48 protein-coding genes (1 of these 48 running past the window's edge) are annotated in these 57,671 nt (G+C 68.3%); 27 read left to right on the forward strand and 21 right to left on the reverse strand.

From position 1 onward, the window contains the following. Window positions 1–112 precede the first annotated feature (112 nt). On the reverse strand, window positions 113–1,645 hold the full coding sequence (locus DB354_RS01885) for an aldehyde dehydrogenase family protein (protein WP_107833741.1): 1,533 nt from the start codon (window positions 1,643–1,645) through the stop codon (window positions 113–115). A 182-nt stretch (window positions 1,646–1,827) separates the two neighbouring features. On the opposite strand from DB354_RS01885, the gene DB354_RS01890 reads away from it, so the two are divergent. Further along, complete coding sequence (locus DB354_RS01890) at window positions 1,828–2,421, forward strand: plasmid pRiA4b ORF-3 family protein (RefSeq protein ID WP_158277316.1); 594 nt, start codon at window positions 1,828–1,830, stop codon at window positions 2,419–2,421. A 188-nt stretch (window positions 2,422–2,609) separates the two neighbouring features. Here the strand turns inward: DB354_RS01890 and DB354_RS01895 are convergent, their stop codons facing one another. Continuing rightward, on the reverse strand, window positions 2,610–2,909 hold the full coding sequence (locus DB354_RS01895) for a hypothetical protein (protein ID WP_107833743.1): 300 nt from the start codon (window positions 2,907–2,909) through the stop codon (window positions 2,610–2,612). 194 nt (window positions 2,910–3,103) lie between these two features. Between DB354_RS01895 and DB354_RS01900 the strand changes: the two genes are divergently transcribed. The 12 genes from DB354_RS01900 to DB354_RS01955 all read left to right on the forward strand — a co-directional run bounded on the left by DB354_RS01900 (window position 3,104) and on the right by DB354_RS01955 (window position 14,127). Next, window positions 3,104–3,916: a YwiC-like family protein gene (locus tag DB354_RS01900; protein ID WP_107833744.1), complete on the forward strand. Its 813-nt coding sequence runs from the start codon at window positions 3,104–3,106 to the stop codon at window positions 3,914–3,916. Between the two features lie 118 nt (window positions 3,917–4,034). Beyond that, entirely contained in the window at window positions 4,035–4,628 is a 594-nt protein-coding gene (locus tag DB354_RS01905) for a DUF6448 family protein (protein WP_146180066.1), read from the forward strand. Between the two features lie 3 nt (window positions 4,629–4,631). Next, the gene (locus DB354_RS01910) at window positions 4,632–4,889 is read left to right on the forward strand and encodes a DUF2249 domain-containing protein (protein WP_107833746.1); all 258 of its coding nucleotides are present in this window, start codon (window positions 4,632–4,634) and stop codon (window positions 4,887–4,889) included. A 16-nt stretch (window positions 4,890–4,905) separates the two neighbouring features. Next, window positions 4,906–5,256, forward strand: coding sequence for a cupin domain-containing protein (locus DB354_RS01915; protein ID WP_107833747.1), 351 nt, complete (start codon window positions 4,906–4,908; stop codon window positions 5,254–5,256). A gap of 42 nt (window positions 5,257–5,298) precedes the next feature. After that, window positions 5,299–6,018 (forward strand): Crp/Fnr family transcriptional regulator, encoded by a 720-nt coding sequence (locus tag DB354_RS01920; protein ID WP_107833748.1) that lies wholly within the window; start codon window positions 5,299–5,301, stop codon window positions 6,016–6,018. A gap of 116 nt (window positions 6,019–6,134) precedes the next feature. Then, window positions 6,135–7,211, forward strand: a complete 1,077-nt coding sequence (locus DB354_RS01925) for a histidine kinase (RefSeq protein WP_107833749.1) — start codon at window positions 6,135–6,137, stop codon at window positions 7,209–7,211. Next, window positions 7,208–8,032, forward strand: coding sequence for a LytTR family DNA-binding domain-containing protein (locus tag DB354_RS01930; protein ID WP_107833750.1), 825 nt, complete (start codon window positions 7,208–7,210; stop codon window positions 8,030–8,032). The genes DB354_RS01925 and DB354_RS01930 overlap by 4 nt, the downstream gene beginning before the upstream one ends. Window positions 8,033–8,133: 101 nt before the next feature. After that, on the forward strand, window positions 8,134–8,886 hold the full coding sequence (locus DB354_RS01935) for a hypothetical protein (protein WP_107833751.1): 753 nt from the start codon (window positions 8,134–8,136) through the stop codon (window positions 8,884–8,886). A 454-nt stretch (window positions 8,887–9,340) separates the two neighbouring features. Beyond that, complete coding sequence (locus DB354_RS01940) at window positions 9,341–10,720, forward strand: efflux RND transporter periplasmic adaptor subunit (RefSeq protein ID WP_233256525.1); 1,380 nt, start codon at window positions 9,341–9,343, stop codon at window positions 10,718–10,720. Window positions 10,721–10,912: 192 nt separating this feature from the next. Continuing rightward, the gene (locus DB354_RS01945) at window positions 10,913–11,554 is read left to right on the forward strand and encodes an ABC transporter ATP-binding protein (protein ID WP_343205535.1); all 642 of its coding nucleotides are present in this window, start codon (window positions 10,913–10,915) and stop codon (window positions 11,552–11,554) included. A 61-nt stretch (window positions 11,555–11,615) separates the two neighbouring features. After that, window positions 11,616–12,866: an ABC transporter permease gene (locus DB354_RS01950; RefSeq protein ID WP_107833754.1), complete on the forward strand. Its 1,251-nt coding sequence runs from the start codon at window positions 11,616–11,618 to the stop codon at window positions 12,864–12,866. A gap of 31 nt (window positions 12,867–12,897) precedes the next feature. Then, entirely contained in the window at window positions 12,898–14,127 is a 1,230-nt protein-coding gene (locus tag DB354_RS01955) for an ABC transporter permease (protein ID WP_107833755.1), read from the forward strand. A 438-nt stretch (window positions 14,128–14,565) separates the two neighbouring features. Here the strand turns inward: DB354_RS01955 and DB354_RS01960 are convergent, their stop codons facing one another. From DB354_RS01960 to msrA, 5 genes are all read right to left on the reverse strand, one after another. Next, a complete protein-coding gene (locus DB354_RS01960) occupies window positions 14,566–17,979 on the reverse strand; it encodes a S41 family peptidase (RefSeq protein ID WP_107833756.1) in 3,414 nt (1,137 codons plus the stop codon). Between the two features lie 287 nt (window positions 17,980–18,266). Continuing rightward, window positions 18,267–19,106: an Hsp33 family molecular chaperone HslO gene (locus DB354_RS01965; RefSeq protein ID WP_107833757.1), complete on the reverse strand. Its 840-nt coding sequence runs from the start codon at window positions 19,104–19,106 to the stop codon at window positions 18,267–18,269. Window positions 19,107–19,111: 5 nt separating this feature from the next. Next, window positions 19,112–19,825, reverse strand: a complete 714-nt coding sequence (locus tag DB354_RS01970; protein WP_107833758.1) for a hypothetical protein — start codon at window positions 19,823–19,825, stop codon at window positions 19,112–19,114. Between the two features lie 86 nt (window positions 19,826–19,911). Continuing rightward, window positions 19,912–20,925, reverse strand: coding sequence for a glycosyltransferase family 2 protein (locus DB354_RS01975; RefSeq protein ID WP_107833759.1), 1,014 nt, complete (start codon window positions 20,923–20,925; stop codon window positions 19,912–19,914). Next, window positions 20,922–21,461, reverse strand: coding sequence for a peptide-methionine (S)-S-oxide reductase MsrA (gene msrA, locus DB354_RS01980; RefSeq protein WP_107833760.1), 540 nt, complete (start codon window positions 21,459–21,461; stop codon window positions 20,922–20,924). The genes DB354_RS01975 and msrA overlap by 4 nt, the downstream gene beginning before the upstream one ends. Window positions 21,462–21,658: 197 nt before the next feature. Here msrA and DB354_RS01985 point away from each other — a divergent pair, with 197 nt between their 5' ends. The 5 genes from DB354_RS01985 to ftsY all read left to right on the forward strand — a co-directional run bounded on the left by DB354_RS01985 (window position 21,659) and on the right by ftsY (window position 25,754). After that, a complete protein-coding gene (locus DB354_RS01985; protein WP_158277317.1) occupies window positions 21,659–22,501 on the forward strand; it encodes a CHASE3 domain-containing protein in 843 nt (280 codons plus the stop codon). 98 nt (window positions 22,502–22,599) lie between these two features. Continuing rightward, window positions 22,600–23,712, forward strand: coding sequence for a 3,4-dihydroxy-2-butanone-4-phosphate synthase (ribB, locus tag DB354_RS01990; RefSeq protein WP_107833762.1), 1,113 nt, complete (start codon window positions 22,600–22,602; stop codon window positions 23,710–23,712). Window positions 23,713–23,780: 68 nt separating this feature from the next. Then, complete coding sequence (ribH, locus tag DB354_RS01995; RefSeq protein WP_107833763.1) at window positions 23,781–24,254, forward strand: 6,7-dimethyl-8-ribityllumazine synthase; 474 nt, start codon at window positions 23,781–23,783, stop codon at window positions 24,252–24,254. Next, window positions 24,251–24,700 carry a transcription antitermination factor NusB gene (gene nusB / locus DB354_RS02000; RefSeq protein ID WP_107833764.1) on the forward strand — a complete coding sequence of 150 codons (450 nt, stop codon included), beginning with the start codon at window positions 24,251–24,253 and terminating at the stop codon, window positions 24,698–24,700. Before ribH ends, nusB begins: the two co-directional genes overlap by 4 nt. Window positions 24,701–24,812: 112 nt before the next feature. Continuing rightward, the gene (gene ftsY, locus DB354_RS02005) at window positions 24,813–25,754 is read left to right on the forward strand and encodes a signal recognition particle-docking protein FtsY (protein WP_107833765.1); all 942 of its coding nucleotides are present in this window, start codon (window positions 24,813–24,815) and stop codon (window positions 25,752–25,754) included. A gap of 320 nt (window positions 25,755–26,074) precedes the next feature. On the opposite strand, the gene DB354_RS02010 is transcribed toward ftsY, so the two are convergent. The 6 genes from DB354_RS02010 to modA form a co-directional block, all read right to left on the reverse strand. After that, window positions 26,075–26,932 carry a DUF4142 domain-containing protein gene (locus tag DB354_RS02010; protein WP_158277318.1) on the reverse strand — a complete coding sequence of 286 codons (858 nt, stop codon included), beginning with the start codon at window positions 26,930–26,932 and terminating at the stop codon, window positions 26,075–26,077. Between the two features lie 186 nt (window positions 26,933–27,118). Next, window positions 27,119–29,185: a TonB-dependent receptor gene (locus tag DB354_RS02015; protein WP_107833767.1), complete on the reverse strand. Its 2,067-nt coding sequence runs from the start codon at window positions 29,183–29,185 to the stop codon at window positions 27,119–27,121. 90 nt (window positions 29,186–29,275) lie between these two features. Beyond that, window positions 29,276–29,605, reverse strand: coding sequence for a hypothetical protein (locus tag DB354_RS02020; protein ID WP_107833768.1), 330 nt, complete (start codon window positions 29,603–29,605; stop codon window positions 29,276–29,278). A gap of 63 nt (window positions 29,606–29,668) precedes the next feature. Next, a complete protein-coding gene (locus tag DB354_RS02025; protein WP_107833769.1) occupies window positions 29,669–31,135 on the reverse strand; it encodes a sialidase family protein in 1,467 nt (488 codons plus the stop codon). A gap of 14 nt (window positions 31,136–31,149) precedes the next feature. Then, a complete protein-coding gene (modB, locus tag DB354_RS02030; protein WP_107833770.1) occupies window positions 31,150–31,845 on the reverse strand; it encodes a molybdate ABC transporter permease subunit in 696 nt (231 codons plus the stop codon). A gap of 112 nt (window positions 31,846–31,957) precedes the next feature. Then, a complete protein-coding gene (gene modA / locus DB354_RS02035; RefSeq protein WP_158277319.1) occupies window positions 31,958–32,740 on the reverse strand; it encodes a molybdate ABC transporter substrate-binding protein in 783 nt (260 codons plus the stop codon). Between the two features lie 119 nt (window positions 32,741–32,859). On the opposite strand from modA, the gene DB354_RS02040 reads away from it, so the two are divergent. Further along, a complete protein-coding gene (locus DB354_RS02040) occupies window positions 32,860–33,981 on the forward strand; it encodes a DUF481 domain-containing protein (RefSeq protein ID WP_146180067.1) in 1,122 nt (373 codons plus the stop codon). Window positions 33,982–34,015: 34 nt separating this feature from the next. Here DB354_RS02040 and DB354_RS02045 read toward each other — a convergent pair whose 3' ends face one another. After that, on the reverse strand, window positions 34,016–35,032 hold the full coding sequence (locus DB354_RS02045) for a WD40 repeat domain-containing protein (protein ID WP_107833773.1): 1,017 nt from the start codon (window positions 35,030–35,032) through the stop codon (window positions 34,016–34,018). Window positions 35,033–35,080: 48 nt separating this feature from the next. Then, on the reverse strand, window positions 35,081–35,929 hold the full coding sequence (murI, locus tag DB354_RS02050) for a glutamate racemase (protein WP_107833774.1): 849 nt from the start codon (window positions 35,927–35,929) through the stop codon (window positions 35,081–35,083). 236 nt (window positions 35,930–36,165) lie between these two features. On the opposite strand from murI, the gene DB354_RS02055 reads away from it, so the two are divergent. Genes DB354_RS02055 through DB354_RS02070 form a run of 4 tightly spaced genes read left to right on the forward strand, consistent with a single transcriptional unit; the run spans window position 36,166 to window position 40,130 of the window. Continuing rightward, window positions 36,166–37,821, forward strand: coding sequence for a thiamine pyrophosphate-dependent enzyme (locus DB354_RS02055; RefSeq protein WP_199226770.1), 1,656 nt, complete (start codon window positions 36,166–36,168; stop codon window positions 37,819–37,821). A gap of 5 nt (window positions 37,822–37,826) precedes the next feature. Beyond that, window positions 37,827–38,336, forward strand: a complete 510-nt coding sequence (locus DB354_RS02060) for a 2-oxoacid:acceptor oxidoreductase family protein (protein ID WP_107833832.1) — start codon at window positions 37,827–37,829, stop codon at window positions 38,334–38,336. Further along, a complete protein-coding gene (locus DB354_RS02065; RefSeq protein ID WP_107833775.1) occupies window positions 38,333–39,667 on the forward strand; it encodes a phenylacetate--CoA ligase in 1,335 nt (444 codons plus the stop codon). Before DB354_RS02060 ends, DB354_RS02065 begins: the two co-directional genes overlap by 4 nt. Window positions 39,668–39,686: 19 nt before the next feature. Beyond that, the gene (locus DB354_RS02070; protein ID WP_107833776.1) at window positions 39,687–40,130 is read left to right on the forward strand and encodes an ACT domain-containing protein; all 444 of its coding nucleotides are present in this window, start codon (window positions 39,687–39,689) and stop codon (window positions 40,128–40,130) included. 378 nt (window positions 40,131–40,508) lie between these two features. Here DB354_RS02070 and DB354_RS02075 read toward each other — a convergent pair whose 3' ends face one another. The 3 genes from DB354_RS02075 to DB354_RS02085 all read right to left on the reverse strand — a co-directional run bounded on the left by DB354_RS02075 (window position 40,509) and on the right by DB354_RS02085 (window position 44,985). Then, complete coding sequence (locus tag DB354_RS02075; protein WP_107833777.1) at window positions 40,509–41,939, reverse strand: GTP-binding protein; 1,431 nt, start codon at window positions 41,937–41,939, stop codon at window positions 40,509–40,511. Window positions 41,940–42,118: 179 nt separating this feature from the next. Beyond that, window positions 42,119–42,742 (reverse strand): response regulator transcription factor, encoded by a 624-nt coding sequence (locus DB354_RS02080; protein ID WP_107833833.1) that lies wholly within the window; start codon window positions 42,740–42,742, stop codon window positions 42,119–42,121. Continuing rightward, window positions 42,739–44,985, reverse strand: a complete 2,247-nt coding sequence (locus tag DB354_RS02085) for a histidine kinase (protein WP_107833778.1) — start codon at window positions 44,983–44,985, stop codon at window positions 42,739–42,741. The genes DB354_RS02080 and DB354_RS02085 overlap by 4 nt, the downstream gene beginning before the upstream one ends. A 177-nt stretch (window positions 44,986–45,162) precedes the next feature. Between DB354_RS02085 and DB354_RS02090 the strand changes: the two genes are divergently transcribed. Both DB354_RS02090 and DB354_RS02095 read left to right on the forward strand, forming a co-directional pair. Continuing rightward, window positions 45,163–48,102, forward strand: coding sequence for a TonB-dependent receptor plug domain-containing protein (locus DB354_RS02090; RefSeq protein ID WP_107833779.1), 2,940 nt, complete (start codon window positions 45,163–45,165; stop codon window positions 48,100–48,102). Between the two features lie 69 nt (window positions 48,103–48,171). Continuing rightward, complete coding sequence (locus tag DB354_RS02095; RefSeq protein ID WP_107833780.1) at window positions 48,172–49,590, forward strand: glycoside hydrolase family 30 protein; 1,419 nt, start codon at window positions 48,172–48,174, stop codon at window positions 49,588–49,590. Here DB354_RS02095 and DB354_RS02100 read toward each other — a convergent pair. Beyond that, window positions 49,566–50,579: a LysR substrate-binding domain-containing protein gene (locus DB354_RS02100; RefSeq protein WP_107833781.1), complete on the reverse strand. Its 1,014-nt coding sequence runs from the start codon at window positions 50,577–50,579 to the stop codon at window positions 49,566–49,568. The genes DB354_RS02095 and DB354_RS02100 overlap by 25 nt on opposite strands. Before the next feature lie 60 nt (window positions 50,580–50,639). Here DB354_RS02100 and DB354_RS02105 point away from each other — a divergent pair, with 60 nt between their 5' ends. After that, window positions 50,640–51,680, forward strand: a complete 1,041-nt coding sequence (locus DB354_RS02105) for an aldo/keto reductase (protein WP_107833782.1) — start codon at window positions 50,640–50,642, stop codon at window positions 51,678–51,680. Window positions 51,681–51,733: 53 nt separating this feature from the next. Here DB354_RS02105 and DB354_RS02110 read toward each other — a convergent pair whose 3' ends face one another. Together DB354_RS02110 and DB354_RS02115 are read right to left on the reverse strand one after the other, a co-directional pair. Beyond that, window positions 51,734–53,707 carry a copper-translocating P-type ATPase gene (locus DB354_RS02110; RefSeq protein WP_107833783.1) on the reverse strand — a complete coding sequence of 658 codons (1,974 nt, stop codon included), beginning with the start codon at window positions 53,705–53,707 and terminating at the stop codon, window positions 51,734–51,736. A 318-nt stretch (window positions 53,708–54,025) separates the two neighbouring features. Continuing rightward, window positions 54,026–54,934, reverse strand: coding sequence for an AraC family transcriptional regulator (locus DB354_RS02115; RefSeq protein WP_158277320.1), 909 nt, complete (start codon window positions 54,932–54,934; stop codon window positions 54,026–54,028). Window positions 54,935–55,063: 129 nt separating this feature from the next. On the opposite strand from DB354_RS02115, the gene DB354_RS02120 reads away from it, so the two are divergent. Continuing rightward, on the forward strand, window positions 55,064–57,671 hold the 5' portion of the coding sequence (locus DB354_RS02120) for a TonB-dependent receptor plug domain-containing protein (RefSeq protein ID WP_107833785.1). Its footprint extends 644 nt past the window's final position; the window shows 2,608 of its 3,252 coding nt (coding positions 1–2,608); its start codon is at window positions 55,064–55,066; the stop codon falls past the right edge of the window.

A 57,671-nucleotide genomic window follows, 5' to 3' on the forward strand; every position in this document is an offset into this window, starting at 1 on the left:
CCCTCAATCCCTCAATCCCTCAATCCCTCAATCCCTCAATCCCTCAATCCCTCAATCCCTCGAGAGAAAGAGAAAGAGGAAGAGTAAGAGAAAGATGGAGGGCCCCCCTTTCTCAGCCGCCGGACCAGGGGCCGGAGATCTGGCGGGCGTCGGCGGGGTAGGCGCGCGGTTCGTGCTGGATCGTTATCCAGTGTTCGCTGGTAAAGGCGTCGACGGCCCAACGGCCGTTGAAGCGGCCGATGCCGGAGTTCTTCTCGCCGCCGAACGGGTTGAACGGAAGGTCGTTCACGGGCTGGTCGTTGATGTGCGTCATGCCGGCCTGGACGCCGCGGGCGAAGCGGAGGCCGCGTTCGAGATCGCGCGTGAAGACGGCGCTCGAGAGACCGTAGCGGGTGCCGTTGGCGAGGCGCAGCGCGTCGTCGTCGCCGCGGGCGCGGATGATCGGCGCGACGGGACCGAAGAGCTCCTCGCTGGCGAGTTGGTACTCGTTGTTCACGCCGACGAACACGTGCGGCGGCAGCACGAGCCCCTGCGGCTCGCCGCCGAAAACCTGGCGCACGCCGTCGCGGCGGGCCTGGAGGATGCGGCGCCAAAGCCCGTCGAACTGCGACTGGTTGATGAGCGGGCCGATCATCGTGGTCGGATCGTCGGGGTCGCCGACCTTGAGCTGGCGCACGCGCTCGACAAAGGCGTCCACAAAATCGTCATACACGGCGTCATCGACGATGAAGCGGTTCGTGATCATGCAAATCTGACCCTGATGCAGGAACTTTCCGAAGATGGCGGCTTCGACGGCGCGCGGGAGGTCGGCGTCGGCGAGGATCACGAACGGGCTGTTGCCGCCCAGCTCGAGCTCGAGCCGCTTGATGATCTGCGCCTCGAGCGCGAGGCGGCCGATGTGGCGGCCGACTGGCGTGGAGCCGGTGAACGAAATCACGCGCGGGACGTCGTGGGTCACGAACGCGTCGCCGATTTCCGAGCCGGCGCCGATGACGACGCTGAGCAGGCCCTCGGGCAGCCCGGCGGCCTCCAGGATCTTCGCGAACAACAGCCCGCCGGTGATGGGCGTATCGCTGGCCGGTTTGACCACGGCCGCGTTGCCGACGGCGAGCGCGGGAAAGAGCGAGCGCGCGGTGAGCTGCAGCGGCCAGTTCCACGGGCTGATGATGCCGACGACGCCGACCGGGCTGCGATAAACCTGGCATTCCTTGCCCGGGACGTCGGCCGGGATGAGCCGGCCCTCGACGAGGTAGGGGAGGGTTTCGGCTTCGCGCAGCACGCTCCGTACGGACTGCCACTCGAGGGAGGCCTTGATGCGTGTGCTGCCGGCCTCGCGGATCAGCCAGGTGATGATCTCGTCGCGATGGGCCTCCATCACGAGGCCGGCGCGGCGCATGACCTCGGCGCGGGCGCCGGGCGTTTGCGCGGCCCAGTCCTGCTGGGCGACGGCCGCGCGGCGGTAGGCCTCCTCGAGATTGGCCGCGTTGGCCTGCGGAATCTCCACCAGCGTTTCGCCGGTGAACGGGTTGCGATCGCGGTTCGGATGGGTGCTGCGGCCATGGCGCCAGTGGCCGGCGATGAATTGGCGGTCGAAGTGGGCGAACGCGGTGGTCGACTCGGGACGGGAGATTTCGGCGGTGGGCATGGTGTGGCGGGAAGCGCCATCGTGGCGGCGCGAGCGCAACCTAGGCGCGGGCGGGCCCGCCCGCTATCGAGTCAGCGGCCGAATGTCCGGTGGCGAAACGGAAGTCCGAAGGGATGGGCGAATTACCGGCACGGCATCCCCACGCTTGCCGAGCGGAGGGCGCTGCGTTTTCGTGGCCGTTCATGATTTCGCTGCACGAAGGCAAGGGCGCCCGGGTCAAGAAGCCGGCCGAGCGGGTCTTCACGTTTCGGCTCACGGTCGTGGGCTGCCATCCGAAGATCTGGCGGCGGCTTCAGGTGCGCGAATCGATGTGGCTGTCCCGCCTCCACGACAGCATCCAGGTGCTCTTCGACTGGTTCGACTACCAGACCCATGCCTTCAACCTGGACGACCTGCGTTTCGGCAACCCGCTGAAGCGCGACGATCTGACGATCGAGGATGATCGCGACGTGACGCTGGCGGATCTCGATTTGGAGCACCGGGAGCGGTTTTCGTACGGCTACCACTTCGGCGAGGGCTGGCAGGTGGAGGTCAAAGTCGAGAAGACGGACCCGGTGGAGAAGGGCGTGCACTACCCACTGTGCACCGGCGGTGAGCGGGCTGGACCGCCGGAGGATTGCGGCGGGCTGGAGGCGTTTCACGACATGCTGGCCTGCATCAAGGAGCCGCACACCGATCTCGGCCGCGAGTGGATCGAATGGCTGGGCCCGGATTACCAGGCGGAACTCTGCGACTTGGAGAAGATCAACCGCGGCCTGCGGAAGCTGGGAAAGTGAAAGGCGAATGCAGAATGCTTACGCTGCGCTAATGCAGAATTATGAATGGAGAATGTAGAATTCTCCGGCGGGAAAACCGGTGGTGCATTCGGAACATTCCCGTGGCCGGGCGCGCAGTCTGATCGGTCAGATCAGTCGGATCCGTCGGATCGGGTGGTCGTCACCGCGGGCGAAAACGGAGACGCGCGTCAGCGGACGGGCATGGTGAGGTGCGGAGCGAGCAGGTCGATGAACGGCGTGAGAAATTTCGGTTCGGTGCGCGTCTGCGTCCAATGGAGGACGAGCAGGAGAAACACCATGAACAGCACGAGGCCGACGAGGGCGGGGTTGATGCTGCGGAGTAGCCGGTAGAACGACAGCACCATCATCACCACAAAGAAGGCGCAGACGAGGGTGAGAAAGTGGTGCTCGGCGAAGAGCGCCTTGAGCTGGGTCCAGACGGCGTGCAGACCCTGGCGGGCGTTCTCATACTGGACGGGCTGCGCCATCGGCCGAAAGACCCGGTGCCACGGGAAGAGTTCAGTGGGAGAATCTCCCAGGACGTGGCGCAACGCAGGCCCGGTGCGCAATCACCTGGCGCGCAGCTCAATGGGTTGACGACGAGCTGCTGCGATCGGCGGTGGGCGAGCCGCTTGATATCAGTCAAGGCCGCTGGGCCGCGCCCGATGCTACAGTGAGGCGCATGAGTCCCAACCCGTCCGAGGTCACGAATCGCGTGCCGCCGCCACCCGGCTGGCGCGAGCTGGTGTGGCCGCGGGAGCACGGCAGTTGGTCGCTGGCGCTGGAGCCACTGGCGCTCGCCTTGCTGGCCGCGCCGTCCTGGGCCGGGGGCGCGCTGGCGGTCGCGACGGTCGGAGCCTTCTTTGCACGGCGGCCCGTGCGCACGGCGTGGACGGAAACGCGACCCGCCGTGCGGCGGCGCGCGGGGCAGGCGGCGGCAGTCTGCGCGGCGGTGGCGGCGTTGGGCGCAACGGGCGCAGTGGCCCTGGCCACGTCAATGCGAGCCTGGATGTGGCTGTTGCCCTCGATGCTGGCGGGGGCGGCGTTCCTGGGGTTTGACTTGCAGAAGTCCGGTCGCGAAGCGGAGGCGGAGCTGGCCGGGTCGTTTGCGTTCGCGTGGCTGCCGGCGGCGTTCGCGGCGTTCGCCGGCTGGCCGGCGGGACCGGCGGTGACGCTCGGCGTGGTCATGCTGGCGCGCGCGGTGCCGACGGTACTGACGATCCGCGTGGTGCTGCGGGCGCGAAAGGCGCAGGCGGAGCCGGCGCGGGGCCCGGCGTGGCTGGCGCTCGGCGCCGCGCTCCTCGTGGCCGAACTCACGCGCCGCGGACATGCGCCGTTCGCGGCGGCGATCCTGGCGGCGGGGCTCGCGCTGCGCTCGGGCGGGCTGCTGGTTTTCCCGCGACCGCGACTGCGCGCGACCACGCTCGGCATCGCGGAGGCCGTGCTCGGCGGCGTATATGTGGTCGTGCTCGGGCTGTGGTGGCCGACGCCATGACGCGGACCACCAGACCCGTTGACGCGTATCAAGGCGCGGAGCGCGGCGGCGTGACATGGTGTGCGCGTGCCCGCGGCCAGATGGCGGCGGGCGCGGTTTTTCAATCACCGATGGCATCATGAAACGATTCCTCCCTCGACGCGCGTTCACGTTCTTCCTGCTTTTCCCGCTCGTGATGGCTCCGCTGGCTCGGGCGCATTGCGATACGTTGTCCGGCCCGGTGGTGGTCGAAGCCCGCGCGGCGCTCGCGAAGGGTGACGTCACCCCGGTGCTTAAGTGGGTGAAACCCGCGGCGGAGCCGGCGGTGCGGGAGGCGTTTCGCAAGGCGAGCGCGGTGCGCGGACAATCGGCGGCGGTGGCTGAACTCGCCGACACCTATTTCTTCGAGACGCTCGTGCGCCTGCATCGCGAAGGCGAAGGCGAGCCGTTCACCGGGCTGAAGGACGAGACGGCGGAGCCCGGTATCGCCGCCGCGGATGCGGCGCTGGCGGCGGGAAGTGCGGCGCACCTGCACCATGACCTCGTCGCGCGCATCAAGGCCGTGGTCGACGAGCGCTTCGCCGCCGCCCAGGCCGCGCGCGCCCGGGCCGACAGCAGCGTGCAGGCGGGGCGCGAGTACGTCGCCGCCTATGTTGCCTTCATGCACCTGACCGAGCAGCTCTATGCCCTGTCGAATCCGACGGCGGCTCACGCCCACGGCCACGCGCCCTGATCCATGTCCTCCACCCCTCGCAAGGTCCGCACGCTCGACGTCCGCCCGCTGATCGCGCAGGGCGAGGAGCCGCTGGCCAGCATCATGGCGACCGTGCGCGCCGTGGCGCCGGGCGAGTCCTTCGTGCTCATCAGCCCCTTCCTGCCTTCGCCGCTGATCGAGCGCCTCCAGTCCGAAGGCTTCACCGCCCGGCCGGAGCATCGCAGCGACGGCGGGTGGCAGACCCAGTTCACCCGGCCGGCGGCGCCTGACGCGCGCTGAGCCAGGTCCCTTTCCCATGAAAACGTCCGCCCTGCTCTCGAATCAGGAACCTGGCTCGCTGGCGCTGGCCGAAGCCGCGCCCGTGGTGGGCCACGGCATCGTCAGCCGCACGCTGCTGGCCACGCCCGAGCTGCGCTCGGTGGTGTTCACGTTTGCGCCGGAGCAGGCGTTGACCGAGCACACGAGCACCTCGCGCGCGCTGATCCAGATCCTGAGCGGGGAGTGCGAGTTCTCGGTGGCGGGCACGCCGCGGATGATGAAGGCGGGCGATTTGCTGCATCTGCCGCCGAATGTGCCGCACGCGGTGCTGGCAAAGACGGCCCTGACGATGCTCCTCGTGCTTGCACCCGAGCGAAAGCCAGCCTGATGTGTCGGGCGGCGCCGGCAATGGCCGGCCGCTGTTCCCATTGTGCCCACTGATGTTTCCCGCCTCCGCACCACGGCGCTAGCGGCGACGCTGCGCTCGTGTCAGTTGTTCCAAGGTCTGCCCGCCGCCGACGTCGAGGCGGTCGCCAGCTTTGCGCTGCTGCGCAATGTCGCGAAGGACCATTACCTGTTTCGCGAGACCGACCCGGCGGAGGGGTTCTACGTGGTGCAGAAGGGGGCGATCAACGTCCACCGGGTGAGCCCCGCGGGGAAGGAGCAGGTGATCCATGTGTTCCGCCCGGGCGAGTCGCTCGCGGAGGCCGCGCTCGCGACCGAGCATGGTTACCCGGCGAACGCGCGGGCGGTGGAGTCGTCGGCCGTGATCGTGGTGCCGAAGGCGCCATTCCTGGAGCTGCTGGCGCGCCGGCCGGACCTGAGCCTGCGCATGCTGGGTTCGCTGAGCCAGCACCTGCGCGTGCTTGTGGGCCTGGTGGATGACCTCACGCTGAAGGACGTCGAGACGCGGCTGGTGAACTGGATGCTGAAGCGCTGCGGCCGGCAGCAGCGCGGCGCGGCGACGATCGAGCTGGGCTCGACGAAGCGGGTGCTGGCGGCGGAGCTGGGCACGAGCAGCGAGACCTTGTCGCGGACCTTTGCGAAACTGCGGGATGACGGGCTCGTGGAGGTGCGGGGCGCATCGCTGCTGGTGCCGGATATCATCGCGCTCGAGGCGCGATTCCGCGGCCTGCTGGGCGAGTTGTAGGCGGAGGCGTCCGGCGCGAGGCAGGCGGCATTCATCGCACCGGGCCGGCGGCTCGTCGCAGCGCCGGTGCTTTCCGCTTGTGTTGCCGGAGCGGTGGGCGAAAACCGCGAGCTTCCATGCACAACCGTTGGGCGAGATATGCCGTTTATGCGGCCGGATGGTCCTTCCTGGGCCTCGTGCTCTCGCTGGAGGTGTATTTCAATTTCCGGGCCGGGATGGGCGGGCAGGTGGACAACGATTTCGTGGACCTGGCGATCCCGCAGTTTGGCCGCGCGGTGATGTGGGCGGCGATGGCGCCGCTGATCCTGCGGCTGCGGACAGGGTTGCCGCTGACGCGCGGCCGCTGGGTGGGCGGCGTGAGTTTTCACCTGATGATGAGCGTGGTCGTGATGGCCGTGTTCTACGTCGGCCGGCACGTCGGCTACGCCGTGTTCTTTCGCGGCTTCGATCATTTCTGGGGGCGGCTGGTACCGGACTTCTACGGCCGGAACATGATCGACATCGGCTACTACTGGCTCGTCCTGGGCTTCGGATACGGGATGGAGATCTACCAACGCTACAAGACGGAGGAGCTGAAGGCGGCGCGGCTGGAGACGCGGTTGATGGAGACCGAGCTGAAGACGCTGCGCGAACAGCTCCACCCGCACTTTCTCTTCAATACGCTGAACACGATCTCCGTACTGGTGCGCGACGGCCGGAGTGCGGAGGCGACCAACCTGATCGCGCGGCTGAGCTCGCTGCTGCGGGCGACGCTCGATGCGGCGCGCACGCCCGAGGTGCCGCTCCGGCAGGAGCTGGAGTTCCTGCTCGGTTACCTCGAGATCCAGAAGGCGCGGTTTTCCGACCGGCTGACGGTGCACGTGAACGTGGCGGCGCCGGCGCTGGAGGTGCGCGTGCCGAACCTGCTGCTGCAGCCCATCGTGGAGAATGCGATCCTGCACGGCATCGGACCGAAGTCCGGGCCGGGCCGCGTGGAGATCCGCGGCGAAGTGCGCGGGGAGACGCTGCACCTCGAGGTGGCGGACGACGGTCCCGGGCTGGCGGAGGACGGTGCGCGGCCGAAGGAGGGTATCGGACTTTCCAACACGCGGGAGCGGCTGGCCCGGATCTACGGTGACGCCGGCCGGCTCGCCCTGCGGAGTCTCGCCGGCCGCGGCGTAACCGTGGAAATCGACCTGCCCTGCGCCCGATGAACCCAGCCCCGAACCCAGCCCCCGACGCGACCCGACCGGTGCGCGCGGTGATCATTGACGACGAACCCATGGCCCGCCGTGGCGTGCACCTGCTGCTGGAGCGCGACGCGGGGGTGGAGATCGTGGGCGAGGCGGCGGACGGCGTGGCCGGCCTGGAACTGCTGCAGCGGGTGCAGCCGGAGCTCGCCTTCGTCGACGTGCAGATGCCGGCCGGCAACGGCTTCGACATGCTGCGACGGCTCGCGCCGGAAGGATTGCCGGTCGTGGTGTTCATCACCGCTTACGACGAGTACGCCCTGCAGGCGTTCGACGTGCAGGCCGTCGACTATCTGCTGAAGCCCTACGACGACGAGCGGTTTGCGCGCGCCCTCGAGCGCGCGAAGGAGGCGGTGCGCCGGCGGCGGCAGGACGACTGGAGCGAGGGCCTCGCCGAGTTGCGGCAGTTGCTGCAGCACGTGCGCGAGGGGAAGCCCGGCGGCACGGAGGCGCCCGAGCGAATCCTCGTGAAAACTTCAGGCGAGATCGTGCTGCTGAAGCCGGACGAGGTGGACTGGATCGAGGCCGAGGGCGACTACGTGAAGTTTCATGTCGGTGGGCACGCGCACATGATGCGTGAGACGATGGCGCGGCTGGAGGCGCGGCTGAATCCCAAGCACTTCGTCCGCATCCACCGCTCCACGATCGTGAACATCGAGCGGATCCGGAAGTTGAGCCCGTCGTTCGCCGGAGACTACGTGGTGATTCTGCAGGACGGCACGCGGCTGCGGCTCAGCCGGGGGTTTCACGAACGGCTCGCGAGCCTGCTGCACCAGGCCCTGTAGGCCGTTCGCTTCGTCGCGTTCGCGGCGCGGTCCGTCGCCGCCTGGTGGCGGGTCGTCGCATTTTCGAAACGGCAGGCCGGGCGGCGGAGTATTGAGGGGTGATGAAACCCCGACTCGTACTGCTGGCGGTTTGCCTGCTGCTGGTCCCGGCGTCGGCCCCCGCGGCGCTGGAGCGGTCACTTGACCACGTGTGGACGGCGCGCGCCGGACTGGGCGACGAGGCCTGGGCGGAGGTGCTGCGGATCGAGAACCAGCGGCGGACGGGCCGGTATCCACGAATCTTGCACGCGCTGGTGTTCGAGTTTGAGGGCCTGCTCTGGTTCTACACGCCGACCGAGGGCACGCAGAGCCTCTCGCTGTACGTGGACCGGCTGGACCAGGAGCGCGCTGACCTGCGCCCGTTGCTGCAGGCGATCGAGCGTGGCTTCACGCGGTGGGAGGTGCTGCCCCAGGGACCGGCGCCGGCGCGGGCCACGCCGCTGGAGCAGTTGCCCAACGGATGCTTTGTCGCGTGCGTGAGCGAGTGGCGCCGCCTGCGGCGCGAGCGGGTGGCCGTGGCGGCCGCGCTGCTGCTCTCTTTCTACGAGGACGCCGGGGCGGGCAGCGGCGGTCACACCGTGCTGGCGTATGAAGTGGCTGGCGAGCTGCAGGTTTACGATCCGGCGGACGGGAAGACGGCGCGGCGATTCTCGCCGCGGTTGCTGGCTGACCCGCTGGCGTTGGCGCGCGCGGTCGGCGGCGACCGGGTCCAACGGTTTCGTACGCTCACGCTCGTGACCTCGGGCGCACCGGTGTTGCTGGCGCAGGCGAAGCAGCCGGAGCGGGGAAAGTCGGCGGAGGTCCTGGGCGGATGAGGTGCAATTGGCTAAAGCCGAGCGGCTTGGCTGTGCGGCCGCGGCGGTGGGGCCGGCACGTGTCGGCGGGCGCGAAGGGCGTCGGGGGCGGAGTATCGCAGCGTCGGCGGGAATCCGCGGCCCGCTTAACCCCCGCTTTCTTCCGCTCGTCAAAAGCGAGGTGTAACTTTTTCCGGCCGGGAGTGTTCTCGATGCATGCTTGCCGCCGCCAGCCGTACCCATGCGACCCTGTCGTCGTCGCGATTCGTCGCGATTTCGCGACAGCTGGCCGCATTTCGGTTTCGTTTGTCGCCGGCGAGTGGTCTGGTCTGCCCGTTTGTAGAAGATCCGTTGTGCATCACGGCCGGGCCCTGCGAGGCTCGGCCGTGTCTTTTTGGCCCGGGAGGGAACCGGGTGCTTGCTTAACCTCAGCCGCTTTTTTTCGATGACCACCTTGAACCCGTCGTCCAAGCCCATGAATTCCCCTGCCGGCACGCCGAAGCCCATCGGCAACGTCCCCGCGCCCAAGCGCAAGAAGTCGCTCGTAAAGTGGATCGTCATCGGAGGCGTGGTGCTCCTGGCGGTCGCGATCGGCCTTGGCGTGGTGGCCAAGAAGCGCCGCGGCGCCATCGTCATGGTCACGACGGAGAAGGCGATCGTGAAGACGATCACCCAGACCGTCTCGGCGACCGGCAAGGTGCAGCCGGAGGTCGAGGTGAAGATCGCGCCCGAGGTTTCCGGCGAAATCGTGAAACTCGGCTTCCGCGAGGGCGCCGTGGTGAAGAAGGGCGACCTGCTGGTCGCCATCAAACCCGACCTCTACGCCGCGCAGGTCGAGCAGCAGGAAGCCAATCTCGTGGCGGCCCGCGCCGGCGCCGTGCAGTCGAAGGCCCAGTTGCTGAAGGCGCAGGAGGACCTGACGCGCACCGCCGACCTTTTTGCCAAGAAGCTCGTCTCCGAGTCCGACTACACCGCCGCCAAGACGACGGTCGACGTGGCGCAGGCGAACCACGACAGCTCGCTGGCGACCATTCGCCGCACCGAGGGTTCGCTCAACCAGGCGCGCGACCAGCTGACGAAGACGGTCATCTATTCGCCGATCGACGGGAAGGTGAGCTCGCTCGCCACCGAAGTCGGTGAACGTGTCGCCGGCACCGGTTCGTACGGTGGCACCGAGATCATGCGCGTGGCCGACCTCGACAGCATGGAGGTCCGCGTGAACGTGAACGAGAATGACATCGTCAACGTGAAGGTGGGCGACAAGGCGCGCATCACGATCGACGCCTTCCCGAACCGTAAATTCACCGGCGAGGTGAAGGAGATCGGCGCCGCGGCCAAGGTGACCGGCCAGAACACGCAGGACGAAGTCACCAACTTTCTCGTCAAGATCCGCATCCTCGACAAGGACGTGCCGCTGCGGCCCAGCATGAGCGCGAACGCCGACATCGAGACGAAGACCGTCGAGAACGTAGTCGCCGTGCCGATCCAGAGCATCACCGTCCGCTCGAAGCAGGGCGCGAAGACGATCGAGGAGGTCGCGGCCGATCGCCAGAAGAAGACCGGCGACGCCAAGGGCGAGGGCGCGGCCACCGCGGTGAACGTGAAGCAGCAGAACCGCGACGACCGTGCCGATCGCGAGAATCTGCAGCGCGTGGCCTTTGTCCGCCGGGGCGACATCGTCAAGATGGTGAACGTCGAGACCGGCCTGCAGGACACGACGCATATCGAGGTCACGTCCGGCCTCAAGGAAGGCGATGAGGTGGTGAGCGGCAGCTTCGGCGTCATCACCCGCACGCTGAAGGACGGCATGAAGGTGCAGATCGAACCCGCCAAGAAGGCCGCTCCCAAGAAATAAGCCGCGGCATTCCGCCCCGCGCGGCGGCTGGCCTCCGGTTGTCCGGTCCGCCGCCGCCCACCGTGCGTCCTGCCTGCCATCCTCCCAATCCTCATGATTCCTCCTCCTGCGCCTTCCTCCGCCGTGTCCCGGGTGGTCCGCCAGCCCGGTCCGCTGGTGATCGAGATCGATGGCGTGACCAAGCTCTACAAGATGGGCGCGGAGACGATCCACGCGCTGCGCGGCGTGGCGCTCCGGATTCACCGCAATGAGTACCTCGCGATCATGGGGCCCTCCGGCAGCGGCAAGTCGACGCTCATGAACATGCTCGGCTGCCTCGATACTCCCACCGCCGGGCACTACGAGTTCAACGGCAAGAACGTCGCCACCATGACGGACAACGAACTCGCCGAGATCCGGAACAAGGAGATCGGGTTCGTCTTCCAGACCTTCAACCTCCTGCCGCGCTCGAACGCGCTGCACAATGTCGAGCTGCCGCTGATCTACGCCGGCATGCACAAGCACGAGCGGCTTGAGCGTGCGCGCCAGGCGCTCGAAAACGTCGGCCTCGGCGAGCGCATGCTGCACAAGCCGAACGAGCTCTCCGGCGGCCAGCGCCAGCGTGTCGCCATCGCCCGTGCGCTGGTGAATTCGCCGTCGATCATCCTGGCCGACGAGCCCACGGGCAACCTGGACTCCAAGACCGGCGAGGAAATCATGGAGCTGTTCGAACAACTCTATGAGCAGGGCAATACGATCATCGTCGTGACCCACGAGGAAGACATTGCCCGCCATGCGCGCCGCATCGTGCGGCTCCGCGACGGTCTGATCGAAAGCGACGCCAACCTCGACTAACCTGGCGCTCCCGTGCGTCCCCGGCCGTCGGCCGGACCGCGCTCCCGCCGCTCCTCTCCCCATGTCCCGTCTCCTCTACGAACTCTCCGAATCCATCCGGATTGCGGCGGCGCAGATCCGGGCGAGCAAGATGCGCTCGGCGCTGACGGCGTTGGGCGTGGTGATCGGCATCGTGGCGGTGACCCTGATGGGCACGGCCATCCTCGGCATCGACGCCGGTGTCGAGCGCAGCCTCGCGGGTTTCGGCGACGACGTGCTGTACGTCACCAAATGGCCCTGGCGCGACGTGCAGGACTGGTGGGTCTATCGCAATCGCCGCGAGGTGGATGTGTCCTACGCCCACCAGGTGAACGACTGGATCGCGCAGCATCCGGAGGGGCCGTTGAAGCTGGCGGTGCCGGCGGCGAGCTGGAACGCCAACGTGATCCGCGGCGACCTGCGGGTGGTGAACATCATGATCTCCGGCACAACGGCCGATCTGGGCCGGATCGTGCGGTCCGACATGCACGAGGGGCGGTTTTTCACCGACCTCGAGGCTCGCAGCGGGCGGAACGTGGCGGTGATCGGGTTCGATGTGGCCGACGCGCTGTTCCCGAACGAGTCGCCGATCGGCAAGCAGGTTCAGATCCGCAGCCAGCGCTACACGGTCGTGGGCGTGGCCGCGCGGCAGGGCAGCTTCCTCGGCATGTTCAGTTGGGACTCGCAGGTGATCATGCCGCTCGAGGCGTTTTCGCGCTCGTTCCCGGTGCGCTGGGCCGACCCGGAAATTCGGGTGCAGGTAGACCTGCAGCGGATGGACGAGGCGCGGGACGAACTCCGGGGCGTGATGCGGCGCGTGCGCCGCCTGAGCCCCGAGAAGAAGGACGATTTTGAGATCAACAGCCAGCAGGTCGTGCGTGAGCAGATCGAGCCGATGAAGAAGAACATCGCGATCGGCGGTCTGTTCGTGACCGGCTTGGCGCTGTTCGTCGGCGCGATCGGCATCATGAACATCACCTACGTGAGCGTGAAGGAGCGCACGAAGGAGATCGGCACCCGCAAGGCGCTCGGTGCGCGGCGGCGGACGATCCTCCTGCAGTTCCTGATCGAGGCGGTGAGCATCTGTGTGCTTGGCGGCGTGCTGGGGCTGGGCACCGCCTGGGGGCTGTCCGCCCTCGTGGGGGCGTTCTGGCCGCAGTTCCCCATCGTCTTCTCGTTCGGGCTCGTGCTCGTCGGCCTCACCGTGTCCGTGGTCACGGGCGTTTTCAGCGGTTTCGCGCCGGCGTACTCCGCCAGCAAACTCGATCCGGTGGTGGCGCTGCGTTACGAGTAGCCGCCGCCCGACCCGCAACGCGCCGTTCGCAATGATCATTACCGAAATCCTCCGGCTGGCATTCTCCTCGCTCACGTCGAACAAGCTGCGTTCGATCCTGACGATCCTGGGCATTGCCGTGGGTGTGTTCTCGGTCATCGGCGTGATGACGCTGATCAACGGCATGCGGTCGTCGATCGAGAGCGGCCTCAATGTTCTCGGCGCGAACAGCTTTCAGGTGAGCAAATGGCCGCCGCTGATCTTCTCGCACGAGCAATGGATGAAGTACCGCAACCGGCGGGACCTTAATTTCGCCACGTCGCGCCGGTTCAAGGAGCTGATGGCCGATTCCGCCACGATCAATCTCCAGATCGGCCGCGGCGGCCTCACGGTGGTCGTGCGTGACCGCCGCACCAACCCGAACGTCCGCCTCGCCGGCTCCGACGAGAACTTCATCACGGCGTTCAACTATGACGTCGGGGTGGGCCGCAATATCGGGCTCGATGACGTGGAATACGGGCGGCCGGTCTGCGTGCTCGGCGCCGACGTGGCCCAGCGCGTGTATCCCGAAGGCGACGCTCTGGGGCAGCTCGTCCGCATCGGCGGGCAGAACTACACGGTGATCGGCGTGCTGAAACCCAAGGGCTCCTCGTTTGGCCAGAGCCAGGACAATTTCGTGCTGACGCCGATCACGCGTTTCCTCGCGGTGTACGGCACGGCGCGCCGCTCGATCAGCATCAACGTGCAGGCGCCGAGCCAGGCGGAGTTGCCGGCCACGCAGGAGAAGGCGACCGGCATGATGCGCCTCGTCCGCGGGCTGCACCCGGAAGACCCGAACGACTTTGAGGTGTTTTCGAACGAGTCTCTCATCGAGGCCTTCAACAAGATCGCCAACGTCGTGGCGGTGGGCGCGCTGATCGTCAGCGGCATCGCGCTGCTCGCCTCGGGCGTGGGCGTCATGAACATCATGCTCGTCAGCGTGACGGAGCGCACGAAGGAGATCGGGGTACGCAAAAGTATCGGCGCCAAGAAGGTGAACATTCTCCTGCAGTTCCTGGCCGAGGCGGTGGCCTTGTCGTTGATCGGCGGCAGCGCCGGCATCGCAATCGGCGTCGGTGGTGGCAACCTCGTGGCGTTCTTCATGCACACCGGGATCACCTTCCCGTGGCTGTGGGCCGGCATCGGTCTCGTGACCTGCGGCGGCATCGGCATCGTCTTCGGGTTGTACCCGGCTTGGAAAGCCGCGTCCCTCGATCCGATCGAGGCGCTGCGGTACGAATAAACGCGGCGGCTGAGCGCGGCGGAGGCCGCGCCGGGGTAGGGTGTAATGGGTAAGGTGTAAGGAGTGGGAGCCATCGGCGATGTCGAGATCGAGGCTCCGTCCGCGGTGCCATGCCTGCGCGTCTTCCGACCGGCGCGCTTCGCGTGGAGCCTCTGCCTCGAGGACTCGCCGCGCTGAGGGCAAACCACCACGGGCATCTGCGTTCCCGCGTTTGAGGCATGGTGTCGGGATACCCGGCGATGCGGTCGGGATTCTCGCCTCCACCCACCAAAGACCCGTGGTCGCGGGGCATCGGGCCGCGTTGCGTACGGCGAGAACGCGAGCAACGAGCTCGGGTTGGCGTCGTTGCGTGGGTAAGCCATCAGACGTCGGCACGAAAAAGGCCCGGCGGGTCAGGCCGGGCCTCGTGAGAGGGACGCGTGCGGGTTGGGCTCGCGCTCAGTTCTTCACCGGGGCCGGCGGAACCGGCGGGATGGTGACTTCCTTGGTCTTCAGCTCTTCCATGATCTCAGCGATCGCACGGTCGAGCTGCTGGTCCTCGCCCTTGAATTCCCGGGTGGGATCGTTGTCCACGATGATGTCGGGGACGACGCCATGGCCTTCGACCTCCCAGCGTTTGCCATCGACCGAGTAAAACGTGAACTCCGGCCGCATCAGCGTGCCGCCGTCGGTGAAGGGCAGGGAGCCGCGGATGCCGACCACGCCGCCCCAGGTGCGCTTGCCGACGACCTTGCCCAGCTTGAGCTTCTGGAATCGGAACGGGAAGATGTCGCCGTCCGACGCGGAGAACTCGTTGCAGAGGGCGATCATCGGGCCCATCGGCGTGGCGTCGGGATTGGTGAACGGCTTGGCGCCGCGGTACACGTTCCAGCCGACGATCTGGCGGCGGAGGCGCTCGATCACCTGGGCGGAGACGTTGCCGCCACCATTGCCGCGCACGTCGATGATCAGGGCTTTCTTCGTGAGCTGCGGGTAGAAGTGCTTGGCGAACTCATTGAGACCCTCGGGGCCCATGTCCGGGATGTGGATGTAGCCCACCTTGCCGCCGGTCTTCTGGTTCACGTAGGCGATCCGGTTCTGGACCTCCTGGTAGTAGTAGAGTGGGGCTTCGTCGGCGATCGGCACCACCACGACGTCGCGCGCGCCTTCGTCGGTCGGCTTCGCGTTGAGGCGGAGCGTCACCTGCTTGCCGACGGTGTCGAGCAGCGCGGCGTACAGGTTGGGCATCTCGCGCACCGGCTTACCGTTCACCGCGAGGACGTATTCGCCCTCCTTGGCGTTTACGCCGATCTCGGTGAGCGGCGAGCGGGTCTGCGTCTGCCAGTTTTCGCCGCGGATGATGTGGTCGATGCGGTAGGCGCCGCTCGCGGGATCGCGGGAGAATTCCGCGCCCAGAAGGCCGGTCTTGATGCGCGGCGCGGTGTTCTGCCGGTCGCCGCCGCCCACGTAGGCGTGGCCGACGCTGAGCTCGCTGATCATCTCGCCGATGACGTAGGTGAGGTCGTTGCGATGGCGGACGTACGGGACGAGCGCGGCGTACTTGTCGTGAATGGCGGGCCAGTCGACGCCGTGCATGTTCGGCACGTAAAAGAAGTCGCGCATCTGGCGCCAGCTCTCGTCGAAGATCTGCTTCCACTCGGCGGCGCGGTCCAGGTTCATGGTCAGCCCCGACAGATCCAGCTTGTCCTTCTCCTTGATCTCAACCTTCGCGCTGGGGGCATCGACGATCGCGTATTCGCGGCGCTGGGCGATCAGGACCTTCTTGCCGTCGGCGGTGAAGGTGACACCGGAAACGCCGGAGAGGAGTTCGGTCTCCTTGCGCTCCTTGGTGTCGTACAGGCAGAACGTGCCCCGCGGGCGGCCGGGCTCGCCGGCGTCCATGGCGCTCATGCGGACGTAGTAGACCTTGTCGCCGCTGACGTGCACGACGTTGTAGTTCGCGGGCGTGACCGGCAGGCCGACGAGGCGGTCCGAGAGACCCTCGAAGTCGACCTTCACGACGACCGGTTTCTTCTTCTTGTCGGACTTCTTGTCGTCCTTGTCGGCGGCGGCGTCGGACTTCTCCGCTCCGTTGGCCTTGGCGACCTCGGGCTTGGCGGAGGCGTCGGCCGGCTTGGCCTCAGCGTCCTTCTTCTCGTCCTTGGCCTTGTCCTCGTCGCCGAGGGCGACCTCATCGCTGCGCGGCTTGAAGGGCGAGTCAGTGTCCTTGGCGAGCGTGAAGAGGTACACGCGCTCCATGTCGACGTAGATGTGGTTGAACTCGAGGTTGCCGTAGGTCGCGTCGAAGTCGCGGGCGGAGGCGATGGCGAGGAACTTGCCGTCCTCGCTGAACTTCGGGCTGCTCACGTTGAACCAGCCGTCGGTGAGGTCCTGGGCCTGCTTGGACTCGAGTGAATACAGCCGGAGGCGGCCGTAGTCGTTGCGGACGTTGAAGCCCTCCTTCTCGGGCAGCACGTAGGCGATCCACTTGCTGTCGGGCGACCAGTCGAAGTCGTTGATCTCAAACTCGGTCGCCTGCTCCACGAGCGTGATTTCCTTGGTCTCGATGTCGACGTAGCGCAGGCGGGCCATGCGGTCGGTGAACATCAGCTTGCGGCTGTCGGGCGACCAGGTGGCCGGATAGTAGTAGGTGTCGGCGTTGCGGGTGATCTGCTGGGCCGGGCCCTTGCCGTCCTGCGGTCGGATCCAGATTTCGTTCTCGCCGGTCTGGTCGGAGATGTAGGCGATCCAGCGGCCGTCGGGCGACCAGACGGCGTCACGCTCGTGCACGCCGGAGGTCTCGGTGAGGTTGCGGACGGGGCCGTGCTTGGCCGGGACGGTGAACACTTCACCGCGGGCGCCGACGACGGCGCGCTTGCCGTCGGGCGACGGGCGGACGCGCGAGATGCTGTCGTTGACCCGTTTGATTTCGGGGCGGGCGAGGGCGAAGTCCTCCTTGACGCTGATGGGGACGCGGCGGGCCTGTTCTGTCTTCAGGTCGAAGAACCAGACGTAGCCGGCCTGCTCGAAGACGATGCCGCCTTTGCCGATCGACGGAAACTTGATGTCGTAATCGGTGAACTTCGTGACCTGGCGGGTCTGCTTGGTGGCGAGGTCGTAGGCGAACAGGTTGAAGCGGCCGGTGCGCTCCGAGATGTAGTAGATGCGGTTCGTGGGCGCCCACATCGGGATGATGTCCTGGGCGTCGTTGTTGGAGATGTTCTCGACGGCGCCGGTCTTGAAATCGAAGACCCAGACATCGTCCGCCATGCCGCCCTTGTAGCGCTTCCAGGTGCGGAATTCGCGGAAGATGCGGTTGTACGCCATCTTCGTGTCATCGGGCGAGTAGCTGAGGAAGCCGCCCCGGGGCACCGGGATCTGCTTAGGCAAATCGGCGTCGATACCGACGGTGTAGAGCTGCCCGATAAAGTCGTTGGTGGAGCGCATGCGCGACCGGAACGCGATCTCGTTGGCGGTGTTCTTCCACGCCATGACGATGTTGTTCGGCCCCATGCGGTCGGAGAGATCGTCGCGGCCGAGCGTCGCGGTGTACGTCAGGCGCTTCGGCACGCCGCCTTCGGCGGGCATGACGTACACTTCCGTGTTGCCGTCGTATTGCGCGGTGAATGCGAGTTGCGAGCCGTCAGCCGAGAAGCGGGGGAACACGGCATAGCCAGGGCCATCGGTGAGGCGGCGGGCGACGCCACCGTCGACGCCGACAGTGTAGAGTTGTCCAGCGTAGCTGAACACGATCTGGTTCCCGTTGGTGGTGGGGAAGCGCAGGAGCCGCGTGGAATCGTCGGCGGCGCGTAGTGGGAGCAGGGCACTGGCCATGACGGCGAGCGCGCAGAAGGTGCGAACAGAGGTGCGCATCGGGGTATCGGAGCAAGGGTTGAGCCATCGGCAATGGTAATTTGACGAGTGGCCGGTCCCCTGCGACCGACCGCCGGCTGGCGGCGCCGAAACGCGGCGCTGACGCGCCGTGAGCCAGAGGCCGGAAGCCGGAGGCCAGTGGCCAGAAGTCGGAAGCCGGAAGCCAGAAACCGGAGGTCGGAAGCCGGAAAACTCAACGCTGGGAGGCAGATCAGACCGATCGGACAGATGCGACGAAGCCGAACCGCCGCCAGTCTCCGGCGGTCCCGCAACCCCGGCCTCCGTCTTCAGGCTTCCGGCTTCTGGCCTCCGGCCTCTGGCTTCTGCCTGGACTGCGCGAGGTAGGCTTCCATCGCCTCGCGGGTGATCGTGTGTCGGGCGCCGCAGCGCGGGCAGCGGATCTCGAGCTTGGGATCGATGCCGAAAAGTCCCTCCGGGTCCTGCTGCATCGTCGGCGCAAGCACCTGCATCATCCGCTGCTGGTTGCAGCCGCAGTGCCACCGCTGGATGCGCCGCTCCAGCAGGACGAGTTGCTCGTGCTGGTCGAGGATCCGGACCTGCTCGACATCGAGTTGCCGGAACCATGTGAGGTCGCAGTCCGGATGTTCGCTCACCATCGCGAAATCCTCGTCGCCGAGCTGGAAGATCCGCGCCCCGCGTTGCTCGCTTTGGGCGTAGAACTTTTCGACCGCCGCCACCGGGTCGCTGCCTTCGAAGCTCACCATGCTGCGGCGCTTCGGCTGGTTGCCGCGGACGACGTCGGCAAAAAACAGATTCTCGGGGCCTTCCTTCACGTTTTCGTCAAACACGCGGCCGGTCACCGCCCCGGTGTCGTTGTCGCTCGTGAGGAACAGGTTCACCAGCGGCGCCTGGAAGTTCATCGTCCACGCGGTCATCTCGTTCCAGGGACGCGAGGCGCTGTGCAGGGTAAACACGGCGAGAGCGCGTTTGAACATCGCGTCGTGCTCGGGCGCCACCCGGATGTGGTGGGCGCCCAGGTGCAGGTAATAGTCGACAAACAGGTCGCCGAAATCCGCGCGAGCGAGGAGCGCGTTGCGATTGCGCACGAAGTAGGTGCGGACTTCCAGTCCGGGCTCGGCGGGATTGGGCGGTGTCGTTTCCGGCATGCAGGTCACGTTTTGGGCAATTCGTCCGATGTCCAGCCACCAGGCGGAAACGCGACCCCTGCGGCGCGATTCACCGCGCGGGTGGCGGCCAGCGCGATGCATTCCAGCAGCGCGAGCCGCTGGGGCTCGGCCGCGGCGAGATCGGCGGGACGGCGCGCGAGGTGCAGGGTCTTGCCCCGCCGGACGAGAAGACCCCAGCCGGCGGGAATCTCGGCGTCGGCGAAGATCCCGTCTTCGGCAACGAGGTAGAGGAAGTCGGCGCAGCGATAGCGGAACATCTTCGCGAACTTCGTGCCGCGCATGACCTGGCGCTGGACGGTGGTGAGTTCGCTCAACACGGAGCGGTAGGCGTCGTGCTCGAGGCGCGAGAAGTCCCAGGTGTCGTATTCCGGCCAGAGCGCCTCACCGCGGCGCAGGTCGGGAAAGTGCGTGGCGAGGAGGTCCTCGAGGGTCTGCCGCCGGGCGAGCAGCTCCGCGAGCCGCCGGCGCGTGGCGTCCTCCGCATGGGCATCCTTGAGCAGGTCGGCCCGGGCCTGCTTGCATTCGAAGACTGCGGTCCGGCGATCGGGCCCCCGCCCGCAGGCGGCGACGTCCGCCCGGTAGCCGCTCCGCGGCACGCGGACCTCGAGGGCGCAGAGGGGGAAACCGTTGGTTTGCGCCCACGCGAGCGCAGCATGCTTCAGCGCGCGGTGCTGCAGGGTTTCTCCGCTGGAGTTCATCGTCGGCGGCTGACGTTGCCCATCGCGGGGCTTAATGCCAGTCCCCGGGGCGGCTTGCTCGGCCGCGCGCGCCGGAGCGGGGGCGTTCAGGCACACATCAGAAAGTCGCGGCCCTCCACGTGGCCGGTCGCCGTGAGCTGCTCTCGGATGTACTCCCGGGCGCCGCGGTTGCTCACGTAACCAAGAATGAGGCGGCTGCCCGGTGGAGGCAGCTCAGCGGGCGAGATCACGGGCACGCCGCCGACGACATGGCCGGCCTTCTTCGCGTCCACATCGATATACCCGGCGATCGCGATGCCGTGTGCTCCGAGGTGGGCGGCGCGTTTGCGGGTGTGTCGCCCTGCGCCCCAGATCCATACGGGAAGGCCCGGATGTCGGTTGATCTCGCGGGCGAGCCAGCCGGCCTTCACGGCGAAGAACTTCTCCGGCGCGTACCGTGGGTCGGCGCGCGACAGCCGCGTGGGCCCGTCGTTCCAGCGTAGCAGCGGGCGCGGGACCTTGCCCATGCGCACCCCGGCATCCGACCACCGCAGCCAGAGTTCGTAATCTTCGGGGAAGTCGCCGTCGCGGTAGCCGCCGTGGCGGGCCGCGATTTCGCGGCGGAACATCACGCTGGGGTGGGCGAACGGCGCCTCGATAAAGCGGTTGAGTGCGATCTCCTGAGGCGTCAGCAGCCCGTTGAGCCAGGCAACATGCAGGGCGTACCCGGCGCTGGCCTGGGCGTCGCCGCCAAACTCCACCTGGCACCCCACGAGCCCCAGCGCGGGATCCGCCATGAGCGCCGCGACCTGCGCCGCCAGGCGTTCAGGATGAGATTCATCGTCGGCGTCCATCCGCGCGATGAGCTCGCCGCGTGCCTCCGCCAGGCCACGGGTGAGCGCTGCCACGAGGCCGGCGTGCGGCTGGCCGAGGAGGCGCACCCGGGCATCGGTGGCCGCCGCGCCGCGGACCAATTCTGCAGTGCCGTCAGTGGAGCCGTCGTCCACCACGAGGAGTTCCCAGTCCGACAGCGTCTGTTCGCGGATGCTGGCGATCGCCCGGGCCAGGGTGCCCGCGGCTTGGTAGGCCGGCAGGAGAATCGAAACGCGGGGCGCGCTCACGGCGCGTGGCCGGAGACGAGCGCGTGCTCGAGCTTCCGCAGCTTCGGGGCGATCACGTAGGTGCAGTAGCCCTGGTCGGGGTGCCGGGCGAAGTAGTCGTGATGGTATTCCTCGGCGGGCCAGAATTGCTTGAGCGGCGCGATCTCGGTCGTGATCGGGTCCTGGACGCGCTTCGCCGCCTCGATGAGCGACTTTTCGGCCGCGGCCATCTGATCGTCGTCTACGCAAAGGATGATCGACCGGTACTGCGGGCCGAGGTCGTTCCCCTGGCCATCAGCCTGCGTCGGGTTGTGGATCCGCCAAAAGAGCTCGAGCAGGCGCTCGAGGGAGACCTGACGCGGATCGAACTCGATCTTCACCACCTCGGCATGTCCGGTCTGATGCGCGCAGACCTGCTCATAGGTAGGCTCGGGTTCGTCGCCGCCGGCATAGCCGGGCGTCACCGCCCGCACGCCGGGCACGAGCTTGAAGGCAGCCTCGGTGCACCAGAAGCAACCGCCGCCGAGGACGATCGATGCGGTATCCGGTGGGTTCATGCGGTTGGCGAGGGCTGGTGCTGGCTGTTCCTCTGGAAAGTCATCATGGGCTCGGAACCGCCGGGTTGGGTTCGGCGCGTACGTTCGTCCGCGGGGTACGACCGTGCAAGCCGCTTGTGCATCTTCGTTTTCCCCCAGCTAGATCGGGGGCCGGGCTGAACCTCCCGGGCGGGGCCATGTCATTTGTGCTCCGCTGCATGCAAACCTCCGCCCGCGCGCTGATCCTCTCCCGTCCCGCCGTGTTCGCCACGCTGCTGGCGGCGTTCGGTCTCGTCATCGCCTCAGGCGTCCTGGCGGCGTTCTCCACGCACCAAGTGGCTGCGGCTGACCGGCGCGCGGCGCATGCCCAGCAAACGCTCGTCACGCTCAACGGGCTGCTGGCCACGATGAACGAGGCGGAGACCGCCCAGCGCGGTTTTCTGCTCACGCATGACGACAAGTACCTGGCGCCTTATGAGGCGGCGCGGCCGCGCTATCGCCAGGAGCTGGCGGCGCTGGCGCGGCAATTTGACCAGGACCTGGTCGCCCGACGGGGGCTGGAGGAACTGACCCGACTGTGCGATGCGCGCTTTGCCGAGATCGAGCGCACCGTCAACCTGCGCCGCGAGCACGGCATCGCGCCGGCGCTGAATGTCATCGAGTCCGACGAGGGCTGGCGCGTGATGCAGCAGGTGCGCGAAAAGCTGACCGCGCTGCAGCGCGAGGAGCTGTCGGGCATCGCCCAACTCACGGCCACCGCGGCGCACCAGGCGCGCACCTACGAATTGCTGCATATGGCGCTGCTGGCGGTCGCCGCCGCGCTGGCCGGGACCGTGGCCTGGATGCTCGCGCGGCGACTCCACCAACTGGAAGGGCTCATCAAGGTGTGCGCGTGGACGCACCGCGTGCAGTGGGAGGGAAAATGGATCCGCTTCGAGGAGTACCTGGCGCGACGGTTCAACCTGCAGTGCACGCACGGTATTTCGGACGAAGCCGCCCGGCAGATGCGGGAGGAGATCGAGAAGACGCCCATCGACGCCGATCCCGAACTGAAGGGTTGAGGCGGCCGGGGCGCGGCGCGGCGAGGCCGAAGAGGGAGGGGTGGCGGCACGGTTGACAGCTCCCGGGACAGCAGGAAGCTAGACCCTCCCGTAAACATATGAGCGCCACTGAGCAGCCGACCTTTGATTCCGTTGAGTCAGCCATCGCGGATATTGCCGCTGGCCGGCTTGTCATCGTCACCGACGACGAGAACCGCGAAAACGAGGGCGACCTGATCATGGCGGCCGAGAAGGCGACGCCGGAGACGGTCAACATGATGATCCGCTACGGCAGCGGCATTGTCTGCGTGCCGACGGTCGAGCCGCAGCTGCGCCGGCTCGGGCTGGGACCCATGGTGGCGCGAAACCGCGAGTCGCACCGCACGGATTTCACCGTGAGCGTGGACGCCGCGGAGGGAATTTCCACGGGTATCAGCGCTTACGACCGCGCGCGCACGATCCGGCTGCTGGCCGACCCGATGTCGCGGCCGGAGCAGTTGGTGCAGCCCGGTCACGTGTTTCCGCTGCGGGCGCGCCCGGGCGGCGTGCTGGAGCGGGCCGGGCACACCGAGGCGGCCGTCGACCTGGCCACGCTCGCGGGCCTCACGCCGATGGGCGTGCTCTGCGAACTGGTGAACGACGACGGCACCGTGCAGCGGCTGCCCCAGCTGCAGGAGTTCAAGCGCAAGTTCGGACTCAGGCTGATCTCGATCGCCGACCTCATCGAGTACCGCGCCCGGCGGGATCACCTTGTCGAACAGGTGCTCACGCGCCCGTTCCCGACCGAGTTCGGTGACTTCACGCTGTCCGCGTTCAAGAGCCGCCTGGATGCGCGCCTGCACTTTGCCCTCACCATGGGAAAGCTCGGGCCGGATCCGGTGCTGGTGCGCGTGCACAGCGAGAACGTCCTCAGCGACGTGTTCCGCGCCAAGGGCCTGCCTGGTCACCAACTGCTCACCGATTCGCTCGCGGCGGTCGCCCGCGCCGGCCGCGGCGTGGTGTTGTACATGCAGCCGACAAACCCAGGCGACGTGCTCCTCGGCTGCCTCAACGCCCAGCCCGGGGAGGTGCCCCCGCCGATGAGCCTCCGCGATTACGGCATGGGCGCGCAGATCCTCTCCCTCCTTGGGCTCAGCAAAATCCGCCTCATGTCCAGCAGCACTCGCAAGGTCGTGGGTCTGGATGGCTATGGGCTGGAGATTGTTGAGCAAGTGCCACCGGCTGGCGCCTGACGCTGCGGCGCGCTTGCCGGAGATTCGAGTTGCGGACAACCCGTTTGGCCTAGCGAATAACCCGTTTCATGAGCCTGGATGCGCCACAAGCCCGTGTCATCGATGGTGCCGGATTCCGATTCGGCATCGCGGCGGCGCGTTTCAACGAGGAGTTCACCGACGGGCTCCTCGCGAACGTGCAGGCCGGGCTGCGGGCCGCCGGCGTGCCGGAGGGCAACATCGCTGTCCTGCGCGTTCCCGGTTCGCACGAAGTGCCATGGGCGGTGCAGACCCTCGCCGTGCGCAGCCAGTGTGACTGCCTGATCGGCCTCGGCGTGTTGATCGCCGGGGACACCAACCATCACGAGATGGTGGGACAGAGCGTTTCCCAGGCGCTGCAGGACGTGGCCCTCAGCACCCGGACTCCGGTGATCAATGGCGTGATCGTGGTGAACTCCCGGGACCAGGCGCGCGAGCGCTGCATCGGCGGGATCAACCGCGGCGCCGAATTCGCGCAGGCCGCGCTGGAGATGGCCGCGTTGCGCAGGAAATTTCCCCGATGAGCAAAGCCCAGTTCGCCCAACGGCGCGACGGTCGCGTCGCGGCGCTCCAGTTCCTCTACGCGTGGAGTCTCAACGCGCCCAAGAATCTCACGGATGACCTCCGCGTGTTCTTCGAAAACTGCGAGCATCCGCGTGACCACTACTCCTTCGGCGAAGAGCTGATCCACGGCACGATCGAGCACATCGAGGACATCGACGGCCGCATCCGGACGCTCGCCCAGAACTGGGAGTTCGACCGCATCGCCAAGATCGACCTCGCGATCCTCCGGCTCGCGATGTTCGAGATGATCTACCGGAAGGACATTCCGCCGGTGGTCTCGATCAACGAAGCCATCGACCTTTCGAAGCAGTTCTCGAACGCCGACGCCAAACGCTTCATCAACGGCATCCTCGACCGCCTGAAAGATCAGATCGGCCGGGACGCCCGCCGAGCGGACGCCGGCTGAGGACCCAACCGCCGCCGGGGCCCACGACAGGGCGGACGCGTTAGGCGACACTGGCGCGCGCGTGGTTCCCGGTTATCGTCTCGCTCCCACTGCCGCCCACTTTCCCTCTCCCGTGATTTCCTTCTTTCGCAAGTTCAAGGACGGGTTCGCCAAGACCGTCTCCGCGATCGCCGCCAAGACGCGCGGCCTCTTTGGCGGACGCAAGATCGACGCCGCGTCACTCGATGAACTCGAGGAGGCGCTCTACACGGCGGACTTCGGCGTCGAGACCACGGAGGAGATCCTGACCGAGATCAAGGCCGCCTACGGCCGCGAAAAGGACCTGCAGGGCCGTGCCGCCGCCGAGATTGGCGCCGCCGTGCTGCGCCGCGTCCTCGCCGGCAGCGAGGGCACGCTCGACCCGGCTCCGGCGGCCGCGCCGGATGGCGTCCGCCGTCCCATCGTCATCGCGATGATCGGGGTCAACGGCTCCGGCAAGACCACCACCGCTGCGAAGCTGGCTTGGCGGCTGAAGCAGGACGGCAAGACCGTCACCCTCGCGGCGTGCGACACGTTCCGGGCGGCGGCCGTCGAGCAGCTCAAGACCTGGGCGACGCGCATCGATCTCGACATCGTGGCGAGCCATACCGGCGCGGACGCCGCGGCGGTGGCGTTCGATGCCTGGCAGGCGGCAAACGCGCGCGGACGCGACTTCCTCATCGTGGACACGGCGGGCCGGCTCCACACCAAGAGCAATCTCATGGAGGAGCTGGCGAAGATCCGCCGCGTGCTCCAGAAGAACGACGCGACCGCTCCGCAGCACCGCTGGCTCGTCGTTGACGGCTCGCTCGGCAGCAACTCGATCGAGCAGGCCCGGGTGTTCCACCAGAGTTTCGGCCTGACCGGGCTCGTGGTGACGAAGCTCGACGGCACCAGCCGCGGCGGCGCGCTGGTCGGCATCTACCGCCAGCTCAAGATCCCGATCTATTTCCTCGGCCTCGGCGAACAGCCCGAGGACCTGCAGCCGTTCAGCGTGGAGAACTACGTGAAGGCCGTCTTCGGCCTCGACGAATAGGCGCAGCCCAAGGCTGAACGCCAAAGCCCAACACGCTGAACGCGCCGGAACTCCGTCCGGTCACCGCCGCATCGGGCCGTACCCAGTGTCACGTATTACGTGACAGTTGCGCCGCTGCGCGACCGACTGTGAGTGTCACGTAATGCGTGACACTGGGGCGGGCCGCTCGAGGGAAGCGCGCAGAAAACTGTCACGTAATACGTGACACTGGCGCGGGCAGATCGGGCGGAGAGTGTCACGTAATACGTGACACTTTCGTAACGCGAAAAAGAGCGTTCCCGCGGGGCGGAAACGCTCGCGAATGTGTACTGAGGTTTCGGTTACGGCGTGCTGCCGGTGGAGCTCGTGGCGGCGCCGGTGCCCATGCCCGAGCTCTCGGAGCCGTAGGAGCTGGTGCTGGTCGCGTTGCCCTGGCCGCTCAGGCCGGTGCCGCCGGTCGTGCCGGTGGTGTCGGTGGCGCTGCTGCTGCCCGTGTTCGAGCGCCAGCTGTCCTTGTCGGTGCGGCCGGTCGGGACGACGGACTGCTGCAGTTGCTGCACCTGAGAGAGGTGCTGCTGCAGGTGCTGCAGGGTCGAGCTCGCGAACTGGCGGATCTCGGGATCCTTGGCGTCCTTCGCCGCCTTCTCGAAGCGCTTCACGTCCTTCTCGTGCATGTCGACCATGTGTTCGATGAAGTCGCGGTCGAATTCCTCGCCTGACGCGCGGCTGAGCCGTTTGTAGTCGCGGTCCTCGGTGTCGTCCTGATCGATCTTCACGTTCTTCGCGCTGGCGAGGCTCATGAGCTGCGAGTTGACCTGCGTGTGCTGGTCAACCATCTGCTGCGCGAATTGCTTCACCTCGGGGTTGCTCGCCTTCTGCGTGGCGAGCTGGGCGATCTTCACCTCTTTCTGGCCGTCGTCTGCGGCCTTGGTGACGAACCGCTTGTCACCCCAGCTCAGCTTGCCGTCGGAGGCGCTGGTGCCGGTGGAGCCCTGCCGGCTCGACAGGTCGGTGTCGTTGGTGCTCATCGAGCCGCTGCCCGCGGTGTTGCTCGTGCTCTGGCTGTTGTAGGTGCTGTTGTTCCGGCTGGTGCTCGGCTGCGTCGAAGACCCCGCGGAGGAGGACGAGGACGATTGCGCGAACACAGCGATGTTGCCTGTAACCAACACCAATGCGGCGGCGAGAGCCGCGCGACGCATGGGTGAAAGGGAAGGGTTGGAGGATTTCATAGCGGGTCGACTATACGCGCCGGGGGACGCCCCGCTATGGGCGCCGGCCCTGATTCGGGGACCGGCGCCTTCCGGTCGGCGGACTGGGTTCGAGACGGTAGCCGCGGTCGGCCTTTGCCTACCAGCCGGGTGGTTGTCGCCGCGATCTCCGCGACACTAGAACTGCAGCCGCACGCCCCCGGTGACGCCGCGCCCGGCCAGCGGCGCAAACGCCTTCAGAAACGACGTGTGTTCCCGGGCTTCGGCATTCGCCAGGTTCTCGCCGTGCACGAATACCTCCGGCCGGACCCGACCCGTGCCGAGCCGCCACGACACGTCGGCATCGAGGAGGGTGTAGCCGGGCGTCGGCGTCTCATTGTGGCCAACCCGGTGCTGGGCAAAGACCCGCCGCACGCCGGCGCCAAACGTCCAGCGGTCGGTCGCGTAAGTGAGCCGCGCGCCCGTGCGCCAGGGCGGCATCCTTGGCAGCGGTACGTCGTCCGGCACCGTTTGGGCACGGACATAGTCGGCCGAGAGGTCGAGGTGGAGCTGGCCCGAGCGGCGGTCCAGAAGATGCAACGACAGCTCGGCCTCACCGCCGAGGAAGCGGGCGTCGCGGGCGACGAACTGGTACGGGGTGAGCCCGTCGGGATTGGCGGAGTCGGGGACCGCATCGGCGGCGAGTTCCTGCTCGAAGACGTAGTCCTGGAAACGCTGCGCAAACACGCTGATCGCGCCCGTGATGCGGCCGGAGCGCCGCCGGAGGCTGAGATCGACGCCAACGCATTTCTCGGGCGCAAGATCGTGCGTGCCGATCTCGTACGCCGCGGTACCGGCGTGCGGCCCGTTGGAGTAGCGCTCCTGCGCCGCGGGAAGGCGTTGCGTGTAGGCGAGCGACGCCGCGAGGGTCCAGTTCGCCGCCGGGTGATGCACGACCCCGAAGGACGCGCTCAGGCCGCTGTCGCGGTTGCGCTCGTGCGGCCGCGCGGCGTAACCCGGCACCTCCGGCAGATCGGAAGGGACGTCCCCGAGCGTGATGGTCTGCCGCTCCGCCCGGGCACCGAGTTCGAGCCGGGTCGCCTCGTTGAGCTTCATTTCCTCCAGCGCGAAGATCGCGACGTTTTGCATCACGTATGGCGGCGTGGCCACTTCCTCGCCGACGGCGGAGAAGTCACTGCGCGCAGCTTGCGCGCCCACCGTGCCGAGCAGCGGGCCAATCGCCACATGCGGCAGCTCGAGCCGGCCCTCCCACGCGCGGTTCTTGAACGTGGTGTTCACGGTCGTGCCGCCACTGAGCTCCGAGTGTTCGTAGTCGCCTATGCCCAGCCGGACCCGGGCGCCGCGGAACGGGCCGAAGGCCCGGGTGATGTCCCCCTCGAGCGCGAGCCGGTTCTGACGCAGCCGGATGCTCGTGGCGGGATCGTCGCCGGTCGGAACGCCATACTCTGTCTCGTAATGGCTGACGGCGACGCCGGCTCGGCCAACGTCCCAGAACTGCGCGAGTCCGGCGGAAACGCTCTTGGTCTGCGTGGCGCTGCCGGGAAGCGTGCCGCGGGGCTGGTCGCCCGGCGCCTCGGGATCGATGCGGGCGATCCCGGGAATGCGGAGATCGTCGGTGTCGCGGGTCAGCGCGTTGACGTGCACGGCGGTCGCGCCGTGCACGGCGTCGGCCGCCAGCACGGCGGCATTTTCGCGGGTGGCTCCCCCGGTGCGAAGTTCGAGCGTGCCCCCGAACGGCCGTGCGACGCGTTCGGTCGGGATGCTCTGGTCGATGACGTTGACGACGCCGCCAACCGCGGAGCTGCCGTACAGGAGCGTGCTGGGGCCGCGCAGAACCTCCACGCGCGAGGCGAAGAGCGGCTCCACTGCGGTGTTGTGGTCGGGGCTCACGTTCGAGGCATCGAGCGCGCCGATGCCGTTGGTGAGAACGCGGATGCGGTCGCCGCCAAGCCCGCGGATGATGGGCCGGCTTGCGCCGGGGCCGTAGGCCGTGGAGCTCACTCCGGGGATGGTGGCGAGGCTGTCACCGAGCGTGGAGCGCACGGCATGGCGGAGTTCGTCGCCGGCGAGCACCGAGGTGCCCTGGGCGAGGTCGAAGGCGGTGCGGGGATCCGGACCGGCGCTCACGATGACGGTGTCGAGATGCTGGACGCGGTCGTCGCCCGGTGGCGGCGTTGCCGGCGTGGTTTGGGCGCGCAGGCACGCTGCGGCGCAGAAGAGGGGAAGAAGGAAATATTTGGACATAGTCAGCCTGGAGAATGCGAGGACGGGAGATCCGCGCGGTTTAGGCGCGCGAATGCGGACACATCGCCCACGGGGCGATGCGGGTTTCAATCAAGCCACCAGGCTGACCGGCGGGCCGCGCTCCGGATGCCGGAGATAACGCGGGGCGGCGACAAAAGGATCCTCCTGCGGAGCCAGTACGCGGGCGCAGACCGCGAAAGAAGGCGCGGCGACGGCAACGGCGGCTGCAGGCGCGGCGGTGCCGGTGGAAAACAGCGTGACGGCGCAGTGGTGATCGGGGGCCTCGACGTCGCCGCGGTGCAACGCGTGATGCAGCTCCGGGCAGGCGCTGAGGATCGCGAGCCCGAGCACAAGCGCAGCGCAGCCGGCCGCGGCGAGGCGGCGCAGGAGATCAGCGATGCGACTTGGGTGGGCGGGCATGGGCAGCGCGGCGATTATGGCAAATGCGTCAAGCCCCGGGCCCGGGGCGAACGGGCGGGGACCTTACCGTGCGGGTTCACCGAGCCAGCGCAAATCGTAGAGCCACCATTCGCCCCCGCGGCGCTCGATGCGGGCCAGAAACGGCCGGCGCAGCTGGAGCGCGGCCAGGTCGAGCGGGGCGATCGTGAACGTGTGCGTTCCGCCAGCGAATACCCCCGGCACCTCGGCGTGCCGAACGTCCACGCGGTTGGTCGCGGCATCGACCGATAATGCGGCGCCCCGCAGGGCAAAACCGCGCAACTGCTCCGGAGTTGGCGTGCAGTGGCAGGATGCTTCGCTGGCCAGCAGTTCACCCTCTGCAATGGAGGCCCGCGAGACGCGCAGGCCCTCCGGCGTGGCGAGCACGATGAGCAACCGGGCTTGCCCCTGTCCGCCGGCGTAGTCCTGCAACAACAGCAGCCGCGGCACGCCGCGCGCAGCGCCAGCCGGCGCGAGCTCGACGGGCTCGTTTGCGGCAAACTCAGGGTTGATTCGGCGCAACCACGCGCTGCCATCCGCTTCCACCCAGCTTGCGAGCACGGTGCCGTCGCTCAGCAGGACCGTATCGACGCGACCGGCGGGCCGGCCGCGGTCGAGCCGCAGCGGCATCAGCCAGCGGCCCGCGGCGTCGGGGGAGTAGGAGGCGAGGACGCGCGGCTCGCCGTCCGCGGCCGTGAACCACACGGCGGCGACGCGGCTGCCATCAGTGGCGAGTCGCGGGCCGTTTACGGGACAGGCGGTGATCTTCCAGCCATCCGGGCTCAAGTCGGCCGGGGCGTCCCAGGACGACCCGCGAAATCGCGCGACGCGGATGTCACGGACCTCGTCGGCGGAGCGGCCGCGGTAGGCAAGCAGGGCGCCGCCGTCGAGCAGTGGCACGAGCGTGGTCGGGCAACAGTCGCAAACGCGGGCGTCGACGCGCTCTTCGGAGGCAGGGTCGCCGAGGATTCGGGCGTAGAGCTGCTGGACGGCCGGGCCGGTGGCCGGTTTGCGGCCGTCGAGCCACGCCGCGAGGACGCGCCCATCGGCCAGGCGGGTGAGCGAGACGTTTTCGACCGGCGCGGCGTCCGGACCCCAGCGCTCCGGTGCAGTCCACGTGGCGCCCCTATCGCGCGATTCTGCGACGAACGCGGCGCCGCGGCCGTCGCACCACAGCGCGTGGATGCGGCCGTCGCCGGCGATCGCGAGTTGGGGGACGTCGGTGGAACTGGGCACGATCGACGCGGCGGTGGCGATGTCGCGGGTTGGGAGCCAGGAGGACTCGGCGGGAGCGAAACGCGCCGCACGCAGCCGGAAGTGCGGCTGCCCTGCGGCGGCGGGCTCGACCCACGAAAGCCAGACCGTTCCGTCGGGCGCTTGCGCGAACGCAGGAGCGGCGGCCTGCGCGCCGGCCGGGGAAGGCAGGGGAGTGAATGTGAACGCTGTCGCGGATACGGCCGGCGCGACCGCGACCGCGAGGGCGAGGCAGGAAACGGAAAGCAGGAATCGCATGCGGTGGCGGTGGGTCAGGTGCGCCGCCGCTGGAGGATGGTCACGACGAGGAGGAGGGCAAACGCGAGGACGAGAAGCGTGGCGGCGAATGCATGCGCCTGTGGATACGCCAGCGCCTGCACTTCATCGTAGAGTGCGATGCTCGCCACCTTGGTCACGCCGGGGATGGCGCCGCCGATCATGAGCACGACGCCAAATTCGCCGAGCGTGTGGGCAAAGCCCAGGGTGAGTCCGGCGGCGATGCCGCGCCATGCGAGCGGGACGTGAAGCCGCCAGAACACCCGCCGGGGCGAGGCGCCCAGCGTGGCGCCGGCGTCGAGCAAGTCGCGCGGCACGGCGCGCAGCGCGGCCTGAAACGGCTGCACGGCGAACGGCAGCGAGTAGAAGACCGACGCGATGACGAGTCCGGTGAAGGAGAAGGCGAGCGATTGGCCGGTCACGGCCTGCCACCACCGCCCCGGCCCGTGCTGCGGCGAAAAGGCGACGAGCAGGTAGAAGCCGATGACCGTGGGCGGCAGGACGACCGGGAGCGCGACAACCGTCTCCAGGGCTGCGGCCAGCTTCGAACGCGTCGAGTTCAGCCAGTGCGCCAGCGGCAGCCCAACGATGCCGAGCACGAGGGTCGTGATGGCGGCCAGGCGCAGCGTCAGCCAAAGCGACTGCCACAAGGCAGGCGAGAGACCGAGGAAGGTGGCATGGGCTTCGGGCAAGCGCAGGAGAGGGTTGGAATAGACCTTGCGAGCGTGGCGAACGCGGGCCGCGTGAAAACCGGAAAGTGCGACGGGGCGCGAGGGCGGCGGGCAGACGGCGCGAGCGCGCCCGCTATTCCGGGGACGAGTAGCCCTGGTCGCGCAGGATCCTTTGCGCGGCGGAGGAGCGCAGGAACTCGAGATACTGTCGGGCGGTAACGTTCTCCCTGCCGTGCTGCGTGAGAATCGCGCCATGCGCGAGGGTCACGCCGGGGTAGGCGGGGGCGGGGATCTCGAGGTACGAACCGCGGCCGGCCAGCCGGCGGGAGAGCACGAACGACAGCGCGACGAAACCCGCGTCGGCGTTGCCGGTTTCGACGAACTGGGCGGCCTGGGCGATGTTCTCGCCGATGACGAGCCGTGGTGCGAGGGTCGACCAGAGCCCAAGCTGTTCGAGGACGGTCTGCGCGGCGCGGCCATATGGGGCGGAGCGCGGCTGCGCGATCGCGAGCTTCCGCAGCGCCGGCGAAGTGAGGGCGGCCTTGAGGTCGGACATGGGCAAGCGTGGGTTGGTCGTCCAGAGCACCAGGCGCCCGCGGGCAAACGTCTGCAATGTGGCCGAGACGCCCGCGCCGGCGGCGGCAAGCTCGGCGGGGTATTGGGTATCGGCCGAGAGGAAGACGTCGTAGGGGGCGCCGTGTCGAATCTGCGCGAAGAGGCTGCCGGAGGCGCCGAGCGTGGTGGTGATGCGGGCGCCGGGGTGGTGCGCCTGGAACTCCAGATTGAGCGCCTCGATGGCGTAGGTGAGGTTGGCGGCGGCCGCCACAGAGACGACGGCCGCCGCCGGCTTGTCCGCGGCCGCCAGCCGGCAGGTCTGCAGGATAATCAGGAGAACGATGATCAGGCGCCGACGCACGGCCGCCACGGTGTGATCACGATTTCGGGGCGGCAAGCCCGGTCGAAACGACGCCCGCGCCGAAAAAACCGGAGAAAATTCTTGAAACACGAGTGAAATGCGTGCGTCGAAAGCAGGCGATGATTCCGGGAATCCGACGCGTCCTCGCCTGGCTTATGCTCGGGCTTTGCCTCATCGGCGTGCAGTCGCGCGCGGAAACCACCGAGGAGGCGCTCGACGTGTCGCGCGATGCGCTCGTCTACAAGGACGGCGACCGTGTGTACGGCAAACTCGTGCAGCAGGTCGGGAACGTGATCGTCTTTCGATCGGATCGCTTTGGTGAGCTGCGCGTATTTGCGACGGACGCCGTCGTGATCCGGGCCACGACGATCGCAAAGACGACGGATCAGTCCGCCGCCAAGCCCGTCGTCGCGCAGGGTATTCACCCCAAACCCGCGGCGGCAGCGGCTGCGGCGGAGCCGGAGGAAGCACATGCGCCGGAAACCCCCGAGGACCGCGCGGAAAAGGAGAAGCTGAGCCTGTGGAACCTGTTCTCGCCGGCGGTCATGACGGCGCGCGTGCGCGAATTCTTCGGTCCGTGGCACGGCCGCGTGGCGGTGTCGAACGACATCGTGACGGATACGTCGGACCGCCGGAGTCTGGCGGTCGACACCCGGATCGCGCGCAAGTTCAAGAAGGACGCGATCGAGCTCACCGGCCGGTACGACTACAACAACACGAACGAGGTGACGACGTCGGATACGCTCAAGGGGGCGGGCTCGTGGCGGCACGACTTCGACCGGCGCAAGTTCGGCCAGTACCGGCCCACCGTGGAGTGGAACCGGGCCAGCACCAAGAACGGTGTCCGCGCCGAGTACGTGCTGCTGCAGCAGGAAATCGGCTTCGGCTTCAACGTCATCATCAAGCCCACCCGCAAGCTCCGCCTGGGTGTCTCCCAAAACTTGTTCGACACCTGGACCTACAGCGACCGGCGGGACGACACCGGCCACGGTTCACGCGGCGTGGAGTCGTTCTTCGACGAACTGGAGCTGACGCTGCCCTGGCGCATGACGCTCACCCAGCGCGGCGTGTGGTACCCGGTGGAGCACGAGACCGACGGCTTCGAGAATCGCGTCGAGCTGAACAAGAAGCTCAGCGAAACGCTGAGCCTGGCGCTGCGGCACGAGTTTCGTCGCAACAACCCCGACGGTTCGTCGCAGGATTACACGAAGCTTCGCCTGCTGCTCGGCTTCGATTTCTAGGCGCGTTTGCGCCGGTCGGCGGCGCCGTGGCGGCTCAGGCTTCGCAGCGGAGGACGTACACCGAGCCCTTCTCGGTGCCGATGGCGAGGTAGCGGTCATCGGGCGACCAGACGAGCTTTGTGGCCTTGCTCGGCATGCGCACGGTGGCGCGGAGCGGCTTCGGACGTTCGGGACTCCAGAGCTGGACGACGCCGTCCTGGGCGGCGGTGGCCAGGAGCCCGTGCTGGTGCTGAAACCGGACGCTGCAGACAGGCGCCTCGTGCGGGAGCATGGTGGGCTCGCGGCCCTCGGGGCCTTCGCCGGAGCAGTCCCACAGGCATGCGTCACGGCCGCCGCTGGTCGCGAGCCAGTGCGAGTCGCAGTCGAAGGAGAGGAACCGCACCTTGCCCTCGTAGCCGCTCATGTGGAGCTCGGTGTCGCTCTCGGGCAGCCACAGGTGCACGGAGGGATCCTGGTTGCCGGAGACGAGCCAGCGGCCATCGGGCGACCACACGAGCGCGTGGATGCCGTTGCCGTAGGCGTATTCCTTCTGGGCAAGGTGATCGTCGGCATCCCAGATGCAGACGCCGCCGAAATACGCGGCCGCGAGTGCGCCGCCGCCCGGGTGCCAGGCGAGGGCGGAAAGGGTCTTGGGGGCGGGTTTGAAGCGATGGCGCACGCTGCCGTCCGCCCCGAGGAAAACCAGCTCGCGCCCCGCGGCGGCGGCGAGGGTGGCGCGCTGCCCATCCGCCGCCGGACGCCACGCGAGGTGTTCGATCCAGGCCTGGCCCAGCTGCGCGGTGGCCGTGTGCTGGCCGGCGGCGCCATCCCAGAATTTCACCGTGCCGTCCTGACCGCCGGACGCGAGCAGGTGGCCCGACGGGGCCCAGCCCAGAACGTTGGCGCCGTCGGCGTGACCCGGGAGCAGGGCGGTGCGGGTGCCCGTCGGCGTCTCGAAAACGCCGATGCCACCGGCGGCGGAGGCCGCGGCCAGGCGGGCGCCATCCGCGGACCAGGCAAGGTCGATGGCGTAGTCGTCGAGTTGGGCGGCCCAGTGCTTGGTGAGTTCCATGGGGGCGGGTAAAGTCGGCGGTGGTTGCAGCCGTGGCAAGCGGCGCGCTCAGCGGAGCCGCACGCGTTCGGCCGTGAGCCGATGGCCCAGGAGGCGTTCGCCACGTTCGGCAAACCAGCCGGCGTCGTCGGTCGTCGTGTAGCGGCGCCTGCCGCCGCGCGTGAGTCGCGCGGCATGTTCCGGGTGACGCTGCAGCCAGTCCGTGAGCCGCGCCGCGACAATATCCGCCTGGTTCAGCAGCTCGATCCCCGCCGGGACCAGCGGACGCAGGGCGGGGAGGAGGAGCGGAAAGTGGGTGCAGCCGAGGAGAATGCGCGTCGGCGGCCGCGGGCGGTCCAGGACCGGCGCCAGCGACTGCCGCAGGAACCACTCAGTGCCGGGACCCGCCAACTCGCCCGCCTCGACGAGCGGCACCCACATGGGGCAGGCCTGCTGGATCAGCTCGATGCCGGGGGCGAGCTTTTGCAGTTCGAGGCGGTACGAGTCGGACGCGACGGTGCTGGCCGTGGCCAGGACGGCGACCGCGCCGCGGGTGTCGGATGGCAGGGTCACCCCGGGGATCGCGCCCGGGGGCAGCCCGGCGAGAGCCTCGACCGACGGCCGGACCACGCCGAGGACGCGCCGATCCGGGCGATGGACGGGCAAATGGCGCTGCTGGATGTTGCGCAGGGCGCGGGCGGACGCGGTGTTGCACGCCAGCACGACGACGGTGCAGCCCTCGTGGAAGAGCCATTCGACGGACTCGAGGGTGAACTCGTTGATGACATCGGCGCTGCGGGCGCCATAGGGGGCTCGGGCGCTGTCGGCGAGGTACAGGTAGTCGTACTGCGGCAGGTCGCGCAGCAGGGAAGCAAGGATGGTCAGCCCACCGAAGCCGGAGTCGAATACGCCGATCATTCGGGCCAGCGAAGCCCGCGCGGCGGAGCGTGGCAAGCGGCCGCTGGCGTGGCGCCGTCCCGCGGGCGCCGGCGGTTGCGGGTGGCGACCGATGTATGACACGCTGCGAAGGCAGGATTAAGCGATCAACGCGGCGCTCAAAAATGGACCTTCTACCCGGCGGGCGGACGGGTGCTTTCCATCGCCCGGGCCGGGGGAGCCGTGGCTTAATCTCCGTCCCCTCGCCCCCCAACCCGATGACCAAAGTGAAGCGACAACTGCTTTCCGGTGACGAAGCCATTGCGCTCGCCGCGCTCCGTGCGGGCGTGACGCTTGGCACCGGGTATCCCGGAACGCCTTCGACGGAAATTCTCGAGACGTACGCGCGACTCGGCGGGCGGGCCCAGTGGGCGCCCAACGAGAAGGTCGCGCTGGAGGTGGGGGCGGGCGTCGCCTTTGCGCGGGGACGCGCGCTCGTGACGATGAAGCATGTGGGGCTCAACGTCGCGGCCGACGTCCTGTTCACGGTGGCCTACAGTGGCGTGAGCGGGGCGCTCGTGATCGTGTCCGCCGACGACCCGGGCATGTCGAGCAGCCAGAACGAACAGGACAACCGCCGGTACGCGGTGGCGGCGGGCGTGCCGATGGTGGAACCCGCGGATTCGCAGGAGGCCTACGACTTCACCTTTGCCGCGCTGGAGATGTCGGAACGCTGGGGCGTGCCGGTGCTCCTGCGGCTGACGACGCGGGTGTGTCACGCCAAGTCCATCGTGGCCGACGGCCGGGCTCCGCTGCCCGCGGTGGCGCCGCGGTTCGAGCGCAACATTCCGGAGCGCGTCATGATCCCCGCGCACGCGCGGCCGGCGCACCGCCGCTTGCGGCAGAAGCTGGCGGAGATCGCGACCTGGGCGGAAACGGCGCCGCTCAACCGGCGCACGGCGGGCGACGGCCGGCTGGGCATTGTCACGTCGGGCGTCGCGGTGATGCACGCGCGTGAGGCGGCACCGCAGGCGGCCCTGTTGCAGTTGGGCGTGACGCACCCGTTGCCGCTGCAACTGATCCGGGACTTCGCAGCGAGCGTGCAGGAGTGCGTCGTGCTGGAGGAGGGCGATCCCTATCTCGAGGAGGCGTTGCGCGCGGCGGGTATCGCGGTGCGGGGCAAGCCGGCCGGCTATCGCTTTGGTGAGCTCAACGTGGCGCGGACGCGCCGCATCCTCGCGGCGGACGCATCGCCCGAGCCGGCTCCGGCCCGCGGCAAACCGCCGCAACTCTGTCCGGGTTGCCCCTATCGCACGGTCTTCACGGTGCTGCGGCGGCTGGAGTGCATCGTGTCGGGCGACATCGGCTGCTACACCCTCGGCGCGTTGCCGCCATTCGAGGCGATGGATTTCCAGACCTGCATGGGGGCGTCGATTGGCATGGGCCTGGGCCTGCGCCACACCTTGCCGGCCGACGAGGCGCGCCGGGTGGTGAGCGTGATTGGTGACAGCACCTTCATGCACAGCGGCCTGACGGGTGTGGCCGAGATGGTGTACAACCCGCCGGCGACCGGGCACGTGCTCCTGATCCTGGACAACGGCACGACCGCGATGACGGGCCAGCAGGAGCACCCGGCGACCGGCCGCACGCTGAACCACGAGCCCACGGGGCGGGTGGCGATCGAGGCGGTGGTACGCGCGATGGGCGTGCCGCAGGTCGACGTGGTCGACCCGATGAAGGAGGCGGAATTTGAGGCCCTGCTGCGCGAGCGCCTGGCGTCGGGCCGGCTGGCCGTGATCGTCGCGCGCCGGAGCTGCATTCTCGCCGCCGGTGCCATCCGCGCCTACGAGAAGGCGGCGGCCGCCCGCAGCCAGCCATTGGGTGGCTGTCCCGCCGATGCCGCCACCACCACCACCGGGGAGACCGAAGGATGAGCACCATGGAAACTGTGACCAACATCGTCATTGCCGGCCTGGGCGGCCAGGGGGTGATCAAGGCGTCGGATATCCTCGCGCAGGCCGCGCTTGCGGCGGGGCTCGACGTGAAGAAGAGCGAGATCCACGGCATGAGCCAGCGGGGCGGCAGCGTGAACAGCGACGTGCGCTTTGGCGCGCGCGTGCTGAGTCCGATGGTGCCGACGGGCGAGGCGGACTTTCTCGTCGTGGTGGCGCCCGACCAGGTGGAGAACAACCGACCGCTGCTGTGCCCAACGGGTGTTCTGATCGAACCGCGGTTGCTGGGGGAGACCTCCCTGGCGAACCCGCGGACGCTGAACGTCGCGCTGCTCGGTGTCTTGAGCGTGTGGCTGCCCTTCCCGCCGGAAGCGTGGCGGGCGGCGTTTGATGCGCAGCTCGCCCCGAAAATCCGCGTGGCCAACGAGGCGGCCTTCGCGGTCGGCATCGCTGCCGGCGCCCGGGAAAAACTCCGCCTTCAATCCGTGACCCCGTGAAAAAGCCCTGCTGCCAAGCCGCCCCTGGTGGGTTCCACCCCGAAAGCGCCCCGGATTTTCTACCCCGGCCGCAGTTGCGCGACCTGCAACTGGCGCGGCTCCAGCTCAGCGTGCGCAACGCGTTCGAGCATGTGGCGCTGTTTCGCGCGCGCATGGAGGAGCGCGGCCTCACAGCCGACGACGTGCGCACGCTCGAGGACCTCGGGAAGCTGCCCTTCACGACCAAGTCCGACCTGCGCGACACCTACCCCTTCGGCATGTTCGCGCGCCCGCTTGCCGAGATCGTGCGCCTGCACGCCTCGAGCGGCACCACCGGCAAGCCGATCGTCGTGGCCTACACGCAAAGCGACCTCGACACGTGGGCCTCGGTGATGGTCCGCAGTTTCGCCGCGGCCGGTGTGACGCGCAGCGACATCGTCCAGAACGCCTACGGCTACGGCCTGTTCACCGGCGGGTTGGGCGCGCATTACGGCGCGGAGGCGCTGGGCGCGACCGTGCTCCCCATCAGCGGCGGCAATACCGAGCGGCAGCTCATGCTGATGCGCGATTTCGGCGTCACCGCGATCTGCTGCACCCCGAGCTACATGGTGCACCTGCTCGAGCGCGCGCAGGAGATGAAGATCGACACGAGCAAGCTGCGCGTGGGCGTGTTTGGCGCGGAGCCGTGGACGGAGGCGATGCGGCAGCGGATCCAGGCGATGTCGTCAATGAAGGCGTACGACATCTACGGGCTTTCCGAGATCATCGGGCCGGGCGTGGCGGTGGAGTGCAGCTGCCAGCACGGCCTGCATATCTTCGAGGATCATTTCTATCCCGAGATCATTGACCCGGAAACCGGGCGGGTGCTGCCGGACGGCGAGGAGGGCGAACTCGTCATCACGACGCTGTCGAAGGAGGCGATGCCGATGATCCGTTATCGGACGCGCGACATCACCGCGCTGGAGACGGCGGCGTGCGGTTGCGGGCGGACGATCCGGCGGATCCGGCGGATCAGCCGGCGGAGCGACGACATGTTGATCCTGCGCGGCGTGAACGTGTTTCCCTCGCAGGTTGAGACCGCGCTGCTCGCCGTCGAGGGCACGGTGCCGCACTACCAGATCGTGCTCACGCGCGCGCACGGGCTGGATGAGATGGAGGTGCGCGTGGAGGTCACGCCGGAGGTCTTCTCCGACAACGTGCGGGCGCTCGAGTCACTGCATCGCCGGCTGGAGAAATCCATCGAGCAGACCCTGTGCATCCGCGCGACGGTGCGCCTGGTGGAGCCGCACAGCATCCAGCGCAGCGAGGGCAAGGCCAAGCGCGTGCTCGACCTGCGCCAATCCTCCTCCTGACGTCATCACCCCGCCCACCATGAAGATTCCCCAGCTTTCCCTTTTTGTTGAGAACCGCCCCGGTTCCCTGCGGCCGCCGTGCAAGGTGCTCGCCGACGCCGGCATCGACCTGCTCTCGCTCACGGTGGCCGACACTGAGGAGTTCGGCATCCTGCGCATGATCGTTGTCGACCCCGACGGCGCGCGACAGGTGCTCACGGCGGCCGGCTTTGTGGTCAAGGTCACCGAGGTCCTTGCCATCGAGGTGCCGCAGCGGCCGGGTGGGTTGCTGGTGATCCTTGATGCGCTGGAGGCCGCGGGCCAGGCGATCGAGTACATGTACGCCTTCGCCGGCGTGACGTATCGGCGCCGGGTGGACGGCAGGGCGGTGCTCGTTTTCCGTTTCGCCGATCCCGATGCGGCGGTGCGCGCGCTGGCCAAAGCCGGCATCAGCGCGATCGCGCCAGCGGAACTGCAGAGCTGAAGGCGGAAGCCTGAGGCCGGAAGCCAGAAGCCAGAAGCCAGAAGCCAGAAGCCGGAAGCCAGAGGCCAGAAGCCAGAAGCCGGAGGCCGGAGGCCGGAGACGGGAGGCGGAAGGCTGAGGCCGGAAGCCAGAAGTCAGGGAGTCGTGCGCACAGCGGATCCGGCGCCGGAGGGAGTTCTGACTCGATATGGTCTGCGCTCCGCGCCCCTCCTCTGGTCTCGGTGCGCGCTGTGACACAATGACCAGCCTTCTCGGTGGCCTCTGTGCCTCCGTGGTTCATTCCCCGGTGTCTTCCTGACCACTCACCTCTGGCTTCTGTCCTCCGGCTTCTGGCCTCAGGCTTCCGGCTTCCGGCCTCCGGCCTCCGGCTTCTGACCATCAGGCCAGGCAGGCTTTGAAGGCTTCGGTGAGGGCGGTGCGGTCGAGATTCTTGCCGATGAAGACGAGCGTGTTCTGGCGCGGCTCGTTGCCCCATTCGCGATCGAAGGTGGCGTCGAACAGCATGTGCACGCCCTGGAAGACGAGCCGCTTGTTGGAGCCCTTGACGGCGAGGACGCCCTTCATCCGGTAGATGTCGCCGCCTTTCACGCGCAGGAGCGTGCCGATCCACTCGTTGAGCCGTTTGCCGTCGAGATCGCCGACTTCGCTGATCCCGACCGAGGTGACGGACTCGTTGTGCTCGTGGGCGCCGTGGTAGTCCTGCTGCCAGGTGGGTTTCACGGTGTCGCCGGCGACGTGGATATGCAGCGGGTCCTCGCCGCAGCCTTCGAACACCAGGTAGAGACCCGGCTCCTCGACCTTCACCTTGTAGTGGCCATGGCCGTCCTTGAGTAGGAGCCGGTGGAGCGTGCCGCCGGGGGCAATGGTGTCGCCGTCCTTCGTGCGCGACTCCCAGTCAGAGAACACGAGCACGGCGGCGTCGCGGGCGGCGGCGATCGCCTTCCCGTCGAGCGATTGCACCGGCATGATCACGACATCGAGTTCGTCGGGATTGCCGTGGTGGTGGTGATGGTGGTGCTCGTGGCCCTCGCCATCCCCGTGCTCGTGCTCCTCGTGCTCATGCTCATGACCATGCTCGTGGTCGTGGTCATGATCGTGGTGGCAGTGGCCGATCACGAGCTCGTGCGTGCCGGAAGGGAGATGGTAGGCGCCGGCCCATTCGAATGGGTATTCGGTCTCGAGGAACTTCGGATCGAGTTCGGTGGCGCGGCTCAGGTTGAAGCCGCCGACGTCGAGCACGCGGTCGAGGGGCACGTCACAATTCTGCGTCCGGTGGATGCGGGCGACGGCGTTGATCCGGCGGATGCGCGCCTCGAGGGCATCGAGCTCGGCGGGGGAGACGAGGTCGGTCTTGTTGAGCAGGATGACGTCGGCGAAGCCGACCTGCTTCACCGATTCGTCATCGGCGTCGAGGTGCTGGGCGACGTGCCGCGCGTCGACGACCGTGACGATGGCGTCGAGCTTGAACGCCTGCTTCATCTCGTCGTCGGTGAAGAACGTCTGCGCGACCGGGGCGGGGTTGGCCAGGCCGGTGGTCTCGATGAGGATGCCGTCGAGCTTGTCCTTCCGCTTCAGCAGCCGGCCGAGGATGCGGATGAGGTCGCCGCGGACGCTGCAGCAGATGCAGCCGTTGTTCATCTCGAAGAGCTCCTCCTCGCTCTGGATCACCAGTTGGTTGTCCACCCCGACCTCGCCGAACTCGTTCTCGATCACGGCGAGTTTCTTGCCGTGGTGTTCGGTGAGGATGCGATTGAGGAGCGTGGTTTTGCCGGCGCCAAGGAAGCCGGTGAGGACGGTGACGGGAATCATTGAATTGCGGATTGCGGACCGCGGGCCGCCGATCGGCGGACGCGGAGAGGCAATCGTGCAACCGGGCGGTCGAAAGGCAAATGCCGCGTTGGGCGCTCGTCGGGTGGGCCAGGCCGCAAAACGCCCGCGCCAGTGCGCGTGGCTCGCCGCATCCCCATCGGCTTGGCCGAATTGCCGCCCTACAGTTCGATGATGCCGCGCTGGACGGCCGCGGTGACGGCCTCGGTCCGGGCCGAGACGTGGAGCTTGCTCAGGATGTTCTTGAGGTGGTCCTTCACCGTGTTCTCCGAGATGGCCAGGAGGCCCGCGATTTCCTTGTTGGCCCGTCCGCGCGCGATGTGGCGCAACACCTCGAGCTCGCGGGTGGTGAGCGCCTCGTAGTGGCTGCGGGCCGCGAGCCGGCTGGCGATGTCGTCCGGCACCCAGCGGCCGCCTGCCGCGACGGCGCGCACGGCGGGCAGCAGGTCGTCGCCGGTGGAGCTCTTGAGCAGGTAACCCCGGGCGCCCGCGGCCAGCGCACGATGGATGTCCTCGTCACCGTTGAAGGCGGTGAGCACGAGAATGGCGGCGTCGGGCGCCTGCTGGCGGATGCGTTCGATGGCCTGGATGCCGGTCAGCACGGGCATGCGTACGTCGAGGATGCTGACGTCGGGACGGTGCTGGAAAAACGCGTCGACGGCCTGGGCGCCATCGGTGGCCTGGGCCACGACCTGCAGGCCCGGCTCGGAATCGATGAGGGCGACCAGGCCGCTGCGCACGATGAAGTGGTCGTCGGCCACGAGGATGCGGAGGGGGCGGGTCATGGGGAGGGGGAGGCGCCGGCGGCGCTTGCGGTCGCGGCGCCGGGGCACGCGGACAGCGGCAGTTCGACGGTGATCTGCGTGCCGTGGCCGGGGCGGCTTTGGATCGACACGCGGCCGTCGAGGCGCTTCGCGCGCTCGCCGATGCCCACGAGCCCGAAGTGACCGTCGCGCGCGGGCTGCTGCGGGTCGAAACCGACGCCGTTGTCCTCCACGCGCAGCCGCAGGACGGGCGGGGCAAAGGACAGACGCAGCGTGACGCGTGTGGCCTGGGCGTGTTTGGCGATGTTGGTGAGGGCCTCCTGGGCGATGCGCAGCACGTTTTCCTCCATGACTTCGGGGAGGCGGACGGGGGTGCCCTCGATGTGGACGTCGAGGGTGATCGCGGTGCCCTGGACGAGTTGTTCCGCGCTGAGCCGGAGGGCGCCCGGCAGGTCGAACTGCTCCAACTCGCGGGAGCGCAGATCCCAGATGGAGCGGCGGAGGTCGACCTGGCTTTGGTGCAGCCAGTTGCGGGCAAACTGGAGATGCGATTCGGAGCCGTCGGGGTCGCGGCGGGCGAGCTTGGCTGCGGTGTTGAGGCGCAGGGCGATGCCGGCGAGCGTCTGCTCGAGGGTGTCGTGCAGGTCGCGCGCGAGGCGGGTGCGTTCGGCGAGCACGGCGCGGAACTGCACCTCGGCGGTCTTGCGGGCGGTCATCTCGACCTGCAGTTGGGCGGTGCGTTCGGCGACCTTCTGCTCGAGCGTGTCGTGCGCCTCCTGGAGCTTGCCGCGGGCCTGCTCCAGCTCGTGGACGAGGCGGTGCAGCGCGGCGTTCTTCTTCGCGACGGTGAGCAGCCACGCGAGGACGAACACGAGCAGGGCCGTGAGCACGGCGAGCCCGAGGAGCAGCCGGGCGGGGGTGAGCCAGCTCGGCCGCTGCAGCACGCGCCAGCCCGAGAGCGACGGCAGGAGCAGGCGCAGGGAGGTGAGCTTGCCGTTGGGATCGACCGTGAGAACGCAGATTCCGTCCACCTCCGCGTCGCTGCCAATCGGGATGCGGGCGAGCGAGGCGTCGCGCTCGGGCGAGATATGCTCGACGGTGCAGCTCCCGGCCGGCCCCTGCAGCATCCAGGTGGTGACGAAGCCGGCGGGCGAGCCGTCGGCGCGGATGTTCGGGCGGGTGGAACGGTCGAGGACGCGCCCGCGCAACGTGACGAGTTCGCCGTGGTGCTCGCCCTGCGCGATGGCGGCGGGCTGGACGCGCCGCGGAACCAGCGGGGCGGGCGCGCCCGGTTCCGCGCGGATCACGGCGTCGCGCAACAGCGGCAGGTGGCCCTCATATTCGAGAAACCCGGCCGCCTCGATGGTCGTGCCGACGGGCCAGCGTCCCGGCTGGGCGGTGACGATGCGCAGGCCGCCGGACGGATCCTGCAGGAACACGTCCTCGCGCGGCCGCTGCAGCGTGACGACACCCCGGACGTGCACCCGTTGCTCCGCCAGCCGGCCGCGGCGGTATTGCGCGACGCTGTTCACCGGGGTGGCCGGGCTCAGAAAGGGATCGGCCGGCTCGGCCTCGAGCACGGTGAAGTCCTCGAGCCGCGGCGCGTAGACCGCCACCGACGTCAGATGCCGCAACGCCCCGATGTAGTGGGTGGCCACGGTGCCGCGCACCCGCACGCGCGCGCCGACCAGGGTGGCCGGATCGGTCTCCGGGGGCGGCCGGGTGGAAACCTGCAGCCGGTGGCCGACGACGGCCAGGTCGACCAGCAGCCGCTGGTGTTCCAGCCGGGCGGTGCGCACCACCCCGGTGACCTCCACGCGCTCGCCGTCCTCGCCGCCCGTATTGAGATCCTCGATGCGCACGCGACGAGGCTCCGGCAGCGCGGCGCGGCCGGTTTTCCGCCACGTGGGCCGGCTCACGATCGGGGCGAACGCCCCCGGGTGGCTGACGCCCTCGATCGTCACGACGTCGCCCGGTTCCGGCGCGGGCGCGCCGTAGTTTTCCACGAACACGCCGCCGGTGGCGTCCTGCACGAAGAACTGTCCGCTCCAGTCGGGTTCGGCCGCGGTGACCACGCCGTTCAGCACGATGCGCCGGCCCTGGCTGGCCTGCTCGCCGGTCAACGACAGCACGGCTGCGGCGTCGCGCAGCGGTGCGGCGGCTGGGGCGGAGGGGGCGGACTCGGCGCGCGCCAGGACCATCGCGGCGAACAGGCCGGCAAGGACGGCAAGGCGGCCGAAGAGGAGTGAGGCCGGGGGAAACACGGGGTGGGGGAACCGGCAGCGTAGGCGCCGCCGCGGTCAGTTCACGTCAAAACCGGCCGATCGCGCCCACCCGAAAGGGGGATGCGGCGGGAGCGGGAAAATTGATAACGTACGTCACCCCTCCGGCCGGCCCCGGTCACGCGCGGCCCGGCTGCACTCCCCAACCCACCACCCCGCATGAACCCACCCCGGTTTGTCTCCCTGCTGGCGCTGACTCTCGCGGGCGCGACCGCGCCCGCTGCCCTGGCCCAAACTGCCACTTCCGCGCCGGCGTCGCCGGCGGCCGACGAGCCTGTCGTGCTCTCGCCGTTCACGGTATCCACCGACAAGGACCGCGGCTATCGCGCCACGAACTCCATCTCCGGCACGCGGCTGAACACTGCGATCAAGGACCTGCCGATGCCGATCGAGGTGATCACCGAGCAGTTCATGCGCGACACGGGTTCGACCGACCTGCGGCAGACGCTGCGCTACAGCTCGGGTGTCCTGCTGCAGACCCAGAACGACTACAACGCGCCCGCCGGCAGCTTCTCGACCGCCGCGGGGAAGATCAACAACCCCGAGGGCGCGACGGCCAACCCGGACCAGACCCACATGAAGATCCGGGGCTTCCTGACCGAGTCGGTGCTGCGCGACGGCTTCCGCCGGCAGAACTCGACCGATTCGGTGAACATCGCGCGCGTCGAAGTCGCCCGCGGTCCGGCGTCGCTCCTGTACGGCGTCGGCAACTTCGGCGGCGTGGTGAATTACCTGGTGAAGATGCCCGAGACCAAGCGGGCCGAGGCCGTCTCGCTCGCCGTCGGCAGCAACGAGTTCCTCCGCGCGACCATCGACGCGACGGGGCCGCTGACGGCGTCGGGCAAACTGGCGTACCGGGTGACCGGCGCGGTGCAGGACACGGCCTCGTACACCGACTTCAACACCGAGCGCCACGTCTTCGTCTCGCCGGTGCTCTCCTGGCGTCCCTTCACCGGCACGGAGATCGTCCTGGATTTTGAGTACGGCCGCCAGTGGCAGGACGGCATCGGCTGGCAGGACCTGCGCGCGGCGGTGTCCAGCTACGTCAACGACAGCGCCGGCTACAACGGCAACTTCCTGCCCATCCCCGGCCGCAACGTGCGGACCTTCCGTTGGAGCGGGCCCGACACCTCGCGGGACAGCACCGCCGGCAACGTGGCATTCAAGGTCACGCAGCAGATCGGCGAGCACCTGAGCTTCCTCGCGGGCGTGAATCACTCGACCTTCCGGTTCGACCAGCTCGACAACCTCGCGGCGCTGCAGACCGTCGCGAGCGGCAGCAGCGTGCCGGCTTGGGCGATCGCGCCGGTGAGCTTCGCCGGGCTGGCGTCCACGCAGTCGGGCGTGCCCGTCGGACCGCAGCCCGCGACGATCGCGTACCAGTGGGAGAAACGTCGGCAGGACAACACGCACGACCAGGTGCGCGTGGAGCTCAACTACCGGCTCAAGCTCTTCGAGCGCGCCTCGCGCTGGGCGCGGTGGGACAACTCCCTCCTCGGCGGCTTCAGCTATACCCGCGAAAAGAAGGACGACGCCACGCGGCAGACCCCGGGCGATGTCTCGAACTATCACAGCCCGGCGGACTACTCGTACTTCCGTTTTGGTCGGCAGGGCAACGGCTCGGCCGAAGCGCCGCTGGTCGAGTGGGACAACCTGCGCACCACGACGTCGAACCCGGCGCTGTACGCCGTTTACCAGGGCAAGCTGCTCGACGACCGGCTCACCCTGATCGCCGGCGTGCGGCGCGACCGCAGCTGGAACAACGTCTGGCAGTACAATCCCGAGTTTAATGCCAACGGCACGCCGCGCGGCGACACGGCGCCCTCGACCTCGATGGCCACGCCGAGCCGGGACACGACCTACCAGTATGGCGCGAGCCTGGATCTCACGCCGAACCGTGAGCTCGCGGTCTACGCCATGCATTCGGAAGGCGTGGAGCCCAACTACCAGGGCAAGCTCGACCTGTACGGCCAGCCGCTGCAGGCGGCACTGGCGAAGAACAACGAAGTCGGCCTCAAGTTCGACCTCTTCCGCGGCAAGATCTCCGGCACGCTGAGCAAATTCGAGATCACGCGCACCCGCGCCCAGGTGGGCAGCTCGAGCCTCGTCTGGTTCGCGCCGGTGGTGGCGAAGAACCTGCACTTCAACCCGAACAAGGACATCGTCTACAACGTCAACGACCTGAACCCGGCGACCAACGACTGGAACGGCGCGGTGGTCGCCTCGACGGCGCAGTGGAACGCGGCGGTCGCCGCCGGCGCGATCTACCGGCAGACGAACTCCGCCGGGAGCACCAACTGGTATGTCAATGCGTCGAAGCCGACGGGCGCCGCGTTCATGGACGCCGTCTTCCAGAACGTTTACGCGCTGAAGCAGTTTGGCTGGTGGGGCTGGATCTACACTGGCGCGGATCCCGGCAGCCTGCCGTTCGACAACCTCGTGAACAACGCGACGATGGACGACAACGGCGACCAGCGCAGCGTGGCGACGGGCAGCGACCGCTCGCGCGGCTGGGACACGCAGATCCTTTTCCAGCCCACGGACAACCTGCAGGTGCTGCTTACCTGGTCGCACATCGAGAAGGTCGTGCTCAACGCGCAGGCGTGGCCGAAGTATCCGTATCCCCAGGACCGCTGGGCGATCTGGTACGCGCCGATCTCATGGTCGGCCACCGCCGGCCGGCCGCTGGGCGAGGTGTACACCGACCCGCAGGACACCTCGACCTTCATCGCGTTTGGGGCGGGCCTGCCGATGGACGACACGCCGAAGAACCAGGGCACGGCGTGGATCAGCTACCAGTTCCCGAAGCTGTCGCGCTGGCACGGGTGGTCGTGCGGCGTGGGCGGGGCGTACGAAAGCCCGCGTGTGATCTATCCTGCGTACGGCCAGAACGCCCTCGACAACCAGGGCAACCCGATCTCGCTGCAGACCCGCAGCCGCACCGTCATCAACGCGATGGTGAAGTACGCGTTCCGGCTGCGCGGTCACGAATCGAGCGTGCAGCTCAACGTGGATAACGTGGCGAACGACCGGAAGCTCTACGGCTTCATCTACGCCGCGCCCCGGCGCTGGCAGCTCACCTTCGACTACAAGCTGTGAACCCGTGGCCCGTGGGGCGAGCCGCGTGCGCTCGCCCCGCCACACCCTGCCCCGTCTCCGTTTCGCATCATGCACCTGAAATCCATCCTCCTCCCGTGGACGGCCCTCGCCGTCCTGGCTTCCTCGCTCGGCGCCGCCTCCGGCTCCTGGTCGGTCCATGAAACCGCGCGCGACACCGACCGCCGGCTCGCGTCCGTGGCCGCGCCCGCCACGGCGGCGGCGACCCCGGCCGATGCGCTGCAGCTCGATCCGGCGCAGCGGTTCCAGCAGATGATCGGCTTTGGCGGCGCCCTCACGGAATCCTCCGCCTGGGTGCTGGCGCAGCTGCCGGCGGACCGCCGCCGCGAAGTCCTGCGGCGATACTACGACCCGCAGGAGGGCATCGGCTACACGCTGGCGCGCACACACCTGAACTCCTGCGATTTCTCGCTGCATATGTGGGCGCTCGACGAGACGCCGGGCGACTACGACCTGCACCATTTCACGCTCGATCCGATGCGGCGGTGGCTGATGCCCCTGCTGCACGATGCGCGCGCGGTCGCCGGGGCCGATCGGTTCAAGCTGCTCGTGTCGCCTTGGAGCCCGCCCGCGTGGATGAAGACGAACTTCCGGATGGACGACGGCGGCAAGCTGCGCGGCGAGTACCGACCGGCGTGGGCGAACTACTACGTGCGCTTTCTGCAGGCGATGCGGGACGAAGAGAAGCTGCCGGTGTGGGCGCTCACGGTGCAGAACGAGCCCGACGCGAAGCAGACCTGGGAGTCGTGCCTGTATTCCCCGGAGGAGGAGCGCGACTTCGTGCGCGACCACCTCGGGCCTGCGCTGGAGAAAGGTGGGTTCGCCGACGTGAAGCTTCTCGGCTGGGATCATAACCGCGACGGGATCGAGACCCGGGCCAAGGCGATGCTGGGCGATCCGAAGGCGGCAAAATACCTCTGGGGGCTCGGCGTGCACTGGTACGTGAGCGACGACTACGAGGCGTCCTCGCGGGTGCACGCCGCTTTCCCCGACAAACCCATCCTCTTCACCGAAGGCTGCTGCGAAGGCGGCGAGGCGCTCGGGCGCTGGGACCACGGTGAGACGTACGCCACGCAGATGATCGGTGACTTCAAGAACTGGGTCGCGGGCTTCCTCGACTGGAACATCGTCCTCGACCAGCGCGGCGGCCCGAATCACGTGGGCAACTTCTGTGATGCGCCGGTGATCGTGGACACCAACACCAAGGAGGTGCGGTACGGCCCGTCGTTCTACTACATCGCGCACTTCAGCCGCTTTGTGCGTCCCGGCGCGTACCGGATTGCGACGACGGGCGGGCCGGCCGGACTGGCCTCGATCGCGTTTCAGAATCCCGACGGCTCGCTTGTGGCGGTGGTGTTGAACAAGGGGGACCAGCCCGTGCGCTTCACGCTGGCCACGGGCGGGGCGCCGGTGGCGTGCACCATCCCGGCGCACGCGATCCAGACCTACGCCAGCGCGGCAGCCAACTGAGCGGCCGCGCGGCGTGGCCGAGAAGCGACGGCGTTGGCGAGCGGCGCGACCGGAGTTGATCCCGCGCGCGCCGCCGCCACGACCTCGCGCACCGCGCGGGCGAAGGCAACCGCGGCGGCGGTGCGGTGAGCGCCGCGAACCCAGAGCAGCCCGACGCGCCGCGCGCGCAGCGGACGACGGCCGTGCACGAGCGGCACGACCTGCAGGCTCGGGTGGCAGGACCAGCGGACTGAGCTCTCGGGCAGGAGCGTCGCCAGGGCCGTGCGCATGACGGTCGCGAGCACCGTGGCGATCGAGTTCAGTTCGATCCGCGCGGCGACCGCGACATTGAGCCGCGCGGCGGCCTCGTCGACGAGCTCGCGGGTACAGAATCCGCGGCAGAGGAGGACGAGCGGCTCACGCGCGATGGTGGCGAGTTCCACCGCGGCCTGGCCCTGCAGCGGGTGCCCGGCCGGGAGCACGGCCACGAGTCGCTCCTCGAACAACGGCTCCGTTTCAATGGGGGAACCGACGCGGGCGTGCAGGAGGCCGAGGCCCAGGTCGAGGCGGCCCGCCAGCAACTCCGCCTCGAGGGCGTCACTGGGCAGCTCGCGGATGCTGACGGAGACCTTGGGGTGGCGCTCGTGAAACAAGGCGACGGCACCGGGGACGAGCGCGACATCGACGGTGGCGACCGCGCCGACGCGCAGCTCCCCGGCGGCGAGGCCCTGGAGTTCGGCGATGGCGCGGCTCGCGTGACCGAGTTCGCGGAGGATTGTGCTGGCGCGCTCGCGCAGGACGACGCCGGCGGGCGTGAGCCGGATCGTGCGGCTGAGGCGCTCGAACAGCGGCGCGCCCATCTGCAGCTCGAGCTGCTGGATCTGGTGCGAGAGCGTCGGCTGCGAGACGCGCAGGGCGGCGGCGGCACGGCGAAATTGTCCGGCCTCGGCGATCGCGAGAAAGTAACGCAGGTGGCGGAGTTCGGTGATGCCCGGCTTGATCGCTGTCATCGATCGCTCCGATAAATTCAAAGGATTGGAGGAAGCAAACGGGCGGCCGGATATTGTCCGATGGAATACAGACAACTCGGCGGTTCAGGACTACGGGTGCCGGTGCTCAGCCTCGGCACGGCGACGTTTGGCGGCCAGGGCGACTTCTTTCGCGCCTGGGGCAGCACGGATGGCGCGGGCGCGCGGCGGCTCGTGGACATCGCGCTCGAGGCCGGCATGAACTTCTTCGATTCGGCGGACGTGTACTCCGGCGGTGCGGCGGAGGAGGTGCTCGGGCAGGCGATCAAGGGCCGGCGCGACCAGGTGCTGATCTCGACGAAGGCGGTGCTGCGCTCGGGTGACGGCCCGAACGACGTCGGCGCGTCGCGGTTTCACCTGTTGCAGGCGGTGGAGGCCAGCCTGCGCCGACTCGGGACCGATTACATCGACTACTTCCAGCTCCACGGCTTCGACGCGCAGACGCCGATCGAGGAGACGCTGCAGACCCTGGACGCGCTCGTCCGCGCGGGGAAGGTGCGCTATGTGGGTGCGTCGAACTACGCCGGCTGGCAGCTGATGAAGAGCCTGGCGTTGGCGGAGCGGTACGGCTGGCCGCGGTTCGTCGGGCACCAGGTGTACTACTCGCTCGTCGGGCGGGACTATGAGTGGGAGCTGATGCCGCTCGGGGTGGACCAGCGGGTGGGCGCGATGGTGTGGAGCCCGCTGGGGTGGGGGCGGTTGACGGGAAAGCTCCGGCGCGGGCAGCCGAAGCCGCCAAGCAGCCGGTTGAACTCGCAGGACGTCGTGGACGTTGGCCCACAGGTGCCGGACGAGTTCCTCTATCGCGTCGTCGACGTGCTCGATGCGGTGGCGGCGGAGACCGGGCGGACGGTCCCGCAGGTAGCCATCAACTGGCTGCTGCGGCGGCCGACGGTTGCGAACGTGATCGTCGGCGCGCGGAACGAGGAGCAGCTCCGGCAGAATCTGGGCGCGGTGGGCTGGGCGTTGACGCCCGAGCAGGTGGCGCGGCTGGACGCGGCGAGCGCCACGTCACAGCCGTACCCGTATTACCCTTACTGGGGCAAAGGGTGGTTCCGGGAGATCGCGCCGCCCCCGGTCTGACCCGATGTTCGGGCGCGCGTTTCGCCCTCGCCCGGGGCTCCGATTTCGGCGTCCTACAGCCGGGCGTGGCGGAGCCGGAGCGCGTTCGCCACGACGGTGATCGAGGAGATGCTCATCGCGATGCTGGCGAGCATCGGGCTGAGCAGGATGCCGAAGAAAGGATACAGCACGCCGGCGGCGACGGGCAGGCCGGCGAAGTTGTAGGCGAAGGCCCAGAAGAGGTTCTGCTTGATGTTGCGCAGCGTGGCGCGGCTGAGGTGGACGGCGCGGACGAGCGCAGCGAGGTCGCCGCGGACCAGCACCAGGCCGGCGCTGGCCATGGCGACGTCGGTGCCGGTGCCCATGGCGATGCCGACGTCAGCGGCGGCGAGGGCCGGAGCGTCATTGAGGCCGTCGCCGGCGAACACCACCTGCTCGCCGCGGGCGCGGTGCGCGCGGACGAGTTCCTGTTTGCGGGCGGGCGTGACGCCGGCGTGGTGGCCGTCGAGCCCGAGTTCACGGGCGACGGCGCGGGCGGTTTCGTCGCGGTCGCCGGTGACCATGACAACGCGGAGACCGAGCCGCTGGAGTTCGCGAATCGCCTGGGCGGTGGTCGGCTTGATCGTATCGGCGAGTTCGATGCGGCCGGCAAGTCGGCCGTCGACCTCGACGGCGACGAGGGTGGTCGGCGCGCCGGCCGTTGGCGCGGCGAAGCCCACGGCGTCGGACGCGCGACCGACAACCACCCGGCGACCGGCGACGGTGGCCTGCACGCCCATGCCGGGCTCGGCGCGAAAACCGGTGGCGGGGACGATCGCGAGGCCGCGTTCGCGCGCGGCGGCGACGATGGCGCGGGCGAGTGGATGTTCGCTGGCGGCCTCGGCGGCAGCGGCGAGCCCCAGGACCTCGTCGGCGCTCAAGGCGTCGGCTGGCGCGAGTTTGACCACGCGCGGAGAGCCGACGGTGAGCGTGCCGGTCTTGTCGATCAGGAGCGTGTCGGCGGCGGCGAGGCGCTCGAGGGCGGCGGCGTCCTTGACGAGCACGCCGGCCTGGGCACCGCGGCCGATGCCGGTGACGAGGGAGACGGGCGTGGCGAGGCCGAGGGCGCAGGGGCAGGCGATGATCAGGACCGCGACGGCGTTGAGCAGCGCGTGGAGGAAGCGCGGCTCCGGGCCGACGAGCCACCACGCCAGGAACGTGATGACGGCGATCGTGGCCACGGCCGGGACGAACCAGGAGGAGACGCGATCGGCGAGCCGGGCGATGGGCGCCTCGCTGTTCTGTGCCTCCTCGACGAGGCGGACGATCTGGGCGAGCAGCGTGTCGCGCCCGACGCGTTCGGCGCGGAAGGTAAAGGCGCCGGTGGTGTTGAGCGTGCCCGCGCTGACGGGGTCGCCGGGAGCCTTTGCGACCGGCACCGGTTCGCCGGTGAGCATGGACTCGTTCACCTCGCTGCGGCCCTCGGCCATCACGCCGTCGACCGGGAGGCTCTCGCCGGGACGCACCCGCAGGAGATCGCCCGGATGGACGGCCTCGACGGGAACGTCTTCCTCCTCGCCATTCGCGCCGATCCGGTGGGCGGTGCGCGGGGCGAGATCCATGAGCCCGCGAATGGCGGCGTCGGTGCGAGCGTGGGCGCGCTGCTCGAGGATCTGGCCCATGAGGACGATCGCGGTGATAAACGCGACGGCCTCGAAGTAGAGTGGCACGCCATGGTCGGTGCGCAACGCGGGCGGCAGGCGGTCGCCGAACAGGACGGCGGCGACGCTGAACGCGTAGGCTGCGCCGGTGCCGGTGACGATGAGCGTGAACATGTTGGTGTCCCGCTTGCGGATGGAATACCACCAGCGCCGGTTCAGCGGGGCGCCGGCCCAGAAGAAGATCGGCGTGGTGAGCACGAGCTGCGTCCACGCCAGCACCTGCGGGTCGAAGCGGTGGAAGAAGGCGGGCGCGAGCATGGCGCCCATGGCGAGGACGAGCACGGGCACGCCGAGGAGCAGAGCGACCCAGAGGCGGGGGCGCAGGTAGCGCTCGTGAGGGAGTCCCATGTAGACGATCTCATCGGGCGGGGGGAGGGCGGCCGCCGCAGGGCCAGATTGTGCATGCGAGGAGTGACCGTGTCCGTGGGCCGAATGGCCCGGGGAAGAAGGCGGCGTGTCGTTCATGAGCGCCGCAACCAATGCTCAGCCAGGGTGATTACGCAACGCGGGCGCAGGGAGGGCTGCGGGGTGGGGGCGCCCACTCCTACTCTTTCTCTTACTCGTACTCTTTCTCTTTCTCTTTCTCCCGCACATGGCCTTTGCCCACGGAACGAGAGAAAGAGAAAGAGGAAGAGTAAGCGAAAGACCGAGGCCGCCCTCACCCCCTCACTCCCCTTTTCTCGGCCGCGAGGCGGCGAGCTCGGCGCGCCAGTGTTCAGGCGAGCTGCCGTAGGCGCGCTTGAAGGCACTGGAGAGGTGGAAGCCGGAGCTGAAGCCTAGGCGGCTGGCGATCTCATCGAGCGTGGCGTCGGACGCCGCCAGCAAACGGCGCGCGCGGGAGAGCCGGAGATGCAGGACGTACTGCCAGGGGGCAAAGCCGGTGTGGGCCCTGAACGCGCGCCGGAAATGCGAGTAGCCGACGCCCAGCTGACGGGCGAGATTCTGGACGTTGACGGGGGCGGAGAGTTGGTCGGCGAGATAACGCTCGGCGGCGGAAATGGCCTTGAGCATGCGCGAGCGGGCGGGCTGCACGCGGCCGGCCTTTTCCCAGGCGGCGAGCAGGCCGAAGGCGACGGCGGCCAATTCCGGGTCGAAGCTGCCTTCGGCGACTCGGGCCCGGAGATGGACCGCCGCGAGTGCCTCCTCAAACCCGGACTCCGGCTGGATGACGCGCACGGCGCGGGTGGCGGCAAAAACCCCAGCGCGCCGCAGGGTATTGACCAGTGGCCCCTGGATTTCCGCCCAACTCTCCGTCCAACCCGTGTCGGGGTCCGGCCGGTAGCGGTGCCACACGCCCGGCAGCAGCGCGACGGCGTTTCCAGCCTCCAAGTGGCAGCGTCCGGTCGCCTGGGATTCAAAGATCCCGGAGCCCTCAACGATATACACCAGTTGCAGCGCCTCCAGCACGCGGCCGTGCTCCCAGGTAAAGTCGTGGTCGGCGGGATGGCGGGCGGGCGGGTAGGGCGACCGGGCCGGGACGCAAGTGCGTCCGGCGCCCGTGAGCCCGACGCCCCAGCGACGGACGTCGGGGCCGGCGGCGAAATAGCGAAAGTAGTCCGGTTCGGTGAGGGGCATTTCCTGTATGCGAATTGCCAGAACAAACATTCTTTGCCCGGCGGGCCTCGTGCTACTCTCTGCGTTGGGCATGTCAATTCAGCATAAGTATGCAAATTAACGCGCCCTGACCCAAACGCCCCTTCCGTCATGAAATTCCTCCGCGTTCCCCTCTGCCTCGGGCTGACCTTGCTGGCGGCCAGCCGCCTCGGTGCCCAGACCTCCGCCGCCTCGCCCAATCCGCCCGCCGCCGCGGCTGCCGCGGAGGAGTCCATCGTGCTCAGCCCGTTCGTCGTCTCCTCGGAGCGCGACAACGGCTATGCCGCCACGGACTCGTTGGCCGGCACCCGACTGCGCACCAGCCTGAAGGACATCGCCGCCTCCGTGAGCGTGGTCACCAAGGACTTTCTCGACGACTTGGGTGCGACCGGCGCGGCCGAGTTGCTGGTGTACACCACGGGCACGGAAGTCGTTGGCATCGGCGGCAACTACTCGGGTTCCACTCAGGAGACGGCCGCGCAGACCTTCGATCCGGTGCGCGAATCGACCAGCCCGTCGAATCGCGTCCGCGGCCTCGCCGGGGCGGACCAGACGCGCAACTACTTCCTCACGCCGGGCATCCCGTTCGACGCGTACAACACCCAGAGCGCCACCATCAACCGTGGCCCCAACGCCATCCTCTTCGGCTTCGGCAGCCCTGGCGGCATCGTCGAGAGCACGCTCATCGCGCCGCAGTTCAAAAACAAGGGCCAGGTCCAGGCGCGCATGGGCAGCTACGACTCCTACCGCCTGTCACTCGACCTCGAGCGCGTGCTGCTGAAGGACAAGCTCGCGGTGCGCGTCGCCATGCTGCGCGACAACAAGCACTACGAGCAGGAATACACCTTCCGGGAGCAGAACCGCTATTTCGGCGCGGTGACCTACAAGCCTTTCAAGGGCACGACGATCCGCGTCAACGGCGAGCTCGGTTACCATGATCAGCGCCTGCCGCGCGTCGATCCGCCGGTCGACAGCATGACCAGCTGGTGGACGTACGGGAAACTCTCCCGCGACAACAACTTTACGTCGACCGCGACGAAGAACTTCCAGCGCGCCAACAACCTCGACGGCATGGCGGGCAACTGGTCCCAGAACGTCGGCCTGATCTACGACGATCCGTCGAACCCGATCCCGACCGACGCCTGGGTGCCCTACGCCAACGCCCCCGGCATCACCTACCGCTTCCTCGCGCCGCGCAGCTCACAGGAGATCGCCGCCAACATCACCAAGGATCCGCTGGCCGGCTTCATGGTCGGCAAGCAACTGACCGACCGCTCGATCTTCGACTACCGCAGCCAGCTCCTGGACGGCCCGAACAGCGGCACCTGGATGGACTTCGACACCGAGAACATCGCGGTCGAGCAGCTCCTCTTCGGCGGCGACGTCGGCTTCGAGCTCGTCTACGACCGCCAGAGCGCCGACTCCGACATGCTGCGCGGCATCAGCAACAGCTACCGCGGCAACAACATCTTCATCGACGTGAACACCGTCACGGCCGACGGTCGCGCCAACCCAAACTTCGGCCGTCCTTTCATCGCGTCCAACGGCTACTTCAACCGCTACGAAAACCTCTTCGAGTCCGGCCGCGCCACGGTCTTCGCCAAGCACGATTTTGCCCGCCGCGGCCACAGCCTGTGGCGCCGGATCCTCGGCACCCAGACGCTCACCGGCATGTACTCCACGCTGAACCGCGAGCAGTTCACGCTCGGCGGTTATCCGCAGGTCGTCGCGCCCTCCTTCCGTGACGGTCTCAACGGCAACACCATCTCGACCAGCCGCAAGGTCTCCAGCGTCGTCTACCTCGGGCCGTCCCTCGCCAATGCCGCCACGCCCGCCGGCGCCAACCTCCGCGGCGTCAGCACCGTCCTGCTGGTTCCGTTCTCCGTCCCGGTGATGGTCGAGAATGTGAATACCGGATACAAGTGGGTGCGCCAGGACGTGCAGACCTACACGTACCCGAACGACCTCGAGTACCTCGTCACGAGCAACAGCGCCACGTCCAACAAGGCCGGCTCGTCCGTCGCCGTCTGGCAGGGCAACTGGTGGAACAACCTGCTCGTCTCCACCCTCGGCTGGCGGCGCGACCGCGTCGTCAGCGCCGTCGCGAACAGCTCGGAGACCAATCCCGACACCGGCGGCCGCTATCTGGCCCATGCCGAACTGCCGCCGGGCATCGTGACCCGGGAGTCGACCTTTAGCCACGGCCTGGCGCTGCACCTGCCGGCGAAATGGCTCAGCCGGCTCCCCGGCCAGCCCGGCCTCTCGTTCTACTACAACAGCTCGGAGAACTTCGACGTCACCGCCGGCGTCCGCCGCAACATCCTCGGCGACTACCTGCCGCCGCAGACGGGCGACACCAAGGAGTACGGCATCGGCCTGCGCGCCTTCGACGAGAAGTTCATCCTGCGCGTGACGCGCTACGAGACGACGCAGGACAACATGACCGACACTCGCGTTTCCGGCGTGCTCAACCGCGTCGTCGACCTCGAGTCCCGCATCACCGCCTCGCTCCCCAAGCAGTTTCTCGACTCGATCGGCTATGTCGGCTTCGACAGCCCGTCGGCCTCGCCGACGTTCAAGCGCTACCTCGACAACTACAAGTTCACGGTCGGCGCGGTGGAGGCGGACGGCACGCGCGACGCCACGTACACCGGCGCGCCGTCGGGCACGGTCGAGCTTACCAGCTCGGTCTCCAAGGGCTGGGAAATTGAAACCGTCA

This window comes from Opitutus sp. ER46 (assembly GCF_003054705.1).
GTDB lineage: Bacteria > Verrucomicrobiota > Verrucomicrobiia > Opitutales > Opitutaceae > ER46.

Bases quoted from the DNA above. Each gene is read 5' to 3' on its own strand.
- DB354_RS01895 (WP_107833743.1), bottom strand. From the start codon at position 2,909: ATGGCGCAGCCCGTCCAGTATGAGAACGCCCGCCAGGGTCTGCACGCC.
- DB354_RS01930 (WP_107833750.1), top strand. From the start codon at position 7,208: ATGAACCCAGCCCCGAACCCAGCCCCCGACGCGACCCGACCGGTGCGC.
- murI (WP_107833774.1), bottom strand. From the start codon at position 35,929: ATGATCGGCGTATTCGACTCCGGCTTCGGTGGGCTGACCATCCTTGCT.
- DB354_RS02080 (WP_107833833.1), bottom strand. From the start codon at position 42,742: ATGACCCGCCCCCTCCGCATCCTCGTGGCCGACGACCACTTCATCGTG.
- DB354_RS01985 (WP_158277317.1), top strand. From the start codon at position 21,659: ATGCAAACCTCCGCCCGCGCGCTGATCCTCTCCCGTCCCGCCGTGTTC.
- DB354_RS02115 (WP_158277320.1), bottom strand. From the start codon at position 54,934: ATGCCCCTCACCGAACCGGACTACTTTCGCTATTTCGCCGCCGGCCCC.
- DB354_RS02090 (WP_107833779.1), top strand. From the start codon at position 45,163: ATGAACCCACCCCGGTTTGTCTCCCTGCTGGCGCTGACTCTCGCGGGC.
- DB354_RS02075 (WP_107833777.1), bottom strand. From the start codon at position 41,939: ATGATTCCCGTCACCGTCCTCACCGGCTTCCTTGGCGCCGGCAAAACC.
- DB354_RS02110 (WP_107833783.1), bottom strand. From the start codon at position 53,707: ATGGGACTCCCTCACGAGCGCTACCTGCGCCCCCGCCTCTGGGTCGCT.
- DB354_RS01950 (WP_107833754.1), top strand. From the start codon at position 11,616: ATGTCCCGTCTCCTCTACGAACTCTCCGAATCCATCCGGATTGCGGCG.
- DB354_RS01925 (WP_107833749.1), top strand. From the start codon at position 6,135: ATGCACAACCGTTGGGCGAGATATGCCGTTTATGCGGCCGGATGGTCC.
- DB354_RS01965 (WP_107833757.1), bottom strand. From the start codon at position 19,106: ATGCCGGAAACGACACCGCCCAATCCCGCCGAGCCCGGACTGGAAGTC.
- DB354_RS02100 (WP_107833781.1), bottom strand. From the start codon at position 50,579: ATGACAGCGATCAAGCCGGGCATCACCGAACTCCGCCACCTGCGTTAC.
- DB354_RS02070 (WP_107833776.1), top strand. From the start codon at position 39,687: ATGAAGATTCCCCAGCTTTCCCTTTTTGTTGAGAACCGCCCCGGTTCC.
- DB354_RS02095 (WP_107833780.1), top strand. From the start codon at position 48,172: ATGCACCTGAAATCCATCCTCCTCCCGTGGACGGCCCTCGCCGTCCTG.
- DB354_RS01970 (WP_107833758.1), bottom strand. From the start codon at position 19,825: ATGAACTCCAGCGGAGAAACCCTGCAGCACCGCGCGCTGAAGCATGCT.
- DB354_RS01905 (WP_146180066.1), top strand. From the start codon at position 4,035: ATGAAACGATTCCTCCCTCGACGCGCGTTCACGTTCTTCCTGCTTTTC.
- DB354_RS02040 (WP_146180067.1), top strand. From the start codon at position 32,860: ATGATTCCGGGAATCCGACGCGTCCTCGCCTGGCTTATGCTCGGGCTT.
- DB354_RS01935 (WP_107833751.1), top strand. From the start codon at position 8,134: ATGAAACCCCGACTCGTACTGCTGGCGGTTTGCCTGCTGCTGGTCCCG.
- DB354_RS01910 (WP_107833746.1), top strand. From the start codon at position 4,632: ATGTCCTCCACCCCTCGCAAGGTCCGCACGCTCGACGTCCGCCCGCTG.
- DB354_RS01900 (WP_107833744.1), top strand. From the start codon at position 3,104: ATGAGTCCCAACCCGTCCGAGGTCACGAATCGCGTGCCGCCGCCACCC.
- DB354_RS01915 (WP_107833747.1), top strand. From the start codon at position 4,906: ATGAAAACGTCCGCCCTGCTCTCGAATCAGGAACCTGGCTCGCTGGCG.
- DB354_RS02105 (WP_107833782.1), top strand. From the start codon at position 50,640: ATGGAATACAGACAACTCGGCGGTTCAGGACTACGGGTGCCGGTGCTC.
- nusB (WP_107833764.1), top strand. From the start codon at position 24,251: ATGAGCAAAGCCCAGTTCGCCCAACGGCGCGACGGTCGCGTCGCGGCG.
- DB354_RS02025 (WP_107833769.1), bottom strand. From the start codon at position 31,135: ATGCGATTCCTGCTTTCCGTTTCCTGCCTCGCCCTCGCGGTCGCGGTC.
- ribH (WP_107833763.1), top strand. From the start codon at position 23,781: ATGAGCCTGGATGCGCCACAAGCCCGTGTCATCGATGGTGCCGGATTC.
- DB354_RS02010 (WP_158277318.1), bottom strand. From the start codon at position 26,932: ATGCGTCGCGCGGCTCTCGCCGCCGCATTGGTGTTGGTTACAGGCAAC.
- DB354_RS01885 (WP_107833741.1), bottom strand. From the start codon at position 1,645: ATGCCCACCGCCGAAATCTCCCGTCCCGAGTCGACCACCGCGTTCGCC.
- DB354_RS01940 (WP_233256525.1), top strand. From the start codon at position 9,341: ATGAATTCCCCTGCCGGCACGCCGAAGCCCATCGGCAACGTCCCCGCG.
- DB354_RS01955 (WP_107833755.1), top strand. From the start codon at position 12,898: ATGATCATTACCGAAATCCTCCGGCTGGCATTCTCCTCGCTCACGTCG.
- DB354_RS02015 (WP_107833767.1), bottom strand. From the start codon at position 29,185: ATGTCCAAATATTTCCTTCTTCCCCTCTTCTGCGCCGCAGCGTGCCTG.
- DB354_RS02020 (WP_107833768.1), bottom strand. From the start codon at position 29,605: ATGCCCGCCCACCCAAGTCGCATCGCTGATCTCCTGCGCCGCCTCGCC.
- DB354_RS02055 (WP_199226770.1), top strand. From the start codon at position 36,166: ATGACCAAAGTGAAGCGACAACTGCTTTCCGGTGACGAAGCCATTGCG.
- DB354_RS02045 (WP_107833773.1), bottom strand. From the start codon at position 35,032: ATGGAACTCACCAAGCACTGGGCCGCCCAACTCGACGACTACGCCATC.
- DB354_RS01945 (WP_343205535.1), top strand. From the start codon at position 10,913: ATGGGCGCGGAGACGATCCACGCGCTGCGCGGCGTGGCGCTCCGGATT.
- DB354_RS02060 (WP_107833832.1), top strand. From the start codon at position 37,827: ATGGAAACTGTGACCAACATCGTCATTGCCGGCCTGGGCGGCCAGGGG.
- msrA (WP_107833760.1), bottom strand. From the start codon at position 21,461: ATGAACCCACCGGATACCGCATCGATCGTCCTCGGCGGCGGTTGCTTC.
- ribB (WP_107833762.1), top strand. From the start codon at position 22,600: ATGAGCGCCACTGAGCAGCCGACCTTTGATTCCGTTGAGTCAGCCATC.
- DB354_RS01890 (WP_158277316.1), top strand. From the start codon at position 1,828: ATGATTTCGCTGCACGAAGGCAAGGGCGCCCGGGTCAAGAAGCCGGCC.
- DB354_RS01960 (WP_107833756.1), bottom strand. From the start codon at position 17,979: ATGCGCACCTCTGTTCGCACCTTCTGCGCGCTCGCCGTCATGGCCAGT.